Here is a 57,138-nt window from a genome sequence, read left to right on the forward strand (position 1 = left end):
AGGGTGGCGTCGATGCCATCCTGCTGCAGTTCCCACACGGTCAGGCGTGCGCCCTGCAGCCACGGACGGGTCTCGCCGGCGAACACGCGGGCGATGCGGTGCTGGGCCATGCCGGCACGGATCACGCCCAGTGCCGTGCCGAAGCCGGCGGTGGCCAGCGAGCCGGTGTTGCAGTGGGTCAGCACGCCGCTGCCGGCCTCGATCAGGCCCGCGCCCAGCGCGCCCATGTGGCGGTTGGCGGCCAGGTCTTCTTCGGCAATGGCCTGCGCTTCGGCTTCCAGCAGGGCCTTCCAGTCGGCGCCGGCGATGTTCAGGCAGCGACGCATGCGCGCCAGCGCCCAGGCCAGATTGACGGCGGTCGGGCGCGATGCGTTCAGGCGCTGCAGCGCCGGCTCCAACTGCTGAAGCGCATGCGCGCCATCAGCGGCCTGCACGTCCCGCGCCGCCAGCACCACACCCCAGGCTGCGGCAATGCCGATCGCCGGCGCGCCACGCACGGTCAGCGCGTGGATGGCGCTGGCAACGTCGTCACTGTCATGGCAGACCACGTGCTCGACCACGAACGGCAGCTTGCGCTGGTCCAGCAGTTGCAGGGCATCTCCGGTCCAGAGGATCGGGCGGATGTGGTCATAACGGGCGTAGTCGATGTCGGAGGCAGTGTTCATGGGCCCATTGTAGGGCCACGCCCCGCGTGGTTGGAGCCTGCCCGGGCTCAATTCACCGAGAATTCGGCGCGGCAGCCGCCGTCCACCCAGATCCCGTTGCGGTTCCAGCCCCAGGTGTTGCCTTCCTCGCACGGTGTGCTGGACAACTGCTCGGTAACGACCGCGCCGACCGAAATGCTCGCCCCACAGAAGCGGCGCTTCTTCGACTTCGACTCGCAGGTCAGGCGGCGTGGCACGTCGACAAAACGGCCGTCCTCGTCAGCCACTTCGAAATCGCCCTGGCAACCGCGGCTGGTCCAGACTTCATTGCGCTTGTAGCCCCAGCCCTGCCCTTCGCGGCACGGCAGCACCGACAGCTGGCGCAGCAGGCGCACCGGCGCCCCGTCCAGGCGCACCGGGCAACTCTGCGGGCGGCCATTGGATTCGCAGCGCACCACACGGCGGACCAGGCGCTTGCCTTCCGTTGCCGCAGGCGCTGCACCTTCCGCACGACGCGCACGGAACTCTGCGCGGCAGCCAAGGGTGACCCACACGCCACTGCGGTCGGTGCCCCATTCGCTGCCACGGATGCAACTGTTGCTGGACAACTGGCGCACAAGGTCGATGCCATTGCTGACGTCGATATCGCAATGCACCCAGCCCATGTCGCGCGATTCGCAGGTCACCACTTCGCCGTCATAGCCCGCCTGCTGGGCCGACGCCGATGACGGCAGCCAGGCACCCCAGAGCGCGATGGAGTACACCGGTGCAGCGACAACCGCAAACCACTTGACCAAAGCCTTCCCCAGCAGGAATGGATGAACTGCGTGCCAGTGTCCGGCATCTGCCGTGATAAGAGCATCATCCTGCTTACCGAAGCAAGCGTGGAAACGCGGAATTCCGTTCAGTCTTCGATGTTCAGGAACGTGCGCACCGCGCTCACGCGTGGGCGAAGTCGTAGGCCAGCACATCGGCGATACGCGGCGTGCGGCTCATCGCCATCAACAATCGATCGACACCCACCGCCACGCCAGCGCAGGCAGGCATCGACGGCAACGCCGACAGCAGCGCCTCATCCACGGACGGTTGCACCTGGCCCCGCTCATGGCGGCGCTGCAGGTCACGCTGGAATCGCGCACGCTGTTCGTGCGCGTCATTCAGTTCGTGATAGCCGTTGGCCAGTTCCACGGCCCCCAGATAAAGCTCGAAACGCTCGGCCAGCGGCGGCGTGCCGGCTCGAATGCGCGCCAGTGCGGCCTGGCTGGCAGGCCAATCATGGACCACGGTCATCACCGCGTCATCGAAATGCGGCTGGATATGATGGGTCATCAGCAGATCCAACCAGTCATCGCGGGTCAGCCCAACCGGGTCGATATGTACCTCGCCCAGCGCGCCACGCAACGCGGCCTCATCGGCATCGAACGGATCCACACCCACGTACTGCTGGAACAGCTCGCGGTAACTGAGCACACGCAGCGTCGCACTGCGCCCGACCAGGGCCAGCGCCTGGCCAACCAGCTCGGCGGTTTCCTGCACCAAGCGATGGTGGTCCCAACCGACCCGGTACCACTCCAGCATGGTGAATTCCGGATTGTGGCGGCCGCCCGCCTCGCCGTTGCGGAACACCCGGCCCAGTTCGTAACAGTCACCCACGCCCGCCGCCAGCAGGCGCTTGAGCGGATACTCCGGCGAGGTGCGCAGCCAGCGGCGGCGGCCACCGGCATCGACATGGCCGGTGAAATCGGTATGGAAGCTGTCGATGTTGGGCTCGGTGTTGCCGGCCACCGACAGGATCGGCGTCTCCACCTCCAGCACATCTCGATCGGCGAAGAAGCGGCGCACCAGCGCGTTGAGCGCGGCACGCTGCTGCAGCGCGCGCAGCAGGGCCTCGCTCACAGGATGCCCTCCGGGCGCGGATGATCCAGCGGCAGGGTCAGCAGATCGCGGGTGTCATCGATGTAGCCACTGGCCAGGTACAGGCGCCGGGCCAGTTCGTTGTGGTGGTTCACTTCCAGCCGCAGGCGGCTGACGCCACGCCCGCGAGCGCGCTGTTCGCAGATGGCCAGCGCCTGCTTGCCGCGGCCGCGGCCGCGCGCGCGGTGGCTCAGATACAGCTCGTCCAGCAGCATGAAGTGGCCGCCCTGCTCCAGGCTGAAACCCATCGCGATCACTGCGTAGCCCACCACCTCGGCGGCCTCGTCCAGCCACAGCAGCACCTCGCCATTGCGCGGATCGGCCAGCAGCGCGTCCACGCCGCGACGCACGCGCGCGTCGTCGAAGTCGATCTTGTCTTCGGCATAGAACTCGCGCATCAACGCGATCAACAGTTCTTCGTCGGCACGGGTGGCCAGGCGGAAATCCAGCGGAGCGGTCTGCATCGGCGTTCCTTTGTGTTTCATGCCGGGCGCCAGGCACCCGGCGGGGTCATCATTCGTGTTCGGCGAGGTAGGCCAGCAGGCGGTCTTCGTCCCATACCGGCACGCCCAGCGACTGCGCCTTGTCCAGCTTGGAGCCGGCCTCGGTACCGGCCACCACGAAGCTGGTCTTCTTCGACACGCTGCCGGAGACCTTGGCACCCAGCGCTTCCAGGCGTTCCTTGGCGGCATCGCGGGTGAGCTGGGCCAGGGTGCCGGTGAGCACCACGGTCTGCCCATCCAGCGGGCCGGCCACGATCTCGGCCAGCGCCGGCGCCTTGGCCAGGATCTCCCGCATCGCGTTCTCGGCGGCCAACAGCATCGCACCGTGGCCATCAGCGTCCAGCCATTCGGCCAGACCGCGCGCGGTGTCATCGGGCAGACCGGCGTTGACGAACTGGCCATGCTCGGCGTCGAGCACCGCCTGTGCGCCGGGAAGCGCAGCCACCAGCTTTTCGGCGCGCAGACGGGTGATGCCGGGGATCTCCGACTCGACCAGCAACTGCGCCAGATCCAGCCCTTCGCGCAGCTTGGCACTGGGCGCATGCACGTCGCTGATGCGCACCTGGCCGACCTGCAGCAGGTCATCGATGGCCTGCTGGTTGCCCTGCTGCTCGAAGAAGTGGCCAAGCGAACGCGCCACTTCGCCACCGATGTCCGGCACACGCTTGAACAGCGGCCACGGCAGGTGACGGATCAGCTCCAGGTCACCGAACCACTGCGCCAGCGCCTTGGCGGTACTTTCGCCCACATGCTCGATGCCGAGCGCGAACAGCAGGCGCTCCAGCGTGGCCGCACGACTGGCGTCGATCGCCGCGATCAGGTTGTCGGCCCACTTGGTGGCGATCTTCTTCGTGTTCCATTCGAAGCTGGCCGGCTGCGCCAGCGCCTGCGCGCGCCAGCCCGGATCGTTGCCGTCCAGCTTGAGCACCGCATTGAGCACCGCACCACTGCCCTCGGCGGGAAGGTGCAGCTTCAGCGCCGCTGCCAGCGCCGACGGCTCCTCGGCGTCCAGCACCAGCTTCAGGTGCAGCAGCGTATCGCGGCTGAGCCGGTACAGGTCGGCCACGCTCTTGACGATGCCCGCGTCGACCAGGGTTTCGATGTACTTGTCACCCAGGCCATCGATATCCATCGCGCGACGCGAGGCGAAATGGGCGATGGCTTCCTTGCGCTGCGCCGGGCAGGACAGTTCGCCCGAGCAGCGCCATGCGGCAGCACCTTCCTCGCGCACGATTTCCGAGCCGCACACCGGGCAGCGCGTCGGCATCTGCCACGGCGTGGTGCCCGGCGGGCGGCGATCAAGGATGACGCTGACCACTTCCGGAATCACATCACCGGCGCGGCGCACGATCACGCTGTCACCCACGCGCACATCCAGGCGTGCGATCTGGTCGGCGTTGTGCAACGTGGCGTTGGACACGATCACGCCGGCCACCGCCACCGGTGCCAGCCGCGCGACCGGTGTGGCAGCACCGGTGCGGCCGATCTGGATCTCGATCGCCTCTACCGTAGTGCTCTGTTCCTGCGCGGGGAACTTGTGCGCGATGGCCCAGCGCGGCGCACGCCAAACGAAGCCCATGGCCTGCTGGCCAGCGCGGTCATCCAGCTTGTAGACCACGCCATCGATATCGAACGGCAGGCCATCGCGGCGCTCACCGATATCGCGATAGTAGCCGAGCAGGCCGTCGGTGCCTTCCACCACCTTGCACAACTCGCTGACCGGGAAGCCCCAGGCACCGAGCTGGGCCAGTGTGCCCGAATGGGTGTCCGGCAGCTCGCCGCCCTGCACTTCGCCGGTGCCGTAGGCGAAGAAACTCAGCCTGCGCTGCGCACTGATCTTCGGATCAAGCTGGCGCAGCGAACCGGCCGCCGCGTTGCGCGGATTGGCCAGCACCTTGCCGCCCTGCAGGCGCGCACGTTCGTTGTAGGCCTCGAAGTCGGCGCGGGCCATGTAGACCTCGCCACGCACCTCCAGCACATCCGGCCAGTCCTTGCCGTGCAGCCTCTTGGGAATATCACCGATCTCGCGCAGGTTGGCCGTCACGTCCTCGCCGGTACTGCCATCGCCGCGGGTCGCGCCGAGCACGAAATGCCCGTCTTCGTAGCGCAGGCTGATCGCCAGGCCGTCCATCTTCGGCTCGGCCGAGAAGCGCAGGCTGCGACGGCCCAGGCGCTCATCGATGCGGCGCACGAAGTCGGCCACTTCCTCATCGCTGAAGGCATTGGACAGCGACAGCATCGGCACCGCGTGGCGCACTTCCGGGAAGCGGCCGGAGGGGCGCGCACCGACCTGCTGGGTCGGGCTGTCGGCACGGGCCAGCTCCGGATGCTCGCGCTCCAGCGCTTCCAGCTCGCGCACCATCCGGTCGTAGTCGACGTCGGGGATCTCCGGCGCGTCCAGCTCATGGTAGGCGCGGTTGGCCTGGGCGATCTGCCGGCGAAGGTCTTCGGCGCGTTCGGCGGGGCTGGGGCTCATCGGGATCCGGTGGTTCTGGGATGGCCGGGGATTCTACCGCGCCCGACCGTCAGGCCCTGTAACGCTCCCGCCTTTGTAGCGTCGAGCTTGCTCGACTGGTGCTCCCTCGCTCTGGCAGGTGCCAATCACTCCCCCATCCTGGTACGTGCCAACCACTCCCCAGCTCTGGTACGTGCCAACCACCCTCCCGCTCTGGTAGGTGCCAACCTTGGTTGGCACATCTGCAGTCAAGCATGGTTCGACTCCACAAAAAGCAGCTTGCCGCCCATCCCCACCGGCGCTAGCGTGCGACGGTCGCCCTTCGGAATCCTGCCCGTGACCCTGCCCGCTACCCGTCGACGCTTCCTGCAACTGGCCGGTGCTGGCCTCGCCGTCGCCGGCACCGGGCTGCCGCAGCTCGGCCATGCCCAACCCGCGACAGCCGCCGCCCCAGCCCCTGCCGAAGGCGCCGTACTACTGAACTTCAACGAATGCCCGTACGGCCCCTCGCCCGCCGCCCAGCAGGCGGCGCGCGACAGCATCGCCAGCTGCGGCCGCTACCGCTTCGCTCTGGCGGCACAGGTTCGCGATGCCTTCATCGAACAGGCGCGCATCCCGGCTGATCACGTGCGGCTGTATCCGGGTTCCAGCGAGCCGCTGAACCGCGCCGCCGTGCTATGGACCGGCCCGCAGGCGGGGCTGGTAGTGGCCGACCCGACCTTCGAGACGCTGGGCGAGGTCGCCGCCGCACACGGTGCACACGTGCAGAAAGTGCCGCTGCGCGAGGACGGTGCACACAACCTGCGTGCGATGGTCGCCGCCGCACACGCGCGCCCGACCGGCCTGCTGTATGTGTGCAACCCGAACAACCCGACCGGCTCGATCAGCCCGCCGGATGAGCTCGCCTGGCTGCTGGCCCACAAGCCTGCGTCCACCCGCGTACTGGTCGACGAGGCCTACCTGCAGTACAGCGAGCAGCCCAGCCTGATCGCGCAGGTGGCGCAGCGCGATGACCTGATCGTGCTGCGCACGTTCTCCAAGCTGTACGGCATGGCCGGCCTGCGCCTGGGCGTAGCGGCCGCGCATCCCGACCGCCTGCGCGAACTGGCCAGCCTGGGCGACAACCCGCTACCCGTGCCAGCACTGGCCGCGGCACTGGCCAGCCTGCAGGATCCTCAGTTGATCGCGCAGCGGCGCCTGCAGAATGCCAAGGTGCGGCAGGCCACCGTCGCGTGGCTGGGCAAGCGTGGTTTCAGCTGCGTGCCGTCGGAAGCGAACTGCTTCGTGGTGGATGTGCAGCGCGACGGTGCCGCCTTTGCCAAGGCGATGGCAGACAACGGCGTGATCATCGGCCGCAGCTGGCCGATCTGGCCACAGCGCGTGCGCGTGACCGTCGGCACCGAGGACGAGATGGCCGCGTTCCGCCATGCGTTCGCGAAGGTGGCCGGCGTACCGGCCTGACCCTGTTGGTGGGGGCGAACCTTGGTTCGCCCCATCCACGCATGGCGTGGATCTACTGTTGTGGGTGCCGACCGTTGAGGTTGGTGTGTGCCGACCATTGGTCGGCACACCATGGCGCTTACCAGCGCGGGGTCTTGGTCAGCGGCGGCGCCTGGTGCTGGCGATCATAGGCACGCAGTTCGTCACGGATGTGCGCGATGCGCTGCCGGCCGAGAGCGTTGCGGCTGTCGTCCAGCACCACGCCGTCGAGCAGCTCGGCCATGCGCTGTACGGTGGGCAGCATCTTCTCCCAGGCATCCAGCGCGGTCAGCGGTGCCGGCAGGGTCAGGAAGAAGGCGATGGCCGGGGTCTCCATGGCGCGGATGTTGGCCATGTCGAAGCTGCCCGGCTTCATGATGCTGGCCATCGAGAAGATCGGGCCGCGCTCGGGGTGGCCTTCCACCAGGCGGTGGAACACGTTCATGTGGCCGAACACCAGGCCAGTCTTCTCAGCCGCCACCACGATGTCTTCGCCACGCAGCTGCTCGCCGGCCCGGGCAGCCACGAACAAGGAGACGATCTTGTCGAAATCCTGGGTGGCGCGCTTGCCGAGATCACTGGCGCCCGGGTCGGTTTCGCCCAGACCAAGTTCGGCCTGCTCGCCTTCCGTGCCCATGCCCGGTTCGACGCGGCCATCGGCCAGGGCGACGCCGTCTTCGCCCAGTACCGGTTCGCGGCGCTCGCCGCTGGTCGGTTCCGCGCCTTCCACGCGGCGCCCCTGGGGCTTCTTTTTCGGACGGCCAAACAGGAAGATCGCGGCGATCAACAGCAGGCCGGCGGCCAGGATGCCGATGCGCAACAGTGCCGTGTCGGACATTCGATAGGTTCTCCGGCTAGTTCATTCAGGTAACTAGGATGGCACGTCAGGCCGCGCCCGCCAATCGCGCGGCTTCTTCCAGGTCCACGCTGACCAGGCGGCTGACGCCCGGCTCGCGCATGGTCACGCCCGACAGCTGGTGCGCGGCCTCCATCGTCGCTTTGTTGTGGCTGACGAACAGGAACTGCACCTTTTCGCTCATCTCCTTGACCATGTTGGCCAGGCGGCCGACGTTGGCTTCGTCCAGCGGCGCGTCCACCTCGTCCAGCAGGCAGAACGGCGCGGGGTTGAGCTGGAAGATGGCGAACACCAGCGCCACCGCGGTCATCGCCTTCTCGCCGCCGGACAGCAGCGAGATGCTGGACACGCGCTTGCCCGGCGGGCGCGCCATGATGGTCACGCCGGTGTCGAGCAGGTCTTCACCGGTCAGTTCCAGGTAGGCGTGGCCACCACCGAACAGGCGCGGATACAGCGCCTGCACGCCGGCGTTGACGCGATCGAAGGTGTCCTTGAAGCGGCCGCGGGTCTCGCGGTCGATCTTGCGGATGGCATCTTCCAGGGTTTCCAGCGCCGTGGTCAGGTCGGCGTGCTGCGAATCCAGGTAGTCCGAGCGCTGCGAGGCCTCGCCATACTCGTGAATCGCAGCCAGGTTGACCGGCTCCAGCCGGCGCATGCGGCCATCAATCTGGTGCACGGCCTGCTCCCAGTCGCCCAGGCGGGCATCCTCGGGCAGTGCGTTGAGTACGTCCTGCAGCACGAACCCGGCCTTCTCCACCGCGCCCTGCAGGGTATCCGCACTGAGCACCAGCGCCTGCTGGTCCAGCTTGCGCTGCGAAATACGCTCGCGCTGGGCCAGCGCCTGTTCGTCACGCTGGTGACGGGTCTGCTCGTAATTGCGCAGCTCGGCGTCGATGCCGTCCAGCAGCGTGCGCGCCTCGGTCAGCACGCGATCGGCCCGCACACGCTCTTCCAGTGCGTTCTGGTGCTCGGCCTGCAGCGACTCGACCGGCGAATCACCTTCGTCCAGCTGCGAATGCAGTTCGCCCAGTCGCGAATCCAGCTGCCCGCGCTGGGTGCCCATGCGTTCCAGCGCCTGGCTCAGTGAAGCCAGCTGCGCACGCTGCGATTCCAGGGTCAGGGCCAGCGAATGCGAGCGCTCACGCACCGCACGTGCAGCATCGCGTGCCAGGTCGCGGGCCTCGGTCAGCTGGCGGCGCTCGCCCTCCAGCCCCTGCCGGGTCGATTCAAGGTCACCCATGCTGCTGACCGCGTTTTCCAACCGCGAGCGCGCTTCACGCGCCTGCTCGTTATTGGCTTCCAGCGTTTCCTGCAGCTGCTTCAGTTCGCCTTCGATGCGGTCGATGCGCGTGCGCGCCGCCTCCACCTTGCCCTGCTGCCCCTGCAATTGGCCAGCCAGTTCAGAGACCGCACGATGGGCCTGGTACAGCGCACGCTGTGCGTCTTCGCGGTGCTGCTCGGCGGCCTGCAGTTGCTCACGGAAACCACTCAGCTGTTCTTCCAGCTCGGCTTCGCGATCCTGCAGTTGCTCGATCTGCTCGCGCAGCTCGTTGATCTCACGTTCGCGCAGCAGCGCGCCCTGCTGGGCCGCACCAGAGCGCGATACACGCAGCCAGCCCTGGCCCAGGCGTTCGCCGCTCTGGGTGATGATCGAATCGCCTTCCGGAAGGTTGGCCTGCAGGGCCTTCGCCTCGGACAGGTCCTTGGCACCATGCAGGTGCGCAAGCAGGCGACGGATCGCGGCCGGGCCACGCACGCGGGCCGCCAGCGAAGTCGGTGCAGCCTTGACGTCGGCACCCGCGCTGGCAACCAGCGCAATGTGGCCATCGCCGAGTTCGCCGAGGGCATCAACCAGGCTGCCCGGGTCATCGACCAGCACGCCTTCGATTAACTGGCCAAGCGCGCTTTCCACCGCATTTTCCCAGCCGGCATCGACGTCCAGACGTTCGCCGACACGCGCCGCCGAATCCAGCCCGCGCGCCTTCAGCCACGCCACGGCAGCGCCCTGCTCCTGGCCCAGCGCAGCCTGCTGCAGGGTTTCCAGCGAAGCCAGGCGACCGCGCAGGCCGTTGGCCTGCTTGCGCAGTTCGGCCAGTTCGTTCTGGCCATTGCGCTGCTGTTCCTGCACTTCCGCCACGCCCTGCTTGCGCAGCTCGACGTCTTCGCTCAATTCATCCAGCGCGGTCTTCTGCGTGTCGTGCTGCAGGTGCAGCTGCTCGAAAGCTTCTTCCAGCGCGTCCACGTCCAGCCCGGCGCGCTCAGCGGCCAGGGCCTCGCGACGGCGGTCGGCATCGAGGATCTGCTTGTCCAGGTAGTCCACGCGCGTGCGCTCGACATCTCCGGCGCGCGAGGCCTCCGAACTCTGCGAAGTGTGCTGTTCCCAGCGCTGCTGCCAGCTGGCCAGCCGGTCTTCGGCCTCGCGCAGGCTTTCCTGCTTTATCTCGTTTTCTTCCTGCAGCTCCTCCAGCTGCGGGGTGGCGGCCTCGACCGCTTCGCGCAGCACCATCAGCTTGGCCTCGTCGCCGCTGATGTGCTGGCCCAGTTCGGCCAGTGCCTGGCGGGTCTCGTCGCGCGCCTTGTGCAGGCGCTGCGACAGCTCGCGCTGGTGCTGGATCTGCTGTTCCAGGCGCGCCAGCGTGCTGCCGACCTGGTAGACCGCAGCCTGCGCGGTGTTCAGCGCATCGGCGGCCTCTTCGCGTCGAACGCGCGAGGTCTCGATGCGGGCCTCGGCGTCACGCTGGTCGGCGATCAGCTGCTGCAGCTTCGTCTCTTCCTGCGACAGCCCTTCGCGCAGCTTGGACAGGCGACCGTCCAACCCGCGGAACTCCAGGGCCTTCCACTCGGCATCCTTGACCCGGCGCTCTTCCTGCAGGGCCTGGTACTGCTCGGCCTGCTTGGCCTGGCGCTTGAGGTGCTCGAGCTGCTTACTGATCTCGTCGCGCAGGTCGCCCAGCCGGTCCAGGTTCTCGCGGGTGTGGCGGATGCGGGTCTCGGTCTCCTTGCGGCGCTCCTTGTACTTGGAGATGCCGGCCGCCTCTTCCAGGTACACGCGCAGGTCTTCCGGGCGCGCCTCGATGATCTGGCTGATCATGCCCTGCTCGATGATCGAGTAGCTGCGCGGGCCCAGGCCGGTGCCGAGGAACAGGTCGGTGATGTCGCGGCGACGGCACTTGGTGCCGTTGAGGTAATAGTTGCTGGTGCCGTCGCGGCTGACCGTGCGCTTGACCGAGATTTCGTTGAACGAGGCGTACTCGCCGGAGATCGTGTGGTCCGAATTATCGAAGATCAGCTCGACGGTGGCCTGCGAGACCGGCTTGCGGGCATTGGAACCGGAGAAGATCACGTCGGTCAGCGAGTCGCCGCGCAGGCGGCTGGCCGAGCTCTCGCCCATGACCCAGCGCACGGCGTCGATGATGTTCGACTTGCCGCAGCCATTGGGCCCCACCACGCCGGTCATGTTGGTCGGCAGGTGCAGGGTGGTCGGATCGACGAACGACTTGAAGCCGGACAGCTTGATCGTGGAAAGACGCATGGCGTGATTGGGTTCCAACAGGCGCCTTGGGGGCGTCCGTATTGTGGATGTCAGGTCAGCCAGCACCTCAAGCCATTGATTTCAAAAGAATTCAATGAAGCCAAGGGTGACACAATGGAATGAGTATAACGGCGCGAATGTTCCACGGGCGGGATGACCGGCGCGGAGCGCGCTTGAAATGGGTCCAGATGTCGCTTTGCGCCCCGCGCGACGGATTTCCAGGTCGCCGATCAAATCGCAAGCCATTGATATTAATTGTTTTATTAACCACACCGCCGCCCTGCACATCTGAAGCCGTGCAGGATGGAGGGATGCATCGACCGCTTTCCTTTAGCCCCGCCGACGACGCGACGGCCGCTCCCGTGCTCGGCGGGACCACTTGGCTGGATGCCCGCACCCCTTGGCCAACCAGCATCCATGGACACGCACTGCTTCATCTGGCCAGCTTTCCGGGCGCATTCATTCGAAGCCACGTCGCCGGACTGGATATCGCGCCCGAGCTGATCATTTCGGTCTTTACGCCGTACCTCACCTCGGGCAAGCAGAGATTCGAAGAAGCCATGGACCAAGGCGGTCGCGTGATTGCTCATTGTCCCGGGCATGCACCAAGAGCTTCTCCCTGCGAGCCAATTGGGCCGCTCCGCATTTGCGCTGGGGCGGCGACGGCTGAGGGTGAAGCACCTCATGGAAGTTCAAAGATTGGTGGGCGGCCACACTGGCTACAGGATGACGAATCGGAGGATCTGGCGTTCGTCCTTCAGTTCGACGCATTCGATCTTGATACGGCAGCGCCGACGCATCGAGGAATCCTGATCGGCGGGATGGGCTACTTGTTGCTTGATCGCAACATTCCCTCACCTTCGATGGATTGCGGTCGATTCGTAATCCAGACCACTTGAGAGCTGCCCATGCAGATACAGATCAGCGGCCATTACGGCGATCCTCCGTCAGGCGCTCTTTTTGCCCCACTCCAGAGACAGCTGAACATCTGCTTCGATCGTCATGTGACGGGGAACTATCTTCGATCCATCACCAAATTCGGAGTCGCTCTTCGGGTCTCCGGGGCGATTGTGGCATTCGAACCGAGTGGACCAGACCGCTTGAAGCTGTTCCTAAAAAAGCAGCTATTGACCATGGATATGGTCTACGCCTGCCAGCCCTGGAAAACCATCGACAGAAGCGCCCTCGTGCCCGTTGTATCAGCAGACATGGCGACCTGTATCAGCATGATGATCGAACGGGCGCGTCGCGCCGGAGAACTGCTCCAGCACGAGCAGCTGCGGACAGATGCTGCCAGTGCACTCGCGGAGTTTGAGCGCCACTTCCTGGGTGAGGCCGTCTAGCAGGAAGTGATGCAGGGCGAAGAGCAAGTCGAGCATGGCTCGACTCTACATGTCCCGCGCTCGCCCAAAACAAAACGGGCACCCTTGCGGGCGCCCGTTCTGCGGTGATTCCAGGCCTTGCGGCGTGGGATCAGGCTTCGGCGACGACGACGACCTTGACGGTGGTCTCGACGTCGGCGTGCAGGTGGACCAGCACGTCGTATTCGCCGATGTTGCGGAAGGCGCCTTCGCCCAGGATGACTTCGCTCTTTTCCAGCGGCAGGCCGGCGGCGGTGAAGGCCTCGGCGATGTCGCGCGGGCCAACCGAGCCGTACAGCTTGCCTTCGGTCGAAGCGTTGGCGGCGATGGTCACGCTCGCGCCTTCCAGCTTGGCCTTGCGGCCTTCGGCGTCAGCGTGGATGGCCTGGGCCTTGGCTTCGTATTCGGCGCGCTTGGCTTCGAACTCGGCCTTGTTGCTCTCGGTGGCCGGCACGGCCTTGCCCTGCGGCACGAGGAAGTTACGGCCGTAGCCCGGCTTCACGTCGACCAGGTCGCCCAGGTTGCCGAGGTTGGTGACTTTCTGCAGGAGGATCAGCTGCATGGTATTGCTCCAGATAAGTTATTCGTTAGCGAGGCGATGCCCCGCAACAAAGGCTGTCCGAATAGCTGGCACAGCGGGGGCGGCGCCGGGCCGCCCCGCTGGCATCAGACGTCGTGGTTGTCGGTGTACGGGATCAGGGCCAGGAAGCGAGCGCGCTTGACGGCGGTCGCCAGCTGGCGCTGGTACTTCGACTTGGTACCGGTGACGCGGCTCGGCACGATCTTGCCGTTCTCGGTCAGGTACTGGCGCAGGGTGTTGAGATCCTTGTAGTCGATCTCCTTCACACCTTCAGCAGTGAACTTGCAGAACTTGCGGCGACGGAAGAACTTGGACATGGGAAGGCTCCTTAGGCGGCGGAAGCGGCGTCGTCGCCGGCTTCGTTGTCAGCGGTGTTGTTGGACTCGCCTTCTTCGTCGTCACGACGACGGCGCTCACCGCGCTCCGGCTTGTCACCCTTCTCGTCCTTGCTCTTCATGATCAGCGACTGCTCGGTGTCAGCCTCGTCACGCTTGATGACCAGGTTGCGCAGCACGGCGTCGTTGAAGCGGAAGCTTTCGGTCAGTTCGTTCAGAACGGCCTGGTCGGCTTCGATGTTCATCAGCACGTAGTGGGCCTTCACCAGGTTCTGGATCGGGTACGCCAGCTGGCGGCGGCCCCAGTCTTCCAGACGGTGGATGGTGCCGTTGCCGTTCTCGACCAGCGACTTGTAGCGCTCGATCATGGCCGGGACCTGCTCGCTCTGGTCCGGGTGGACCATGAACACGATTTCGTAATGACGACTCATGTTTTTTCTACCTTTCGGATGTGGCCTTGCGGCCGGACAGCCCCCCGCCGTTGATACCGCGGTGGGGCAAGGATTCCCGCCGGGAGGCAGGAAGCCGCGCATTATGGCGCAGATGGGGGTGCCGGGCAACCGGCGGGTCACAGGGCAACCTGAACCGGGGGCGCAGCCCCCATGCCGACCCAGGCTGGCCGCTACCGGAGCCCCGCACAGCCCAAGAATCCGCCTGGATTCACCCCAGGTCGACGTGAAGGCGATGCTGGCCGCATTCCAGGCACTGGAACAGGCAGCCGACCATCATCCCGTCCCGGCTCAGGTGCGCCAGCACCCAGTCGGCGTCGCGCGGATTGACCTCCGCCACATCGGGCCGGACCTGGTCGAGGATGGGCAGCAGATCGTCTCTGCCGGCGAAACCGAGGAAGGCGCAGGGCCGTTCACAATGGCTCAGCCAGACCGATTGCTGCCAGGACGGGTAGCCCGGCGTGCGCTCGCAGATCTCCAGCAGCAGCTCACGAGCGATGCTCGGCGGCGGGTCGGCCGGGTCTGGCGAGACCCCTTCGATATCACTCCAGCCGGTGAATTCACCCTCGTAGCTGGCCGCCGCCCTGCCGTCGGCGATACACCAAGGGCAAAGGTAATCCGGACGCAGACGGGCGTAGAACGGCCCGCGGTAGCGCAGTGTGCGCGGCTGGCCGCAGCAGTCACAGATTCCGTCGACCTCTTCGAAGGAGAGGGCGTAGGCGTTGGGGTGATAAATGAAAAGCGGTCGTTCCATCCGTGGATCCCTTCCCTGCCGACCAAGGTCGGCATCTACCAGCGCCCGGCCATGCCCGGCGGACGCCAGAACCAGCCCTCAGGCCTTGTCGGCCTCGGTGGTGAAGCTTTCACCGCAGCCACACTCGGCGGTGGCGTTCGGGTTGCTGAACGTGAACGTTTCGCTCAGGCCGTGCTTGCCGAAGTCGATCACGGTGCCGTCCACCAGCGCCAGGCTCTTGGCGTCGACATAGATCTTCACGCCGTCCTGCTCGAACACGGTATCGCCCTCGCGCTCGTCGCGTGCCAGGTCGGTGATGTGGCCCCAACCGGAGCAACCGGTCTTGGTCACGCCGAAACGCAGGCCCAGCGCACCGGGGGTCTGGGCGACAAAGCGCTGCACGCGCTCGAAGGCGATGGGGGTCAGGCTGACGGCCATGGGGCTACTCCAGAGGTACGGGGACATTATAAGGAGCCGTTGCCGCGAAAAATGCCTCGCAAGCAGAACGCTGCAACCGGTAAACTCCCGTGTTCACAGATCGAGTCGATCAGCAGAGGATTCAAGTCATGACGGTGGTCAGCGTTGAACATGCGCTTGCCGGGAAGATCCCGGAAGGCGGCGAAGTCACGGTACGCGGATGGGTGCGCACGGTGCGCGGTTCAGCGAATCTGGCCTTCGTGAATGTGAGCGACGGCTCCTGCTTCGCGCCGATCCAGGTCGTGGCCGGCGACAGCCTGGCCAACTTCGACGAGATCAAGCGCCTGACCAGCGGCTGCTCGGTCATCGCCACCGGCACCCTGGTGAAGTCGCAGGGCAAGGGCCAGTCGTTCGAGATCCAGGCCAGCACGCTGGAAGTGGTCGGCTGGGTCGAAGACCCGCTCACCTACCCGATCCAGCCCAAGCCGATGTCGCCGGAGTTCCTGCGCGAAGTGGCGCACCTGCGCCCGCGCACCAACCTGTTCGGCGCGGTCACCCGCATCCGCAACTGCCTGGCCCAGGCCGTGCACCGTTTCTTCCACGAAAACGGCTTCAACTGGATCAGCACCCCGATCATCACCACCTCCGACGCCGAAGGCGCCGGCCAGATGTTCCGCGTGTCCACCCTGGACATGGTGAACCTGCCGCGCGATGAGAAGGGCGCGATCGATTTCAGCCGCGACTTCTTCGGCAAGGAAACCTTCCTGACCGTGTCCGGCCAGCTGAACGTCGAGGCCTACTGCCTGGCGCTGAGCAAGGTCTACACCTTCGGCCCGACCTTCCGCGCCGAGAACAGCCACACCACCCGCCACCTGGCGGAGTTCTGGATGATCGAGCCGGAAATCGCCTTCGCCGACCTGGCCGAAGACGCACGCCTGGCCGAAGAGTTCCTGAAGTACCTGTTCCGTGCGGTGCTGAACGAGCGCAGCGACGACCTGGCCTTCATCGCCGAGCGCGTGGACAAGAACGCGATCACCAAGCTGGAAGACTTCATCAACGCACCGTTCGAGCGCATCGACTACACCGATGCGGTCAGCCTGCTGCAGAAGTCCGGCAAGAAGTTCGACTTCCCGGTCGAATGGGGCCTGGACCTGCAGACCGAGCACGAGCGCTGGCTGACCGAAGAACACGTCGGCCGCCCGGTGGTGGTGACCAACTATCCGGAGCACATCAAGGCCTTCTACATGCGCCTGAACGACGACGGCAAGACCGTTGCCGCGATGGACGTGCTGGCCCCGGGCATCGGCGAGATCATCGGCGGCAGCCAGCGCGAAGAGCGCCTGGAAGTGCTGGACGCGCGCATGGCCCAGTTCGGCCTGGATCGTGAGCACTACAGCTGGTATCGCGATTTCCGCCGCTATGGTTCGGTGCCGCACGCCGGCTTCGGCCTGGGCTTCGAACGCCTGGTGGTGTACGTCTGCGGGCTGTCCAACATCCGCGATGCGATCCCCTACCCGCGCGCCCCGGGCAGCGCGGACTTCTAAGCCCCACACGACCACGGAGGTACCGCTCCCATGACCCTGTTCTTCGCCCTCTGTTTCGTCGGCGTTGCAGTGGCCGGGTTCAGTGCCTTCGTGATCTTCTGGCCGCTGACCCTGGTGCACGTACGCGATCGCCATCCGGCGCTCGCCGAGCGCTTCGGCAGCGGTGCCTTCCTCAAGCCCGATGCCCTGGCCTGGCTGCTGCGCCGTGACTATCGCCAGCAGCCGGACCGCTCGCTGTCCGGGCTGGCGACGCCGGCCTGGGTATCGCTGCTGACCCTGCTGGCCGGACTGGGCATGGCCGCCCTGCTCTGGCTGGCCTCGCTCTGGTAACACATCCATGAATGACATCACCGCCTCGCGCGACAGCTGGTGGCTGGCCAGCCTCGGCAACACCCTGATCTGGGCGCGCCTGCGCGTGCGCCCGGCCGGCACCGCCGAAGTGCTCGACAGCGATGGCAACACGCTGAGCTATGACAGCGAAGACACCGCGCGTTCGCAGCTGTTCGACGCCGAATTCGTCGAGTACGACGGCCTGGACGAGGAAGACGCGCTGGTGCGCGGCTTCAGCCTGCACGAAGTGCAGCCGCCGCAGGCCGACAGCGATGAGGGCCTGCGCGGCCGCATGATCCAGTCGCTGGGCGGGCGCGCCTGACCCCTGCATGTTCACCCCGCGCGCCTTCGCCGAGACCGACCTGCTCTGGCTGGACCGCCTGCTGGCGCGCGACCCGTTCGTTACCGTGCTCACGCCCGGCAGCGATGGCCTGCCGGAGCTGACCCGGATGCCGGTGCTGTACCGGCGTGACGGCGACCAGATCGAACTGCGCGGCCACTGGGCGCGCGCCAACCCGCAGTCGCGCCACCGCGGCGCGGCCAAGGTACTGATCGATGGTCCGCATGGCTACGTCTCGGCCAGCTGGTATCCGGACAAGGAGCCCGCTGCGCGGGTACCCACCTGGAACTACGCCGCTGCCGAGCTGCGTGGCCAGCTGCAGACCTTCGACGATACCGAGGCGCTGGCCGAACTGGTCGGCGCGATCAGCGACCGCTTCGAAGCGAGTGTCGGCCAGGCCTGGCAGTTCGATGCCACGCGTGCCGAACATGGCCCGGAGCTGCGCGCCATCGTCGGCTTCCGCTTCCAGGTCGAACAGGTGCAGCTGAAGCTCAAGCTGAGCCAGAACCATCCCGATGCGAACCAGCGCGCGGTGATCGCCGAACTGGAACAGTTGGGCACCCCCGCTTCCACCGAGTTGGCGCAGTGGATGCGCTGGCACCGCGAACAGGCCGCCCGCAGCGACTGAACGCCCCAGATTCCCGCGACGACGCAGCCGGACGGCTGCGGCGAGCCCCCACCCGACGCCAGGGACCCATACATGAAAGACATCCACAAACTGCTGCAGAACAACCGCGACTGGGCCGACCGCATCGAGAAGGAAGACCCCGAGTTCTTCCACCAGCTGGCCAAGCAGCAGCACCCCGAATACCTGTGGATCGGCTGTTCCGATTCGCGCGTACCGGCCAACCAGATCATCGGCATGGCCCCGGGCGAAGTGTTCGTGCACCGCAACGTCGCCAACGTGGTCGCCCACACCGACCTGAACTGCCTGAGCGTGGTGCAGTACGCGGTGGACCAGCTGAAGGTGAAGCACATCCTGATCGTCGGCCACTACGGCTGCGGCGGCGTGCATGCCTGCCTGCACAACACCCGCGTCGGCCTGGCCGACAACTGGCTGCGCCACGTTGGCGACGTGATGCAGAAGCACACCGGCATCCTTGATGCGATCGAGACCGACGAGCTCAAGCACGCACGCCTGTGCGAACTGAACGTGATCGAGCAGGTGGCCAACCTGTGCCGCTCGACCATCGTGCAGGACGCCTGGGCCCGCGGCCAGAAGCTGATGGTGCACGGCTGGGTCTACAGCCTGAAGGACGGACGCGTGCGCGAGATGGGCATCGACGTCGGTTCGCAGGAAGAACTGCAGCCCGCCTATGAAAAGGCCCTGTCCTACGTCCCGCGCAAGGGCAAGCGCGACTGATCCCTTACGGATGACCACCATGCTCGCTTCGCCGATCAACCTGCACGCCTGGATCGAAGAAAACCGCCACCTGCTGAAGCCGCCGGTGGGCAACAAGATGATCGACAACGGCGACTTCATCGTGATGGTAGTGGGCGGGCCGAACTCGCGTACCGACTTCCACTACGACGAAGGCCCGGAGTGGTTCTACCAGCTCGAAGGCGAGATGGTGCTGAAGGTGCAGGAAGACGGCGCGGTGCGCGACATTCCGATCCGCGCCGGCGAGATCTTCCTGCTGCCGGCAAAGGTTCCGCACTCGCCGCGGCGCCCGCCCGGTGGTATCGGTCTGGTGGTCGAGCGCAAGCGCCTGCCGCACGAGATGGACGGCGTGATCTGGCACTGCGAGCGCTGCAACCACAAGCTGCACGAAGAGTATTTCCCGCTGCAGAACATCGAGACCGACCTGCCCAAAGTGTTCGCGCGCTATCACGCCAGCCTGGAACTGCGTACCTGCAGCGAGTGCGGGCACGTGGACCCGCTGCCGGCGCCAGCGGCGGGCTGAGCCATCGAACGGTAGTTCCCCACCTCGGTGGGCGCATGCTCGCCCCCGCTCTGGTAGTTGCCCACCTTGGTGGGCGCTTGCCCCCGCTCTGGTAGTTGCCCACCTTGGTGGGCGCTTGCTTGTACGTGCGCCAACCAAGGTTGGCGGCAACCGGGTCATGCGGCGCTGGTGCAGGGTCGGCTGCTACCGGGCCCTGGCCCAGGCGCTACACTGGCGGTCCCGTTGCAGCCTGTTGCCCGACCATGTCCGACCTGCTCAGCCGCACCCACGCCATTGCCCTGGACGCCGCCGATCCGCTGCGCCCGCTGCGCAATGAATTCCTGATTCCGCGCCATGGCGGCGGCGAGCAGACCTACTTCGTCGGCAACTCGCTGGGCCTGCAGCCGCGTGGCGCGCAGGCGGCCGTGCAGGAAGTGATGAAGCAGTGGGGCGAGCTGGCGGTGGAAGGCCACTTCACCGGCCCGACACAGTGGCTGTCCTACCACCGCCTGGTGAGCGCGCAGCTGGCCCGCGTGGTCGGTGCGCTGCCCAGCGAGGTAGTTGCAATGAACACGCTGAGCGTGAACCTGCACCTGATGATGGTCAGCTTCTACCGGCCCACGGCCGAGCGCCCGGTGATCCTGATGGAAGCCGGCGCATTCCCGACCGATCGCCACGCGGTGGAAGCACAGATCCGCTTCCATGGCTTCGACCCGGCCGAGTGCCTGGTGGAAGTGCAGCCGGACGAGGCCAACGGCACGATTTCACTGACCGCGATCGAGCATGCCATCGCCGAGCACGGTTCACGCCTGGCGCTGGTGCTGTGGCCTGGCGTGCAGTACCGCACCGGCCAGGCCTTCGACCTCGATGCGATCACCCGCGCCGCACGTCTGCAGGGCGCGCGTATCGGCTTCGACCTGGCACACTCGGTCGGCAACCTGCCGCTGCGCCTGCATGACGTGGCCCCTGATTTCGCCGTGTGGTGCCACTACAAGTACCTCAACAGCGGCCCGGGCGCGGTGGCCGGCGCGTTCGTGCATGAGCGCCATCACCGCGACACCAGCCTGCCGCGCTTTGCCGGCTGGTGGGGCCATGAGGAATCCACCCGCTTCCAGATGGCGCCGCAGTTCACCCCGGCCATCGGTGCCGAAGGCTGGCAGCTGAGCAATCCGCCAATCCTCGGCCTGGCGCCGCTGCGCGCCTCGCTGGACCTGTTCGAGCGCGCCGGCATGGAGGCGCTGCGCAGCAAGTCGCTGGCACTGACCGGCATGCTCGAAGCACTGGTGCGTGCACGCCTGTCCGGCGTGCTCGACATCATCACCCCGGCCGAGCCGCAGCGCCGTGGCTGCCAGCTGTCATTGCGTGTGATCGGTGGCCGCGAGCGCGGCCGTGCGCTGTTCGAGCATCTGCGCGGTATCGGTGTGCTCGGCGACTGGCGCGAGCCCGACGTGATCCGCATCTCGCCCACGCCGCTCTACAACCGCTACCTGGACGTGCACCACTTCGTCGAGGAAGTGGAAGCCTGGGCCGGCCTCTAAGCCGGCCCCTCCCCTACTGCTGGACAGTTCGTTGATCGCACACGCTTCCCGCTCGTTGAGCATTATCGGTGCCGGCCTTGCCGGGTCCCTGCTGGCCATCCTGCTGTCACGCCAGGGCTGGCGCATCACCTTGTACGAACGCCGCGGCGATCCACGCGTGGCCGACTACGAGAGCGGCCGCTCGATCAACCTGGCGTTGGCCGAGCGTGGGCGCAACGCACTGCGTCAGGCGGGCGTCGAGGACGAAGTGATGGCGCGCGCGGTGATGATGCGCGGCCGCATGGTGCATCCACGCGACGGCGAGCCGCAGCTGCAGCGCTACGGTCGCGACGACAGCGAAGTGATCTGGTCGATCCACCGCAGTGATCTGAATACCACGCTGCTGGAGCTGGCCGAACAGGCCGGCGCCACCGTGCACTTCCATCGCCGCCTGCACACCGTCGATTTCGATGCGGGTTACGCACGCTTCATCGATGACCGTGACGACAGCCCGCACGACATCCGTTTCGACACCCTGATCGGTGCCGACGGTGCCGGTTCGGCACTGCGTGCGGCGATGAACCGGCGCGCGCCGCTGGGTGAGGACATCGCCTTCCTCGACCACTCCTACAAGGAGCTGGAGATCCCGCCGGCTGCCGATGGCAGCTTCCGCATCGAGCGCAATGCACTGCACATCTGGCCGCGCGGCCACTACATGTGCATCGCCCTGCCCAACCACGAAGGCACCTTCACCGTCACCCTGTTCCTGCCCAACCAGGGCGATCCCAGCTTCGCCACGGTCAACACCGGCGCGCAGGCCGAGGCGCTGTTCGCGCGCGAGTTCGTCGACACCCTGCCGTTGATCCCGAACCTGCGCGCGGACTGGGAGCAGCATCCGCCGGGCCTGCTTGGCACGCTCACTCTGGAACGCTGGCACCAGCAGGGCCGCGCCGTGCTGATCGGCGACGCCGCGCATGCGATGGTGCCGTTCCATGGCCAGGGTATGAACTGCGCGTTCGAGGACTGCGTTGCGCTGGCCCGTCACCTGATGGAGGCCGATGATCTGGAAGGCGCGTTCGCCGCGTTCGAAGCCGAGCGCAAGCCAAATGCGCGCGCAATCCAGCAGATGGCGCTGGAGAACTACCTGGAGATGCGCGACCGCGTGGCCGATCCCGCCTTCCTGCTGCAGCGCGAGCTGGAACAGGAACTGCAGCGGCGCTGGCCGACCCGCTTCGTACCGCACTACACGATGGTCACTTTCCTGCACACGCCGTACGCCGAGGCGCTGCGCCGCACCGAACTGCAGCGCGACATGCTGGTGGCCGCCACCGCCGGTCACGATTCACTGGACAACATCGACTGGACCGCACTGGAAGCACAGATCCACGCGCAGCTGCCGGTCTTGGAGGGGGCGCACTGATGGCTGACAGCTTCCTGTTCTACGACCTGGAAACCTTCGGCCAGGACCCGCGGCGCACGCGCATCTCGCAGTACGCCGCGATCCGTACCGACGCCGATCTCAACGAAATCGACACGCCGGTCAGTTTCTTCGTGCGCCCGGCCGATGACCTGCTGCCCTCGCCGATGGCCACGCTGGTCACCGGCATCACCCCGCAGCAGGCACTGGCCGAGGGCATCAGCGAGGCCGAGGCCTTCGATCGCATCAACGAGCAGCTGTCGCGCCCCGGCACCTGTGCGCTGGGCTACAACACGCTGCGCTTCGACGATGAGTTCGTCCGCTACGGCCTGTTCCGCAACTTCCACGACCCGTACGAACGCGAGTGGCGCAACGGCAATTCGCGCTGGGACCTGCTGGACATGCTGCGGCTGATGCGCGCGATGCGCCCGGACGGCATCCAGTGGCCGCTGCGCGAGGATGGCGCCACCTCGTTCAAGCTCGAGCACCTGGCCGAGGCCAACAACGTGCGCGAAGGCGATGCGCACGAAGCGCTGTCCGACGTACGCGCCACCATCGGCATGGCACGCCTGTTCAAGCAGTCGCAGCCACGGCTGTGGGAGTACGCGCTGAAGCTGCGCGACAAACGCTTCGTCGGCAGCCTGCTGGACGTGGCCGCGATGAAGCCGGTACTGCACATTTCCATGCGCTACCCGGCCAGTCGCCTGTGCGCGGCCCCGGTGCTGCCGCTGGCCGCGCACCCGACCATCAACAACCGGGTGATCGTGTTCGACCTGGAAGGCGAGATCGACGATCTGCTGGAACTGCCGGCCGAGGTGATCGCACAGCGCCTGTACATGCGCGCCAGCGAGCTGCCCGAAGGCGTGGCGCGGGTGCCGCTGAAGGAAGTGCACCTGAACAAGGTGCCCGCGCTGATCGCCTGGAACCACCTGCGCGCCGATGACCACGCGCGCCTCGGCCTGGACGTGGCCGCGATCGAGGCCAAGGTGGAACGCCTGCGCGCGTTCGCCCCGCAGCTGGCCGAGAAGGCCCGGCAGGTCTACAACCAGCCCCGCACCGCCACCGTGGCCGATGTCGATGCCTCGCTCTACGACGGCTTCCTCGGCAATGGCGACAAGCCGCTGCTTGCGCTGGCACGCACCACCGCGCCGGAGCAGCTGGCCGCGCTGGAAGGCCGCTTCCGCGACCCGCGCCTGCCGGAGCTGCTGTTCCGTTACCGCGCGCGCAATCATCCCGACAGCCTCGCACCGGCTGAACGCCAGCGCTGGCAGGATTACCGCCGCCAGCGCCTTCTCGGCGACGGCGGGCTGGGCGAACTCAACCTGCCCCAGTACCAGCAGCAGCTCGATGCACTGGCCGCCGAAGCGCCCGACGACGCGCGGCGCCAGGCCCTGCTGCAATCGCTGCGCGACTGGGGCCAGCACCTCCAGGAGACGCTGTGAGCACCTACTTCTCGGACGCCAGTTTCAAGTTCCTGCGCAGCCTGGCGCGGCACAACGACAAGGCCTGGTTCAACGACCACCGCCAGCAGTATGAAGACCACGTACGGCAGCCGTTCCTGCGCCTGCTGGGCGACCTGCAGCCAGCCCTGGCCGAGGTCAGCGACCATTTCCGCGCCGATACCCGCGGCGTCGGCGGCTCGCTGTTCCGCATCCATCGCGACGCGCGCTTCTCCAACGACAAGTCACCGTACAAGACCTGGCAGGGCGCGCGCCTGTTCCATGAGCGCCGCCGCGAAGTGGCCGCGCCTTCGTTCTACGTGCACCTGCAGCCCGGCGAGAGCTTCGTCGGTGCCGGCCTGTGGCATCCGGAGCCTGAAACCCAGCGTCGCGTGCGCCATTTCATCCTCGACAACCCGGGCAGCTGGAAGGCCGCCGCGCATGCGCCGGCCCTGCGCAAGCGCTTCGATTTCGAGGAGAGCGAAAAGCTGGTGCGGCCCCCCCGCGGTTTCCCGGCCGACTTCGAGTTCATCGACGACCTCAAGCATCGCAACTGGGTGATGTGGCGCTCGCTGGACGACGCCACCATGACTGGCCCGCGCCTGCTGTCCACGCTGGGCAAGGACCTGGCCGCGCTCGGCCCGTTCGTCGACTACCTGTGCGCCGCGCTGGACCTGGAGTTCTGATGTCGCAGGATCTTCCGCTGGCCCGCCAGCGGCGCGTGCTCGGCCGCACCGGCCTGGCCGTTTCACCGATCGGCCTGGGCTGCTCCGGCTTCTGGGGGCATCGCCGCTTCCCTGAACAGTCGGCCGCGCACGTGGTCGAGCATGCACTGGCACAGGGCGTGAACCTGTTGGACACCGGCCACAACTATTCCGGTTTCCACGCCGAGCCGCGACTGGGCCGCATCCTGCGCCCGTTGCTGAAGCGATACCCGCGCGAGTCGCTGGTGATTTCCAGCAAGGGCGGCACACTGACCGGCCAGGCCGGCGTCAGCGGCGCCGAGCAACGCAATTTCTCGCCGGCAGCCATCACTGCCAGCTGCGAGGCCTCGCTGCGCAACCTCGGCCTGGATTACCTGGATATCTACCAGCTGCACGGTGCCAGCCAGCACGACATCAACGATGACCTGCTGGCCGCGCTGCAACGCCTGCGCGAACGCGGGCTGATCCGGCACACCGGCATCAATACGCACACGGCATCGACCCTGCGCTGGATGATCGACCATCCCACGCTGTTCGACGTGGTGCTTCTGGACTACAACGCCCTGCAGCAGGACCGTGAACCCCTCATCGACCAGTTGCACGCAGTGGGCATCGGCGTACTGGCCGGCACAGTGCTGGCGCAGGGCCATCTGCTGCCACCACGCCCGCGCCTGCCACGACCGGCGGATGCCTGGTACCTGGCCAGGGCTTGGCTAAAACCGAGCAGCCGCACACTGATGCACAGCGCACGCAACATGCGGAAGACGCTGGCCGCCATCCGCAGCCAGCGCCCCGCCCAGACCGCCTTTGCCTACGCCCTGGGCCATCCCGGCGTGGCCAGTGGCATCCTGGGTACCACCCGCACCGCCAGCCTGGAAGAAGTACTGGCAACGCGGCTTGAGGCACTGACCGCAGCCGAACGCCAGCAGCTGGTGGACGCCTTCGGTGATGGCCGCGGATCTCCCAGTCATTGAGTCTTCACCCCATGCTGCTGCGGTTGCGGCAGTCTGGGCGGCATGAAGAAACTCACCGCACTCGTTGGGCTGTTGGTCCTGGCCTTGGCCGCATGGTGGTTCGGCGGCCCGTACATGACCGTCAATGGCCTGTCCAAGGCCATCGAGCAACGCGACACCGCGCGCCTGGAGCGTTACGTCGATTTCCCGCGCGTGCGCAGCAGCCTGCGCGCGCAGCTCAATGACTATCTGGTGCGCCAAGCCGGCCCGGATGTGGCGGCCAGCCCGTTCGGTGCCCTGCTGTACGGGCTGGGCGACCAGCTTGGTGGTGCCGCGGTGGACACCATGGTGACCCCGACCGGGATCGGCGCGATGCTGCAGGGTCACGTGCTGTGGAAGCGCGGCCGCAATGAACTGCAGGGCGGCGATGCCTTCGGTGCGACCGAACCGGCACGGCCGCTGAAGCATGCCGAACATCATTTCGAAGCGCTGGACCGCTTCGTGATCGATGTCGATCGCGGCCCCGGCCAGCCGCCGTTGAAGGTGGTGCTGGAACCGCAGGGCCTGCGCTGGAAGGTGGTGGACCTGCAGCTGGGGATGTCGGGCAGCCCGTGACCGGACCCGTGGCCTGACGGCAATGCCAACCAAGGTTGGCGACTACCGGGGTACAGCGCTCTGGTAGATGCCCACCTTGGTGGGCATGCATCCAGAACAGCGCCAACCAAGGTTGGCAACTACCAGACCCTATCCTTCGTTGGCAACGCCATGCGGTACGTGGCCGGCGGCTACATGCTCTCGGGCGCTGTCGATGTTGTGCTGCGAATCATCGAAGAAGATGTCGGCGCCGAACGCCTGCAGGAACGGGCCCTTGTGGCGGCCACCGAGGAACAGCGCTTCGTCCAGGCGCACACCCCACTCACGCAGGGTGCGGATCACCCGTTCGTGCGCAGGTGCCGAACGCGCGGTCACCAGTGCGGTGCGGATCGGTGCACTGTCTCCGGCCGGGAACACTTCCTGCAGCGTGTGCAGCGCCGACAGGAAGCCACGGAACGGCCCGCCGCTGAGCGGCTCTCGGGCGCGCTCGCGTTCGTGGCGGCCAAAGGCTTCCACGCCCTGCTCGCGCGAAATGCGCTCACTCTCGTCGCCGAAGATCACGGCGTCACCGTCAAAGGCGATGCGCAGCTGACCGGCCGGGCGACCGGTATCGATCTGGTCGGCCGCCGCGGCGGCGGTCTCGCCCGGCGGCTTGGGCAGGATGGTCGCCGCCGCGATGCCATGGCGCAGCGCGCTGCGCACCGATTCGGGGTTGGCCGACAGGAACAGGTCGGTGCCGAACGGCTTCACGTACGGCCAGGTCGGCTCGCCGGCGGTGAACGTTGCGCGGATGATGCCCAGGCCGTAGTGCTGGATCGAATTGAAGATGCGCAGGCCGGTATCGGCCGAATTGCGCGACAGCAGGATCACCTCGACCCGCGGGTTCTCCGGGCTGGCGCCCTGATTCAGCGCCAGCAACTTGCGCACCACCGGGAAGGCCACGCCGGGCCCGAGGATATCGTCCTCGTGCTGGCGCTGGAATTCGGCATAGGCCGCCACGCCATCGCTCTCGAACAGCGCATGGCTTTCCTCGAGGTCGAACAGGGCGCGCGAGGTCACCGCGACGGTCAGCAAACGGGGGGAGTTGTCGCCCATCGGTGGGGGTCCTTCAAGCGGTCGGCGGGGCCGGCCGCCTATTGTCGTCAAAAAACGAACTGTTCGCTCAGGATCCGGTCTTCCAGGTTGTACTCCGGGTCGAACAGCAGGGTCACGCGGCGGTCCTTCGACTCGCGGATGGTCACCTCGACCACGTCGCGGGTCTCGTGCGAATCCGCTGTGACGCTGACCGGGCGCTTGTACGGATCAAGCACGCGGAAACGCACCTCGGTGTCGGCCTTGAGGATCGCCCCGCGCCAGCGTCGCGGCCGGTAAGGGGCCAGCGGCGTCAGCGCGATGGTATGCGAGCCCAGCGGCAGCACCGGTCCGTGCGCGGAATAGTTGTAGGCGGTACTGCCGGCCGGGGTGGCCACCAGCACGCCGTCTCCGATCAGTTCGGCCACACGTTCCTGGCCGTTGAGGTCGATGCCGATATGCGCCGCCTGCCGGGTCTGGCGCAGCAGCGACACATCGTTGTAGGCCAGCGAACCGGTACTGGTGCCCGACTCGGTCAACGCCACCATTTCCAGCGGGCGCAGGTTGGCCGGTTCGGCACGGGCAATGCGCGCCTGCACGTCGTCGTCGCCACGGTACTGGTTCATCAGGAAGCCGACGGTGCCCAGCTTCATGCCGAACACCGGCTTGCCCAGGTGCCCGTGCCGGTGCAGGGTCTGCAGCATGAAACCGTCGCCGCCCAGCGGGCACAGCACGTCCGCCTGCTCCGGCGCGTGATCGCCATAGCGCGAGACCATCGCGGCGCGGGCCATCTGCGCGGGCTCGGTGGTGCTGGCCAGGAAAGCGATGCGGGGGGTGTCGCTCATCGGTGGATCCGGGTGGGTGTGCCAGCAAGAGCATACCCGGTAGTGCCGGCCGCTGGCCGGCAACCGCCTATCTGCGGGGAGGTCCATGGGGTTGCCGGCCAGCGGCCGGCACTACCCGTCCCAGGCATGCGCCGCAAAACAAAACGGCCCCGCTTTCGCGGGGCCGTTCTGTTCTACACGTGTCGGGCGTGGCCCGGCGTTACATCACTTACGCACCATGCGCGGCCAGCTGGCCCAGGCGCTGCACCGCGACCGAGACGGTCGGGTAGTCCAGGGTCTTCTGCTCGGCCAGTTCGGCCAGCATCGCCAGGGTGAAGCGCAGGCTGTTGTCGTCGCGACCCATCCAGGCCGCCACCTTGGCTTCAGCACTGCTGCCCTTGGTGCCCAGCACCTGGCCCGCCAGGTTGCGGTGGTTGGCCGCCAGTTCGTCACGCAGCACGCCACGTGCCACGGCGTGCCAACGGCCATTAACCTCCAGCGCGTCGACCTGCTCGAACAGCCACGGCAGCTGCAGGGCATCGCCCAGGCGGAAGTGGACCTTGGACACGTCCACCGGCTTCAGCTTGCGGGTACGGGCCAGTTCGATGATGTCGAACGCCGGCTCCAGGAAGTGCAGTTCGGCCAGCTGCTGTGCCAGCGCGGACGGCAGGCCCTTTTCCTTCCACTCGGCCACCAGGGCTTCGTAGGTCGGACGCTGCGAATCCGGCAGCACACCCGAAGCAACGCGGATGTCGTTGAACGGACCCTGGTAGCGGTTGACCGCTTCGGTGATGCCCGGCATCGCGCCCGGGCGCGACAGCAGCCAGCGCACGAACGAGCGCTGCAGCTTCCAGATCACTTCCAGTGCATCGATCTGCACCGACTCCGGCACCTTGCCGTCGAGGGCATCGATCTGCGCCCACAGCGCGCGCGCATCCAGCGTTTCACGGCTGATGGTGTAGGCCTTGGCGACCTCGGCGATGGAACGGCCGGTGTCTTCCTGCATGCGCATCAGGAAGGTGGCGCCCATGCGGTTGATGGTCTGGTTGGTCACGGCCGTGGCGATGATTTCGCGCTTCAGGCGGTGACGCTCCATTGCGTCGGCGTACTTCTTCTGCAGCGGGGTCGGGAAGTAGCGCTGCAGCTCCTTGGACAGGTACGGATCTTCCGGAATGTCCGAATCCAGCAGCTGGGCGAACGCCACCAGCTTGGAGTAGGACAGCAGCACCGACAGCTCCGGACGGGTCAGGCCCTGGCCGCGTGCCTTGCGCTGCGACAGCTCGGCATCGGACGGCAGGAACTCGATCTGGCGATCAAGCAGGCCCTGCTGCTCCAGGGTACGGATGAAGTGCTGCTTGGAACCCAGGCGCTTGACTGCCATCCGCTCCATCAGGCTCAGCGCCTGGTTCTGGCGGTAGTTGTCGTTGAGCACCAGCTCGGCGACTTCATCGGTCATCGAGGCCAACAGCTTGTTGCGCTGCTCGACGGTCAACTTCTTGGCCCGCACCACATCGTTGAGCAGGATCTTGATGTTGACTTCATGGTCGGAGGTGTCGACACCGGCCGAGTTGTCGATGAAGTCGGTGTTGAGCAGCACGCCGGCCTGGGCAGCTTCGATGCGGCCCAGCTGGGTCATGCCCAGGTTGCCGCCCTCGCCCACCACCTTGCAGCGCAGCTCGCCACCGTTCACGCGCAGCGCGTTGTTGGCGCGGTCGCCGACATCGCTGTGCTGCTCGCTGGCGGCCTTGACGTAGGTACCGATGCCGCCGTTCCACAGCAGGTCGACCGGTGCCTTCAGGATCGCGCTCATCAGGTCGTTCGGCGACAGCGCCTTGACGTTCTCGTCCAGGCCCAGCACTTCACGCACCTGAGGGGTGATCTCGATCGACTTCAGGCTGCGCGGGTACACGCCGCCGCCCTTGCTGATCAGCTTGGCATCGTAGTCCGCCCAGCTCGAACGCGGCACGGTGAACAGGCGCTCACGTTCGACGAACGTGGTGGCTGCATCCGGGTTCGGGTCCAGGAAGATGTGGCGGTGATCGAACGCAGCGACCAGGCGGATGTGGCGCGACAGCAGCATGCCGTTGCCGAACACGTCGCCGGACATGTCGCCGACGCCGACCGCGGTGAAGTCCTGGCTCTGGCTGTCACGGCCCAGCGCACGGAAGTGACGCTTGACCGACTCCCACGCACCGCGTGCGGTGATGCCCATGCCCTTGTGGTCGTAACCGACCGAACCACCGGAGGCGAACGCATCGCCCATCCAGAAGCCGTGCGCGATGGCCAGGCCGTTGGCAATGTCGGAGAAGGTCGCGGTGCCCTTGTCGGCAGCCACCACCAGGTACGGATCGTCCATGTCGTGGCGCACGACATCCACCGGCGGCACGATCTTGTTGTTGACGATGTTGTCGGTGATGTCCAGCAGGCCCTGGATGAACAGCTTGTAGCAGGCCACGCCGTTGGCGAAGATCGCGTCGCGGTCGCCGTTCACCGGCGGGGTCTTGGCGAAGAAGCCGCCCTTCGCGCCAACCGGCACGATGACGGTGTTCTTGACCATCTGCGCCTTGACCAGGCCCAGCACTTCGGTACGGAAGTCTTCGCGACGGTCCGACCAGCGCAGGCCACCACGGGCGACCGCGCCGAAGCGCAGGTGGGTACCTTCCACGCGCGGGCCGTAGACGAAGATTTCGCGGTACGGGCGCGGCTTCGGCAGGTCCGGCACCAGCGCCGAATCGAACTTGAAGCTGATGACATGGCCGTGCTGGCCGTTGGCATCGGTCTGGTAGTAGCTGGTGCGCAGGGTCGCGTCGATCACGCCCATGAACGAGCGCAGGATGCGGTCTTCGTCCAGGCTGGACACGCGGTCCATCAGCTTCAGCAGCGCATCGCGCGCGGCCTGCATCTGCGCGTCGCGGTCACCCTTGCGGGCGTCGACCACGGTCTTGAGCACCTTCAGGGTGGCGTCGTCGCCAGCAGCCAGCACATCGAAGTGGGCCTTCAGCTGGGCCTGGCCGGCGGCGATATCGTCCTTGCTCTCATGGCCGGTAGCCGGATCGAAGCGGGCTTCGAACAGCTCGACCAGCAGGCGGGCCAGCAGCGGGTAGCGCGCGAAGGTGCCTTCCACGTAGGCCTGCGAGAACGGCACGCCGGTCTGCAGCAGGTACTTGCAGTAGCCGCGCAACATGGCGACCTGGCGCCAGTGCAGGCCGGCAGCCAGCACCAGGCGGTTGAAGCCGTCGTTCTCGGCATCGCCATGCCAGACGCGGGCGAAGGTCTCGCCGAAGGCTTCATCGACGCTGGCGGCATCGATCGCGCCGGCGGTCGACTCGACCTCGAAGTCCTGCACGTACACCGGCGCGTTGTCGACCGACAGGCGGTACGGGCGCTCGGCGATCACGCGCAGGCCCATGTTTTCCATCATCGGCAGCGCGTCCGACAGCGGAATGTCGTCCAGCTGGCGATACAGCTTCAGGCGCAGGCCATCGCCGCTTTCGCGCGGCACGGCCTGCAGGCTCAGGCGCAGGTCGTCCGGGCCGGTCAGGGCATCGAGCTGGCTGACATCGTTGGCGGCAACGGCGGTGCTGTTGTCTTCGATGTAGCCAGCCGGCAGTGCCTTGCCGATGCGGGCAGCGATGCGCAGGCCTTCGGTTTCGCCGTGGCGGGTCACCAGCGCTTCGCGCAGGTCGTCCTGCCAGTTGCGCAGCACCTGGGCCAGCTTCTGCTCCAGTTCGGCGGTATCGACGTCCAGCATTTCGCCCGGCTTCGGGCGCACGATCAGGTGCACCTGGGCCAGCGGCGATTCGCCCAGCACCACCGAGCTGTCCACGTACTCGCCGTGCAGCGCGTCCTTCAGCATCGCTTCGATGCGCAGGCGCACGTCGGTGTTGAAGCGCTCACGCGGCAGGTAGACCAGCGCGGAGATGAAACGGCTGTACTTGTCGCGGCGCAGGAACAGGCGGCTGCGCACGCGCTCCTGCAGGCCCAGCACGCCCATGGCAGTGCGGAACAGTTCGTCCTCGCTGGACTGGAACAGTTCTTCGCGCGGCAGGGTTTCCAGGATGTGGCGCAGGGCCTTGCCGCTGTGGCTGGCCGAGGCCAGGCCCGACTGCTTCATCACGTGCTCGTGGCGCTGGCGCACCAGCGGGATTTCCCACGGGCGACGGTTGTAGGCACTGGAAGTGAACAGGCCGAGGAAGCGCTGCTCGCCGATGATCTTGCCCTTGGCGTCGAATTCCAGCACGCCGATGTAGTCCATGTAGCCGGCGCGGTGCACGCGCGAACGGGCATTGGTCTTGGTCAGGATCAGCGCGTCCTTCAGCCCGGACGTGGTGTTCAGGCCCTGCGCGGCCAGGGTCTTGACCGGACGGGCGGCGGACTTGTCCTTGCCGCGCATCAGGCCCAGGCCGGTGTCGTTCAGCGGCGCCAGCACCTCTTCCTTGCCCTGCTTCTCGACGCGGTACTCGCGGTAGCCGAAGAAGGTGAAGTGGTTGTCGGCGGCCCAGCGCAGGAATTCCTGTGCTTCCTTGCGCGACGCGTCGTCGACCGGCAGCTGGCGGCTGCCCAGGTCGTCGGCCAGCGCCAGCGCCTTGTCCTTCATCGGCTGCCAGTCGCGCACGATCGCACGCACTTCGTCCAGCGCCTTGCTGATGGCCTGCTCGATGGCCGCCATGGCTTCGGCCGGCTGGCGGTCGATCTCCAGCAGCATCACCGACTCGGCATCACCCTCGCCGACCTTGACCAGCTTGCCGGCCTTGTCGCGGGTGAAGCGCAGCACCGGGTGGCCCAGCACGTGGACGCCCACGCCCTGTTCGGCCAGCGACATGGTGACGGTGTCGACCAGGAACGGCATGTCGTCGTTGACGATCTGCAGCACGGTGTGCGGCGATTCCCAACCGTTGGCCTTCGCGGTCGGATTGAACACGCGGACGTTGGCCTTGCCGGCCTTGCGGGCACGGGCGAATTCCAGCGTCTCAGCCGCGAGAGCGGCCCACTCTTCAGCGCTGTGGTGCGGGAACTCGTCCGACTCCATGCGCTTGTAGAAGTCAGTGGCGAAGGCCACCGCTTCGGCCTGTGCGGCCGCGGGGTAACGCTTGCGCAATGCCGTGTACACCGGCTCCAGGGAGAAACCAGCGGTCACTGCGACCTCCGACTCTGCTGGTTTGGTCTTGTTTTTCACGGTCTTGGCTGCGGTTTTTTGCGGTTTCATGGCAGAGCGATGCGCTTGCTCAGTTGGGAAAATGAAATTGTAGCCCTACCGCACGAAAAGGCCTTGCTGCAGGACGGAATAACCAGATTCGGGTTTGCTGCGGTTTAGACGCCTATTCAGTTCGCACCGGTATGGTGCTGGCGCCCGCTTCAGCACTGCCGACAGGATCGGCAAAGCGTGTTACCGGAAGACACACGCGGCGACGCCGATTCGATTCCACAATCCTGAACTGGACGGTATAGTCCACCGCGTGAACCCGGCCTACCTCCCCGTTGCCCTCGACGCACGCGATGAGCGCGTGTTCGATGCCGTGCGCGAGCTGCTGGCCCAGCAGGGCATGCAGATGAGCATGGACGCGGTGGCCCAGCATGCCGGCTGTTCCAAGCAGACCCTGTACTCGCGCTACGGCAACAAGCAGGAACTGCTGCGCCGGGTGATGCAGCGCCATGTCGGCCACGCTACCGGAGCCATGGTTCGTGCACTCCGCACTGACGACCTGCGTGCCAGCCTGCTCCAGTTCGCCACCGACTTCCTGGAGCATTTCAACCAACCGCACGTAGGGCAGGCCTGTCGGCTGATCGCCGCCGACGCGGCCCAGTTTCCCGAAGAGGCGCGTACGCTGTACCGGCATGGCGCCGGCGCGCTGACGCTTCATCTTGCTGAATGGATTGAAACCGTTTGCATGCGTGGCCAGCTCCGGCATGACGACCCGCACTTCATGGCCGAACTGCTGCTGAGCATGATCGCCGGTCAGGATTTCGACAAACAGCGTTTCCATACCCCCCATCGTGATGACGCGCAGCTGCGTCGGCGCTGGGCAGAGTTCTCCGTCGACAGCTTCCTGCGCGCCTTCGCGCCTCAGCCGTCGGCGGCCCCGTCTTCAAACCAACCCCGGAGTTCCTCCTGATGACCGCCCCACTCCGCACCCTTGCCTTGACGTGCGCCGTTGCTGTCGCGCTGGCTGCCTGCAAGAAGCCGGAACAGCAGACGCCCCCGCCGCCGGAGGTGGGCGTGATCGACGCCAAGCCGCAGACCCTGCCGCTGCAGCGTGAGCTGGTCGGCCGCCTGTCGCCGTTCCGCAGCGCCGACGTGCGCGCGCGCGTGCCGGGCGTACTGCTCAAGCGCGTCTACCAGGAAGGCTCGCAGGTCAAGCAGGGCCAGCCCCTGTTCCTGATCGACCCGGCGCCGCTGCGTGCTTCGCTCAATGCCTCCGAGGCCCAGCTGGCCTCGGCCCGCGCCACCTACGCCAATGCCAAGGTGGCCGCGGATCGCGCGCGTTCGCTGGCGCCGCAGCAGTTCGTCTCCAAGTCCGACCTGGACAACGCCGAATCGGCCGAGCGCACCGCGCTGGCCGCGGTCAAGCAGGCCGAAGCGGCGGTGACCTCTTCGCGCATCAGCCTGGGTTATACCGAAGTGACCGCGCCGATCAGCGGTGTGGCCAACAAGCAGCAGGTCACCGAAGGCGCGCTGGTCGGCCAAGGCGATGTGACCCTGCTGACCACCGTCGACCAGCTCGACCCGCTGTACGTGAACTTCTCGCTGAGCGTGGACGAGTTGACCCAGCTGCGCGCGCAGCAGGCCAAGGGTGCGCTGGCGCTGTCCGGTGACGGCAAGGCCACGGTCAACGTCAAGCTGGCCGACGGCAGCACCTACAGCGAGCTGGGCACGCTGGACTTCTCTTCGACCACGGTCGACCCGGCCACCGGCGCGGTGTCGCTGCGTGCGCTGCTGCCGAACCCGCAGCAGATCCTGCTGCCCGGCGCCTTCGTCAGCTTCCAGGCCAACCTCGGCGAGCGCAACAACGCCTACCTGGTGCCGCAGCAGGCGCTGCTGCGCGACACCACCGGCGGCTACGTGATGGTGGTCGGTGCCGACGGCAAGGTGGTGCGCAAGAACGTGAAGACCGATGGCGCGCAGAACGGCAACTGGCTGGTCAGCGACGGCCTGGCCGCCGGTGACAAGGTGATCGTGGCCGGCGTGCAGAAGGTCAAGGAAGGTGCGCCGGCGGTGGCCAAGCCGTGGACCCCGGGGCAGGACGCCAACGGCAAGCCGGCCGCGGGCGGCGCCGCTCCGGCGGGCACCGCACCGGCTGCTGGCAAGGCACCGGCCGACGCGGCCAAGCCCGAGCAGGCCGATGCGGCCAAGCCGGCCGCCACCGATTCGAACAAGCAGTAACGGGAACCTTCCGTCATGCCTAAATTTTTCATCGAACATCCAGTCTTCGCCTGGGTGGTTGCGATCCTGATCTCGCTCAGCGGCGTGATCGCGATCCTCAACCTGGGTGTGGAGTCCTATCCCAACATCGCCCCGCCGCAGGTCACCGTCTCGGCGACCTACCCGGGCGCCAGTGCGGACACCACCGAGAAATCGGTCACCCAGGTGATCGAGCAGCAGCTGACCGGTATCGATCACCTGCTGTACTTCAGCTCATCGTCCGCCTCCAACGGCCGTGCGCAGATCACCCTGACCTTCGAGACCGGTACCGATCCGGACATCGCCCAGGTGCAGGTGCAGAACAAGGTCTCGCTGGCCACGCCACGCCTGCCTTCGGAAGTGACCCAGCAGGGCGTGGTGGTGGCCAAGGCCAACGCCGGCTTCCTGATGGTGGTGGCGCTGCAGTCCGATACCCCGACCATCAACCGTGATGCGCTGAACGACATCGTTGGTTCGCGCGTGCTCGACCAGGTCTCGCGTATTCCCGGCGTCGGCAGCACCCAGCAGTTCGGTTCCGAGTACGCCATGAACATCTGGCTCAACCCGGAGAAGATGCAGGGTTATGGCCTGTCGGCCAGCCAGGTGCTGGCGGCGGTGCGCGCGCAGAACGTGCAGTTCGCCGCCGGTGCGCTGGGTTCGGACCCGTCGCCGGAAGGCCAGCACTTCACCGCCACGGTCTCGGCTGAAGGCCGCTTCAGTTCGCCGCAGGAGTTCGAGAACATCATCCTGCGGGCAAATCCGGACGGTTCGCGGGTGCTGATGAAGGACATCGCCCGCGTCGCCTTCGGTGCCAACAACTACGGTTTCGACACCCAGTACAACGGCAAGCCGACCGGTGCCTTCGCCATCCAGCTGCTGCCGGGCGCCAACGCCCTGAACGTGGCCGATGCGGTGCGCGCCAAGATGGACGAGCTGCAGCCCAGCTTCCCGTCCGGGGTGACCTGGTTCTCGCCGTACGACAGCACCACCTTCGTCAAGATCTCCATCCAGGAAGTGGTCAAGACACTGTTTGAAGCAGTGTTCCTGGTGTTCCTGGTGATGCTGATCTTCCTGCAGAACTTCCGCGCCACGCTGATCCCGACCCTGGTCATCCCGGTGGCCCTGCTCGGCACCTTCCTGGGCATGTGGATGATCGGCTTCACGATCAACCAGCTGACCCTGTTCGCGATGGTGCTGGCGATCGGCATCGTGGTCGATGACGCGATCGTGGTGATCGAGAACGTCGAACGCATCATGACCGAGGAAGGCCTGGCGCCGAAGCCGGCCACGCAGAAGGCGATGACCCAGATCACCGGCGCGGTGGTGGCGATCACCGTCGTACTGGCCGCGGTGTTCATCCCGTCCGCCCTGCAGGGCGGCGCCGCCGGTGAAATCTACAAGCAGTTCGCGCTGACCATCGCCATCTCGATGGCGTTCTCGGCGTTCCTGGCTCTGGGCTTCACCCCCGCGCTGTGCGCGACCTTCCTCAAGCCGACGCACAACGACAACCCGAACATCATCTACCGCACCTTCAACAAGTACTACGACAAGATCAGCCATACCTATGTGGGGCACATCACTTCGGCGGTGCGCCATGCACCGCGCTGGATGATCCTGTTCGTGGTGCTGACCGCACTGTGCGGCTTCCTGTTCACCCGCATGCCGGGCAGCTTCCTGCCGGAAGAAGACCAGGGCTATGCGCTGGCGATCGTGCAGCTGCCGCCGGGCTCGACCAAGGGCCAGACCAACGAAGTGTTCGCGCAGATGCGTGGCATCCTGGAAAAGCAGGACGGCTATGAAGGCATGCTGCAGGTGGCCGGTTTCAGCTTCGTCGGTTCCGGCGAGAACGTGGGCATGGGCTTCATCCGCCTGAAGCCATGGGAGGAACGCAAGTTCACCGCGCCCGAGTTCATCCAGAACATGAACGGCGCGTTCTACGGCATCAAGGAAGCGCAGATCTTCGTGGTCAACCTGCCCACCGTGCAGGGCCTCGGCCAGTTCGGCGGCTTCGACATGTGGCTGCAGGACCGCAGCGGTGCCGGCTACGAGCAGCTGACCCAGGCCCGCAACATCCTGCTTGGCCAGGCTGCGCAGAAGCCCGACCACCTGGTGGGCGTACGCCCGAACGGCCTGGAAAACGCCCCGCAGCTGCAGCTGCATGTCGACCGCGTGCAGGCGCAGTCGATGGGCATGTCGGTGTCGGACGTGTACAGCACCATCCAGCTGATGCTGGCCCCGGTGTACGTGAACGACTTCTTCTACGAAGGCCGCATCAAGCGCGTGACCATGCAGGCCGATGGTCCGTACCGCACCGGCCAGGAATCGCTGAAGAGCTTCTACAGTCCCTCCAGCCTGACCAAGAACGCCGATGGCACCAGTTCGATGATCCCGCTCAATACGGTGGTCAAGTCCGAATGGGTGTCGGCACCGCCGTCGCTGAGCCGCTACAACGGCTACTCGGCGATCAACATCGTCGGCTCGCAGGCACCGGGCACCAGCTCGGGTGAGGCGATGCAGACCATGGAAGGCATCGTCAACGACGATCTGCCGGCTGGCTTCGGCTACGACTGGTCGGGCATGTCCTACCAGGAAATCCTGGCCGGCAACGCGGCGACGCTGCTGCTGGTGCTGTCGATCGTGGTGGTGTTCCTGTGCCTGGCCGCGTTGTATGAAAGCTGGTCGATCCCGGTGGCGGTGCTGTTGGTGGTGCCGCTGGGCGTGCTTGGCGCCCTCGGCCTGTCGATGCTGCGTGGCCTGCCGAACGATCTGTTCTTCAAGATCGGCCTGATCACCGTGATCGGCCTGGCCGCGAAGAACGCGATCCTGATCGTCGAGTTCGCGGTGGAACAGCGCGCAGCAGGCAAGACCCTGCGCGATGCCACCATCGAAGCGGCCCGCCTGCGCTTCCGCCCGATCCTGATGACCTCGTTCGCGTTCATCATGGGCGTGATCCCGATGGCGATCTCCACCGGCGCCGGCGCCAATTCCCGCCACGCCATCGGTACCGGCGTGATCGGCGGCATGCTGTTCGCCACCCTGCTCGGCCTGCTGATGATCCCGGTGTTCTTCGTGGTCGTGCGCCGCATGCTGGGTGACAAGCTGGATGAGTCCTCCAAGGAATTCATGGAGCGCCAGCGCGACGCCGAAGCCGCGCACCGCCCGGATCGTTGATCCGGCGGTGGGTTGAAACGAAAAGGCCCCGGAGCGATCCGGGGCCTTTTTCATTCGTGCCATGAAGCCGGTAGTCGCCAACCTTGGTTGGCGCCGCTGGATCCATGCCAACCAAGGTTGGCGCATGCCAAGCCGGCGTCTCAGCGCAGCAGCGCAACCACCACGCATACCACCACGAGAGCCAATGCCGCCCATTGCATCGGCACAAAGAAGAAATGATGGGGTGCAGCCATACCCTTCTGCCGGGGCGCACGGTTGAGCCACAAACCCAGCAATACGTTCACCGCTGCGCCGATGCCTGCACCCAACAGAACCTGGGGCAGCGGCGTGTTGCCCCTGGAGCCTTCATGCGGAAAGAAGTACGCCAGCAGCAGGATGGCTGCAATCGGCGTCACCAGCGTCATGAATCCCCAACCTCGATAGATCATCTTTGCAGACCGCGTAAAAACCGGCTTGCATTGGACCAGATCGGGTATCGCTCGGCCAAGAAGACCGTGTATCCACGCATGGCGTGGATCTACTGGCCGCGCCGCCGTTGCAGCGGCGCGGCCGGTCGAACTCAGCGCAGCCCGGTCTCGTTGCGGGCGATCACCAGGCGCTGGATTTCCGAGGTGCCCTCGTAGATCTCGGTGATCTTGGCATCACGGAAGTAGCGCTCCAGCGGCATTTCCTTCGAATACCCCATGCCGCCATGAATCTGCACGGCCTGGTGGGTGATCCACATCGCCGCTTCCGAGGCGGTCAGCTTGGCCACCGCTGCTTCGGTGCTGAAGCGCTTGCCCTGGCCCTTCACCCACGCCGCGCGCAAGGTCAGCAGCAGCGCTGCGTCCAGCTTGCACTTCATGTCGGCGATCTTGGCCTGGGTCATCTGGAAGGTACCGATGGCCGCGCCGAACGCCTTGCGCTCCTTCACGTACGCCAGGGTCGCTTCATAGGCGGCACGGGCGATGCCGATGGCCTGCGAGGCGATACCGATGCGGCCAGCATCGAGCACGCTCATGGCGATCTTGAAGCCCTCGCCTTCCTGGCCCAGCACGTCTTCGGCCTGTGCCACGTAATCGTTGAACTCGATCTCGCAGGTGGCCGAGGCACGGATGCCGAGCTTGGGCTCGGTCTTGCCACGACCGAAGCCCGCCTTGTCGGTATCGATGATGAAGGCGGTGATGCCGCGCGCGCCCTTGTCCGGCTCGCTCATTGCGAACAGCACGATGTACTTGGCCACCGGGCCGGAGGTGATCCAGCTCTTCTTGCCGTTGATGACGAAGGTGCCATCGGCCTGCTTCACTGCACGGCAGCGCATGGCGGTGGCGTCCGAACCGGACTGCGGCTCGGTCAGCGCGAACGCGCCGATGGCCTCGCCTTCGGCGATGGCACGCACGTAGGTCTGCTTCTGTTCCTCGGTACCGTGGGTGAGGATGCCGTTGCAGAACAGCGAGTTGTTGACCGACATGATGGTCGAATGGGCTGCGTCGGCGGCGGCGACCTCCACCATCGCCAGCACGTACGCCACCGGGTCCATGCCCGCGCCACCGTATTCGGTCGGCACTTCGATGCCCATCAGGCCGTTTTCGCCCAGCAGGCGGATGTTGTCCAGCGGGAACTCGCCGGTGCGGTCATGGTGCTCCGCGCTGGGGGCGATCTTTTCCTGCGCGATGCGCCGCGCCACGTCCTGCAGCATCAACTGCTCTTCAGTAAAGCTGAAATCCACAACACCCTCCCGGGTACATGAAGTTATGGGCCGCGCACCGCGCGCCCAGGTGCCTCGATTGTACCGGGGCCCGCCAGTTTCCGTACGCCAGCGACTTGACCGCGGCACGCGTTCTCAGCGAATATATCTCTATATCGCGATAGGTAGATATTTATGGATCTGGAAGACTGGTCGACCCGCCTCAAGGTGTTCGCCGATGCCACCCGCGTGCGCCTGCTGGCGCTGCTGGAGCAGGAGGAACTGACCGTGGCCGAACTGTCGGCGATCACCCGGCTGGCACAGCCGCGGGTGTCCACCCACCTGGCGCGCCTGAAGGAAGCCGGCCTGGTCCGCGACCGCCGTGCGGGCGTGTCGGCCTATTACCGCTTCGACGAGGCCCAGCTGGACCCGGCGCAGCGTGCATTGTGGCATGCCTTGAGCAATGGAAGCGACGACCCGTTGCTGCGGCAGGACGCTGAACGTGTCGCCGCCGTGCTGGCCCACCGTGCCTCCGACCAGAACTGGGCCGACAGCGTGGCCGGCGACATGGAGCGCCACTATTCTCCCGGCCGCACCTGGGAAGCCCTCGCGCGTACCGCGTTGCCGCTGCTGGAGACCGGCGACGTGCTGGACATCGCCTCCGGTGACGGCGTGCTGGCCGAACTCGTCGCCCCGCATGCCAAGCGCTACATCTGCATCGATACCAGCGCGCGCGTGGTTGCCGCCGCCAGCGAGCGCCTGCGCCGCCTGCCCAATGTGGAAGTGCGCGAGGGCGACATGCATGCGCTGCCGTTCAAGGACGGCAGCTTCGACCTGGTGGTGCTGATGCATGCGCTGACCTACGCCAGCAAACCGGCGCAGGCGGTGACCGAAGCCGCGCGCGTGCTGCGCTCCGGCGGCCGCCTGCTGCTGTGCAGCCTGGCCCGCCACGAGCACAAGGCGGCGGTGGAGGCCTACGGCCACGTCAACCTCGGCTTCAGCGACAAGGAGCTGCGCAGGTTCGTCGACAAGGCCGGCCTGCAGGTGTCCAGCCTGGAGACGGTCACCCGCGAAAAGCGTCCGCCGCACTTCGAAGTGATTTCGCTGATCGCCAACAAGCCCTGAGCCCGAGATCGCCATGCCTGCCCTGCCCTGGTTGCATCCTGATCGTGCCAACGCCCTGCTCGACGCCCTGCGCGAGCGGATCCTGATCATCGACGGCGCGATGGGCACCATGATCCAGCGCCATGGCCTGCAGGAAGACGACTACCGCGGCGAGCGCTTCGCCGGTGGCTACGATCATGTGCATGGCCCCGCTTGCGACCACGCCGTGCAGGAAGGGCATGACCTGAAGGGCAACAACGATCTGCTGCTGCTGACCCGGCCGCAGATCGTCGCCGACATCCATACCGCCTACCTCGAAGCGGGCGCGGATCTGGTCGAGACCAACACGTTCAACGCCACGTCGGTCAGCCAGGCCGACTACCACCTCGAACACCTGGTGTACGAATTGAACAAGGCTGGCGCAGCGGTGGCACGCACCTGCTGCGATACAGTAGCCGCAACCACACCAGGCAAGCCACGCTTCGTGATCGGGGTGATCGGCCCGACCAGCCGCACCGCCTCGATCAGTCCCGATGTCAACGATCCGGGCTTTCGCAACACCAGCTTCGACGAGCTTCGCGACACGTACCGCGAAGCCATTGACGGCCTGATCGACGGCGGCGCCGACACCATCATGGTCGAGACCATCTTCGACACGCTCAATGCCAAGGCCGCGCTGTATGCACTGGAGGAGGCCTTCGATGCACGCGGCGCAAGGTTGCCCGTGATGATCTCCGGCACCATCACTGATGCCTCGGGACGCACGCTGTCCGGGCAGACCGCCGAGGCCTTCCACGCGTCGCTCGCGCATGCGCGCCCGTTGTCGATCGGCCTGAACTGCGCACTGGGTGCCGATGCGATGCGCCCGCACGTGGAAACCCTTTCGCAGGTCGCCGACTGCTACGTCAGCGCGCACCCCAACGCAGGCCTGCCCAATGCCTTCGGCGAGTACGACGAGACGCCCGAGGACATGGCCAGCACCCTGCGCGGTTTCGCCGAGGATGGCCTGTTGAACCTGGTCGGTGGCTGCTGTGGCTCCACCCCTGACCACATCCGCGCAATCGCCGAGGCCGTGGCCGGGCTGCCGCCGCGCGCCCTGCCCGGTGTCCAGGAGCAGGCCGCATGAATGTCGCCGCCACCGTTCCGCACTTCCCGCCCTATTGCTGTTGAGCTGACGCCTGCCATGACGCCTGTCCGCCCTACCCGCCTGTCCGGCCTGGAACCTCTGGTCATCACTCCGGACCTTCTGTTCATCAACGTCGGCGAGCGCACCAACGTCACCGGCAGCGCGCAGTTCCGCAAGCTGGTCAAGGAAGGCCGCTACGAAGAAGCGGTGGACGTGGCCCGCCAGCAGGTGGCCAGCGGCGCGCAGATCCTCGACGTCAACATGGACGAGGGCCTGATCGATTCGGAAGCGGCGATGACCCGCTACCTCAACCTGATCATGTCCGAGCCGGACATCGCCCGTATTCCGGTGATGGTCGACTCCTCCAAGTGGAGCGTGATCGAGGCCGGCCTGAAGTGCCTGCAGGGCAAGAGCGTGGTCAATTCGATTTCGCTGAAGGAAGGCGAGGCGCTGTTCCGCGAGCACGCGCGCAAGGTGCTGCGCTACGGTGCTGCCGCGGTGGTGATGGCATTCGACGAAAGCGGCCAGGCTGACACCTGCGCACGCAAGGTCGAGATCTGCACCCGCGCCTACCGCATCCTGGTCGACGAGATCGGCTTCCCACCGCAGGACATCATCTTCGACCCGAACATCTTCGCCGTCGCCACCGGCATCGAAGAGCACGACAACTATGCGGTGGACTTCATCGAAGCCACCCGCATCATCAAGCAGACGCTGCCGCACTGCCATGTGTCCGGCGGTGTTTCCAACGTCTCGTTCTCGTTCCGCGGCAACGAAACGGTGCGCCAGGCCATCCACTCGGTGTTCCTGTACCACGCCATTGCCGCCGGCATGGACATGGGCATCGTCAACGCCGGCGCCATGCCGATCTACGACGAACTGGAACCGGAACTGCGCGAGCGCGTGGAGGATGTGATCCTCAACCGCCGCAGCGATGCCACCGAGCGCCTGCTGGAAATCGCCGAGCGCTACAAGGGCAAGAAGGGCGCGGCGAAGACCGAAGACCTCGCCTGGCGCGAGAAGCCGGTGGCGCAGCGCCTGGCGCACGCGCTGGTGCACGGCCTGGATGCCTTCGTGGAAGAAGACACCGAACTGGCCCGGCAGGCGTCCAGCCGCCCGCTGGACGTGATCGAAGGTCCGTTGATGGATGGCATGAACGTGGTCGGCGACCTGTTCGGCGCCGGCAAGATGTTCCTGCCGCAGGTGGTGAAATCCGCGCGCGTGATGAAGAAGGCCGTGGCCTACCTGCTGCCCTACATCGAGGCCGAGAAGGCGCGCAGTGGCGACACCGCCAAGAGCAACGGCAAGATCATCATGGCCACGGTGAAGGGTGATGTGCATGACATCGGCAAGAACATCGTCGGCGTAGTCCTGGCCTGCAACAACTTCGAGGTGGTCGACCTTGGCGTGATGGTGCCGGCGCAGAAGATCCTCGATGCCGCGCGCGAGCACAACGCCGACCTGATCGGCCTGTCCGGCCTGATCACTCCATCACTGGAAGAGATGAGCCACGTGGCCCGGGAGATGCAGCGCCAGGGCTTCGACCTGCCGCTGCTGATCGGTGGAGCGACCACCTCGCGCGCGCACACCGCGCTGAAGATCGACCCACATTACAAGGCGCCCACGGTGTGGGTGAAGGACGCCTCGCGCGCGGTCGGCGTGGCCCAGTCGCTGATCTCGCGTGACCTGCGCGAGGCCTTCGTAGCCGCCAACGAGGCCGACTATGCCGAGATCCGCGCGCGCCATCGCAACCGTGGCGATGCCAAGCGCCTGGTTTCGCTGGAACACGCGCGTGGGCAGAAATTCCAGGGCGGCTGGGACACCTACACGCCGCCGGCACCGAACCAGCCCGGCCTGCACGTATTTGACGACTACCCGCTGGCCGAACTGGTCGACTACATCGACTGGACGCCGTTCTTCCAGGCCTGGGAGCTGGCCGGCAAGTTTCCGGCCATCCTCACCGACGAGATCGTCGGCACCCAGGCCAGCGATCTGTACAGGGACGCCCGCGCGATGCTCGAGCGCATCGTCAATGAGAAATGGCTGACCGCCAAGGCCGTGTTCGGCCTGTGGCCGGCCAACAGCATCGGCGACGACGTGCGCGTGCAGCACCCGCAGGGCGAGACCACCCTGCACTTCCTGCGCCAGCAGGTGGACAAGCCGGCCGAGCGCCCGGATTTCTGCCTGGCCGATTTCATCGCCCCGGCCGACAGCGGCAAGCAGGATTGGATCGGCGCCTTCGCCGTCACTGCCGGCATCGGCATCGACGCGCACGTAGCGCGCTTCGAAGCCGACCACGATGACTACAACGCGATTCTGCTGAAGGCCCTCGCCGATCGCTTCGCCGAAGCGCTGGCCGAGCGCATGCACCAGCGCGTGCGTACCGAATTCTGGGGCCATGAGCACGCCGAGACGCTGGACAACGAGGCGCTGATCGACGAGCAGTACCGTGGCATCCGCCCGGCGCCAGGGTACCCGGCATGCCCGGAGCACAGCGAGAAACGGCGCCTGTTCGACCTGCTGCAGGCCGAAGCCAACGCCGGCATGGAACTGACCGAGAGCTTTGCGATGCTGCCTACGGCGGCCGTTTCGGGCTACTACTTCAGCCATCCGCAGAGCCAGTACTTCGTGGTCGGCCGCCTCAGCCGCGAGCAGGTCAGCGACTACGCCCGCCGCAAGGGCGTGGACCGCGCCCAGGCCGAGCGCTGGCTGGCCTCCAACCTCGACTACGACCCCGAATGACACAAAAAGGGGACGGAGGGGATTAAGTCGTTTGTGCCCAAAACGACTTAATCCCCTCCGTCCCCTTTTCGCTTCATCATTGCGCTGGGCTTTGACGGTTTCTCGTCCGGTGTCGTTTGCCCTGGTCGGCGCACTGCTGTGCTTCTTCGCACCGAGCCTGCCACTGATCCGCGCACGCCGGAGCCGCTTCAAGGCCTGACGCCGGCGCCGGTCCTACTGCTGCAGCAGTACCTGCTGCAGCGACGGCAGCAGCACACGGTTGCCATGCGCGCTGAGGTGATCGCCATCGAAGAACAACGGCCGGCCATCGCGCTGCGCCGGGCACAGCACGTCATCACACAGCACCGGCATCGGATCCCACAGCACACCCCCTGGCAGGCCATCGACCACCTGCTGCAGGCTGCCCAGCATCGGCGCACGGAGCGTTTCCATCGCCTCACGCGTGCTGTCCAGGCCATTGCGGCAGATCTCGTTGCGCGCGTTGAAGCGGTCCGAACAGCGATACGGCGGCGCCGGCAGCACCGGTTTGGGCGCCTCCAGCACAATTCGCACACCGCGCTCGGCCAACGGTTTCCACTGGGTGATCGCCTCGGCCACTTCGGCCTCGCGTCCTGCAGTGGCTTCCGGGGTCAGCTCGCCCGCCAGCTGCGCCTGCGCATCGAACAATACGAACTGATCGGACAAGCGCGGTATCCGCAGCGACACCAGCACCACGGCATCACCTGGCTGCGCACGCTGCGTGACATCGGCGAGCATCGCTGCGTCGAAATCACTGCAACCGGCACCCGCGCCGCGCCACTTCTGCAGGCTCACCTGCGGGCATCCACCACGACCGTAGAGAATCACCTCCGAGCCACTCTCAAGCGCCAGCCGCTGCAGCAGCTCGATGTAGGCCATTGCATGCGAATCGCCAGCAACGAACACCTGCTTCGGCGCACCGGCAGGCACCGGCCGATCGCAGTCACCACGCGCATAGGTCCGCATGCTGCCACCTTCGAAGCGTCGCTTGGTGGTCACCAGGCTGCAGTCGGGATAGTCGCCTGCCACGCTCTTGCCGTTGGGATACCAGTCGCCGGGATGCCGACTGACCGTGCTCAGTGATATCCGCGGTGCCTGCAGGTACAGCAGCGTCTGGGTGCCGGCCGCGACCAGCAGCACAGCCGAACCTGCCAGTACCCAGCGACCCGGGCGCAGACGCTGCGCCAAGGGGCCCCGGAACGGTTGCTCCACCCAGCGCCACGACAATCACGACAGCAGCAGCACCAGCGCCATCGCAGCGCTCATCTGCAGGGGTGTCTGCAGGCCCACGGTCCAGCGCATCAGCACGAATACCGGCCAGTGCCACAGATACAGCGAGTACGACAGCAGGCCGATGGAGCGCATCGGCCTGCTGGCCAACAGGCGTGCCACCCAGGACCGGGGATGATGATGCAGCGCCCACAGCAGGCCTGCCGCCGCAAAGGTCGGCAGCAGGCCATCAGGCCACGGCGAACGTCCGGCCCGTGCGGTCCACAATGCCCAGCACAGCAAGGCCAGAGCCACCATCGCGAGCAGCGAGAACACGGGCGCAGCGCGCTTCAGTGCAATCGTCGTCACCGCATCCACTGGCTGGCGAACATGCAGCAGCTGGAACAGCAGTACGCCAACACCCAGTTGCCACAGCCGCGTAGTGGTGGCGTAGAACGCCCACGATGGCGGCGCCTCGTGCAGGCCCAGCACCGCCGAATGCAGCAGTGACGCCGCACTGACCACGGCAAACAGGCCAAGGCTGATCCAACGCCCGCGCACGCCGCGCGCCCAGGCCAGGAACAGCAGCGGGAACAGCAGGTAGAACTGCTCCTCCACGCCCAGCGACCAGGTATGGGTATAGGGATTGAATTCGGCCTTGGGCGCGAAATAGTCGTTGCCGATCAGCGCCAGCACCCAGTTGCTGAAGCCGAAGAATGCCATCAGCCCGGTCTTGTCACTGGCCTCGCTGAGCCAGGACTCGGGAATGAACAGCACGCTGCCGACAGCGGTCAACAGCAGGCAGCTGATCAGCGCAGGTGCGATGCGGCGGATGCGGCGCGAATAGAAGCGCAGCATCGACTGCCACAGCGACAACGGCGGCAGCCGGTGCACCGACGCGCTGACCACGAACCCGGAAATGACGAAGAACACGTCTACGCCGGTGAACCCGCCCGGCAACCAGGCCGGGTCCAGGTGGAACACGATGACGGCCAGCACGGCAATCGCGCGCAGGCCGTCAATGTGCGGCACGTAGCCACGGCTTGGATCAGCGGTCATCCCTTCCCCCCCAACCGCGGGGGCAGTGCCGTCCGCGGTGGTTGCGCCTTTACCAGACCAGGTCGTCCGGCACCTGGTACTGCGGGTCCGCGTACGGATCTTCCTCGGCCGGCGCATTCGGATCGACCTTCAGCGCCACCGAGGCGGCGAACACCGCCTCGGACTGTGCCAGCACGTCGGCCGTTACCAGCAGGTAGCGGCCATTGAGCTGGACCACACCCAGCTCACCGGCATTGAGCGCGGTCAGCTGTTCGGCGGTCACATAGATGCGCTTGATCTTGCCGCCATACGGGAAGTGGCGGGCGATGTCCGCTGCCTCGGCGTTGAGGCTCTTGTCCTTCAGCAGTTCTTCCAGCTTGGCCTTCGCCTCGCGGCGCACGCGTGCTTCTTCCTGCTTCAGGCGCTCGGTCTCGATGCGCTCTTCCTTCTCCCGCTGCGCCCGGATGGCATAGGCCTTGGCCAGATCCATCTCTTCGGTGCTGCGCGGCTTGCGCGGGCCCTGCTGGCCCTGGCCACCGCGCGCATGCCCGCCGGGCTTGCCCGCGCCATGGCCCTGCCCACGACGCTCACCGGGCTTGTGCTCGCCCTTGCCTGCGCCCTGCGGCTTTCCATTGCCGTTGCCGTTGCCACCCTTGCCCTGCGGGCGGCCATCACGGCGGGGGCCATCATTCTTGCGCTCGGGCTTGGGCGCGGGCCTGAAGCCCAGGCCCATCAGCTGGTCGCGGAGGGTATCGCTCATAGGATTCGGATCAGTAGTGCGGCGGCGGCGGTTCGCTCGCCGGATCGGAAGAATTCAGTGCGTTGCGGACCTTGCCCAGGTCTTCCAGCAGCACGCGCAGCACATCGGCGTTGCGCATGCCCTGCATGCGGGCATCAGCCAGCGCGTCGCTCAGCTCGGCCAGCGCCTGTTCCTGGAAGGACACGCGCATTTCCAGCTCGACCAGGCGCGCTTCCAGCGCCTGCTCGCGTTCAGTGGGCAGATCAGACATGCAACGAGCGCCCCCGGCCAATGCCGTAGTACGCAAGACCTGCGGCTTCCACTTCGCCCGGCTCATACAGGTTGCGGCCGTCGAACACCGCCGCATCCTTCAGCTGCTCGCGCAGCTTCTGGAAGTCGGGGCTGCGGAACTGCTTCCACTCGGTGACCACCACCAGCGCGTCGGCACCCTGCAGCGCTTCATCGGCACTGTTGCAGAACACCAGGTCATCGCGTTCGCCGAAGATGCGCTGCGACTCGTGCATCGCCTCCGGATCGTAGGCACGCACCGTCGCACCGCCTTCCCACAGCTGCGCCAGCAGTCGACGGCTGGAGGCCTCACGCATGTCGTCGGTGTTCGGCTTGAAGGCCAGACCCCATACGGCGAAGGTCTTTCCACGCACGCCCTCGTCCTCGCCCTTGTCGTAATGACGCTGGATGAGGGCAAACAGATGACCCTTCTGCGCATCGTTGACCGCTTCAACCGCATTGAGCAGCTTCGGCTCAAGGCCATACTGCTGGGCGGTACGGGCCAATGCCTGCACATCTTTGGGGAAGCACGAGCCGCCGTAACCGGCACCCGGATAGATGAAGTGCCAGCCGATGCGTGGATCCGAACCAATGCCCTGGCGGACCTGCTCGACATCGGCACCGACGCGTTCAGCGATGTTGGCGATTTCATTCATGAACGAAATCTTGGTCGCCAGCATCGCATTGGCGGCGTACTTGGTCAGTTCGGCCGAACGCACGTCCATTTCCACCACGCGGTCGTGGTTGCGGTTGAACGGCGCGTACAGGCGACGCATCACCGCCACCGACTCTTCGTTCGCCGCACCGATGATGATGCGGTCCGGGCGCATGCAGTCCGCAACCGCATCGCCTTCCTTCAGGAATTCCGGGTTGGACACCACGTCGAAGGCGATGTCCGCGCCACGCGCGGCCAGCTCTTCGGCAATGGCGGCACGCACCTTGTCGGCGGTGCCGACCGGCACCGTCGACTTGTTCACCACCACGGTCGGCACACTCATGTGCCGACCAATGGTTCGGGCTACGGCAAGCACGTATTGAAGATCGGCACTGCCATCCTCGTCCGGCGGCGTACCAACGGCGATGAACACCACCTGGCCATGATCGATGGCGGCCGCGGCATCCGTGGTGAACGCCAGCCGCGCTGCGGCATGGTTGGCCTTCACCATCGGCTCCAGGCCGGGTTCATAGATCGGGATGATGCCCTGGTTGAGGCCATCCACCTTGGCCTGGTCGATATCGACACAGACCACCTGATGACCAACATCGGCCAGGCAGGTACCGGTCACCAGTCCAACGTAGCCGGTACCAAAAATCGCAACGCGCATATCCGTATTCGCTCCTGAATGACTTACGGCAGAACGCCCAGCAGCTCGACGTCGAACGTCAGAGTCGCGTTCGGGCCGATCGGGCCGCCCGGGGTGCCGTTCTCACCGTAGGCGAGTTCGCCCGGGATCCAGAAGCGGTACTTCGAACCGACCGGCATCAGCGCGACGCCTTCGGTCCAGCCCTTGATCACCTGGTCCAGACCGAACTCGGCCGGCTGGCGGCCGTAGGAACTGTCGAACACGGTGCCGTTGAGCAGCTTGCCTTCGTAGTTCACGCGCACCTTGCTGCTCGGCAGCGGGCGCTCGCCGCTACCCGGGCGGATCACCTGGTACTGCAGGCCCGACGAGGTGGTCACCACGCCCGGCTGGGTCTTGTTCTTGGCCAGGAATGCGTTGCCTTCCGTGCGGTTGGTCTGCGCAGCCTGGGCGGCCTTGGCCTGCATTTCAGCCTGCTTGGCACCCATGAAGGCCTGGATGGTGGCGGTCGCGTCAGCTTCCGTCATCTTCGGCTGGCCCTTGGTCAGGCCGGTGCTGATTGCGTCAAACAACGAGGCGACATCGATATCGTCCTTCAGCTGCGCCAGCGACGGACCCACCGAGTAGGAGCCGATCATCTGCGACACCTTGACGCGGTCGACCTTCGGCGGCTGCGAGCCCGGTGCCACGCCCGGCACCTGCTGGCCGCTGCGGGCCATCACGACCTGGCGCAGGGCGGCATCGGTGGCCTTGGCCTGTTCCTGGGTGATCTGCGGCTGCAGGCCCTCGAACGAACGCTCAACGGCGGTGCGCAGGGCGGCCACATCGATCTCATCGGCGATCGGGGTGAACGACTTGGCGACATCAAGGCCGATGGCGTAGCCGAGCTTCTGCTTGGGGGAATTCAAGGTTGCGGTCTCCTTGGCGGCTGCGGGGGCAGCCGGTTGTTGCGACAGAGCGACACCCGAAGTGCCCATCGCCAGAATCAGAACCGACGCCGCGGCGCCGCGCATTCCCATCTTCATTCGCTGCATTCCTGGAAGTGTCTGGGCGCCGACGTCGGCGCGAAAAGAAACATTGTCGCACGCATGCCGTCGATGTCGAGGCATGCGTGCTGGATATCAATGCGTGGCAGCTGCCGCCAGCGCCTTGTCGATGGCCGCGGTCAGCTGCGGATCGTCCGGCGTCACCTTGCTGGCGAACTGGGCAATGACCTTGCCATCGCGGCCCACGAGGTACTTGTGGAAGTTCCAGGCCGGCGCAACGCCGGTCGCTGCGGTCAACCGCTGGTACAGCGGCGTGGCCTGCGTGCCGACCACATGCACCTTCTCGAACATCGGGAACTTGACGCCGTAGGTCAGGGTGCAGAAGTCCTGGATCTGCTTCTCGTCACCCGGTTCCTGGCCCTTGAAGTCATTGGAAGGAAAGCCCAGCACCGCAAAACCGCGGCCTGCATAGCGCTTCTGCAGCGCCTCCAGCCCTTCGTACTGCGGCGTGTAGCCACACTTGCTGGCGGTGTTGACCACCAGCAGCACCTGCCCGTGATAGCGCTGCTGCAGATTCACCTGCTGCTTGCTGGCCAACGGCCGGTATTCCAGATCGAGCAGGTCGGCCGCCAGCGCACTGGCGGAACCGGCGGCGCCGGCCACCATCAGGGCCAGCAGGGACAGGCCGCGCAGGCGGCACGGGGAAACGGTCGGCAGGGGCATCAGAGGCGGTCCGCGGTAGCCATTCACAAGGCCCGGCCAGTGCTGGCCGGGAATCGGCCGAACTATAGCACCGGGCTCCGCAGCCCCTGATGGCACAGGTCCCCCCCGGGCTTTGCGCGGCGTGGCGAATGTGCTGCCCGGGCGCCATCGAAGGCGCAGTGATGACATAGCATGGACATCACTGAATGGAAGGCCGCCCCGAAAAGCCCCCTGCAGAAGATTCATTTCCCTTTTAAATCAATCGACTAGAGGGATGTTTCAGCAATCTGACCACCCCTGCCATCAGTTGGGGACGGCAAGGGGTTGCACGTAGGCGTGCCGGTGTTATAGTTGCATACAACACCAGTCACCTGAGACAGGGGGAAGCCATGAACGTCCGGATCCGTCGCAACCTCACCGCACCCGCGGCCGTCGCTGTTTCGACCCTGCTCGTGCTGGCCTGGTGGGCCACGCCCACCGCCCCTGTTTCCGCCGCTGCTGAAAGTGCGCAGGACGCGACTCTCTCCCCCGCAGGGAACGCCCCCTCCTCCTCCCCCCCTCCCCCGCGTCGGCTGCACAGCGCGCTGTCCATGCCGTATTTCTCGTTCGCCCAGCCGCTGACCCCACGGAGCTGAATATGAGCGACATCCAGTGGAGCGACGGCGCTCCCATCTACCGTCAGTTGAAGGAGCGCGTGATCGCCATGATGCTCGACGGAATCCTCAAGCCGGGCGATGCCCTGCCTTCGGTGCGCCAGGTGGCCGCCGACTATCAACTCAACCCCATCACCGTTTCGCGCGCTTACCAGGAGCTGGCCGACGAAGGCCTGGTCGAGAAGCGCCGCGGCCTGGGCATGTTCATGACCGAGCAGGCGGCCACGCAGCTGCGCAGCAGCGAGCGCGACCGTTTCCTCAACGAAGAATGGCCGGCGGTTCTGGAGCGCATCCAGCGCCTGGGCCTGAGCCTCGACGAATTGCTGCCCCAGGGGAAAGTCTGATGAATAGCACTGCAAGTGAGTCGGTCATCACCGCCCGAGGCCTGCGCAAGGCCTACAAGACCACGGTCGCCCTCGACAACGCCAGTTTCAGCATTCCAAGCGGACGCATCGTCGGCCTGATCGGGCCCAATGGCGCCGGCAAGACCACCGCGCTGAAGGCCATTCTTGGGCTGACCTCGGTGGAGGGTGAACTGAGCGTGCTCGGCCGCGACCCGCGACTGCACCGCGACGAACTGATGAACGATATCTGCTTCATCGCCGACGTCGCCGTGCTGCCGCGCTGGCTGAAGGTGCGCGAGGCGATCGATTTCGTGGCCGGCGTCCACCCGCGCTTCGACCGCGCCCGCTGCGAGCGCTTCCTGGCCAACACCAAGCTGCAGCCGAAGCAGCGCGTGCGCGAGCTGTCCAAGGGCATGATCGTGCAGCTGCACCTGGCGCTGGTGATGGCCATCGATGCCCGCATCCTGGTGCTGGACGAGCCGACCCTCGGCCTGGACATCCTGTACCGCAAGGAGTTCTACCAGCGCCTGCTGGAAGACTACTTCGACGAACAGAAAACCATCATCGTCACCACCCACCAGGTGGAGGAGATCGAGCACATCCTCAGCGACGTGATGTTCATCCGCGATGGCCGCATCGTGCTCGACGCGGAAATGGACGACGTCGGCCAGCGCTATACCGAGCTGCTGGTCAATGCCGACCAGCTGGACACCGCGCGCGCCCTGAAGCCGATCGACGAGCGCAGCCTGGCGTTCGGCAAGACGGTGATGCTGTTCGATGGCGTGCCGCGCACCCAGCTTTCCTCTCTCGGCGAGACCCGCATCCCGGGCCTGGCCGACCTGTTCGTCGCCATCATGAAGGGGACCTACGCATGAATGCCGTCAACCACCCCATCAGCCCGATCGGCACCCTGCGCTGGCTGCTCAAGCGCGAGTACTGGGAGAACCGCGGCGGCTTCCTGTATGCCCCGTTAATCGCGGGCCTGATCTCACTGGTGATGAGCATCGCCGGCATTGCCTTCGGCCTGTTCGCGCTGAACCGTGCAGCACGCGACGGCGGCCTGCACATCGATGGCGAGAACGTGAACATCAACGGCCTGAACCTGGCCCTGCTCACCCGTGACATCAGTGCCAAGGACCTTGCTGATCTTGGCAACGGCCTGGATCTGACTCTGGTACTCAGTTCAAGCTGGCCGTTCGTGGTGCTGGCCTTCGTCGTGTTCTTCTACTGCCTGGGCGCCCTCTACGACGATCGTCGTGACCGCAGCATCCTGTTCTGGAAGTCGTTGCCGCTGTCGGACACGCAGACCGTGCTGTCCAAGGTGATCAGCGCACTGATCGTGGCACCATTGATCGCGGTCATCGCCGGCATCCTCACCATGTTCGGCTTCATGCTGATCATCAGTGCCGTCGCGCTGCTGCACGGTGGCAGCCCGATGACCCTGATCTGGGGCCCGGCCAGCCCGCTGACCCTGGCCGCTGGACACCTGGCCTGGATTCCGGTCTATGCCCTGTGGACCCTGCCCACCGCCGGCTGGCTGCTGCTGTGCTCGGCATGGGCCAGGAGCAAGCCGTTCCTGTGGGCGGTAATGTTGCCGCTGTTTGCCGGCATCATTGTCAGCTCCACCAAGATGATGCCGCTGTTCGGCCTGACCACCGGCTGGTTCTGGCAGAACATCGTCGGCCGCCTGCTGCTGGGCGGCGTGCCCGGCATGGACCTGCTGTATCGCCTCGGCGCCGACGAAGCATCGCGCCGCGATCTGGACTCGGTCGTCAGCCTGATGTCCCCCGCCTCGCAGCTGAAGTCGCTGGCGATGCCGGAGCTGTGGATCGGCGCCGTCGTCGGTGCAGTGTTCATCTTCCTTGCCATCCGCCTGCGCAAGCGCGCCGGCGAGATCTGATCCCATCCATCCGGAGGCACCACCCATGCGTTCTTTGCTCGCCTGTTCTGCGTTGTTGCTGTTGCCGTTGTCGGCGCTGGCCGCCGATGCTCCGAACTGCAAGTTCACTGCCGCCCGCGCACTGAAGCTGGACGTGGCTGGTGCCAGGACGGTGGTGTTCGAGGTCAATCAGCATGACCTGAAGGTGGTCGCCAGCGCTGGCGGCGGCCAGCTGGACGGCCGCGCCTGCGCGTCCAGCCAGGAATGGCTGGACCAGCTGGTGCTGGAGCAGCGCAAGGTCGGCGACAAGCTGGTGGTGAGCCTGCGCCGCGACGGCCGCCAAAGCGGCATCAGCCTGGGCAACAGCTACGCCTGGCTGGATATCCGTGGCAGCGTGCCGGACAACATGCCGCTGCAGTTCAAGATCGGCTCGGGCGATGCCAGCGTGGAGAACGCACAGTCGCTGAGCGTGGACGTGGGTTCCGGTGATGCCGTGGTCCGCGGTACCCGCGGCAGCATCCACGCTGCAGTGGGTTCGGGCGACCTCAACATCGATGGCGGCAGCTCCCTGAATCTGCTGTCGCTGGGTTCCGGTGACGTCACCGTACGCAACATCAGCGGCGATGCCAGCACCGGTACCGTCGGCTCCGGTGACCTGAAGATCAGCGATGTGCGTGGCAACGCGCGGCTGGATACCGTGGGCTCGGGTGATATCGAGTTCAAGCGCGTGCAGGGCAGCGTTGAAGTGGGCGTGGTCGGCTCCGGCGGGGTCGATCTGGCCGACATCGGTGGCAATGTGCATGTCCGCAGCCACGGCTCGGGCGACATCAACGTCGACGGCGTGCGCGGCACCCTGACCGTCGACCACAGCGGCAGCGGTGACGTCGATCATCGCAACGTCAGCGGCCGGGTCACTCTGCCGCGCAGCAAGTAAACCCTCTTCCAGACACTACCAGGGGAACACCATGAACCTGTTGCGCCTGTTGCCCGCTGTGCTGCTGTCCCTGCCGCTGATCGCCTGCGGCGGCACGTCGTCAGCACCCGACAAGACCGTTGGCAAGAACGTGGCCGAAGCCACAGGCGGCGTCGGCGAGACCGTCAGGAACGCGATGGACGATGCCCGCAAGGATATCGCCCAGGGCAACATCAAGATCTCGGCGGACAAGCAGCCGCGTGCGGAGATCACGCCGGATGGCCGCCTGCTGATCGCGGGCAAGGAGATCGCCGCCAACGATATCCAGCGCCGTCATCTGCAGGACTACCGCGGCCACGTGGTCGCCATCGCGATGGACGGCATGGATGTCGGCCTGGCCGGCGCCAAACTGGGTGCCAGTGCTGCCGGCGAAGCGCTGAAGGGCATTTTCAGCGGCGACAGCGAAGGTGTCGAAAAGCGCATCAATGCCGAAGCCGAGAAGATCGAAGCCCAGGCCAAGCGCATCTGCGACCGCCTTCCGGCGATGCTGGCCAGCCAGCAGGCGCTCGCACGTGAACTGCCGGCATTCAAGCCCTACGCGACCATGGACCAGAGCGACGTGGACGACTGCGGCAAGGACACCGTGGTCCAGCGCTAGGCCTGTGACAGATCAGCGCACCCGGCCGGCAGCGGCGTCCAGCTGCCGGCCGTAGTGCGCCGCCCGGCTTACAATAGCGGCCCCGGACGCCCCCGAACCGAATGTCATGAAGAAGCTGTTTCTGCTGTTGACCGCCCTGCTCTGCCTCGGCCTGGCCGGCTGTGACCAGGAGTACCGCAACCACCGCGCCGAGCGTGGCAAACCCAAGATTTCCGTAAGCGAAGGCATGGTCACCGTGCGTCGCCCGCCCGCGCCGAACATCATCATCCTCGCCGACGGAACGATGAAGATGGACGAGATCCAGATTCCGCTGGACGACGGGCAGAAACAGATGCTGCAGACCATGTTCGGCAAGCTGCAGGTGCTGCGCCAGAACACCCTGGTGGCCGCACCGGCCGATCCGAACATGCAGCCGGTGAAGATCCAACCGCCGGAGGGCATGGTCGTGATTCCGGCGGACCTGATCCAGCGCATCCCGGAGTTCAAGGATTACACCGACACCTTCGGCAACATCGTCGCCGACCGTCGCTGAAAAAAAACGCCGCCCAAAGGGCGGCGTTTCTGCTTTCTGTAGAGTCGAGATCCTATGTTCGTGGTCAAGCCTGCTGGAAGCAGGCTTGACCCACCTTCAGCATGGCCGGATCGAAGTCCCGGCCGCTTTTGAAGACACCCCAGGCGATCCTGGCCAGCTTTCTGGCCAGGATGTTGAAGACGGCGGTGCTGGGGTGACCGCGTTTTGACAGCTCGTCGTAGAGCGGTTGCCCCCGACGACACCGCTTGAGCCCCATGGCGGCCATGTAGAGCATCTGGCGCAGCACTGGCGCGCCCTGTTTGGACAGCCGACGCCGTCCCGTTCTGCCGCCAGACTCGTTGGGCCGGGGATCCAGGCCCGTGCAGGCGATCCACGCGTTGGCGTTGGCCAACGGCCAGCGCGTCATGTAGTAGATCAGGTGAGCGGCGACAGCGGGGCCGATACCAGGGATGGTCAACAGGCGCTTGTAGAGCGTGCCATGCTCTCCATCGCGACCCAAGCGCTGCAGTTCGCTTTCCAGCTCGGACAGCGTCCCAGCCAGAGCGCAGAACAGATCTGACAGCTCCCCGGGGGCACTTTTGCTTACCCCGAAGGATTGCTCCAGGCGCGCGCGTGTCTTTACCAGCGTCTGCCGCTTGCGCAGCAAATCGTGCATCTGCTGCTGCTCATCGGTACGCGGTACGTATTCACGCAGGCGATCGTTCTCCTTCTTCACGTATCGGGCGATCGCTTCGGCGTCCATGGCGTCCGTCTTGCCACGCGAGCCCGTCGCCCGGCCGTAGTGCTTGATCAGACG

Annotated in this window: 51 protein-coding genes and 1 pseudogene (1 of these 52 only partly in view); 28 read left to right on the top strand and 24 right to left on the bottom strand. The window is 66.1% G+C overall.

All coding sequences use genetic code 11. The annotated features are described in order from the left end of the window. From mtnA to ligA, 5 genes are all read right to left on the bottom strand, one after another. A protein-coding gene (gene mtnA / locus ACX9OT_RS09180) for an S-methyl-5-thioribose-1-phosphate isomerase (protein WP_180845295.1) crosses the window boundary here: on the bottom strand, positions 1-665 show its 5' portion. It extends 400 nt beyond the left edge of the window; only the first 665 of its 1,065 coding nucleotides appear in the window; its start codon is at positions 663-665; its stop codon lies beyond the left edge, outside the window. Positions 666-712: 47 nt separating this feature from the next. After that, entirely contained in the window at positions 713-1,441 is a 729-nt protein-coding gene (locus tag ACX9OT_RS09185; protein WP_032127686.1) for a DUF3011 domain-containing protein, read from the bottom strand. Between the two features lie 142 nt (positions 1,442-1,583). Then, positions 1,584-2,540, bottom strand: a complete 957-nt coding sequence (gene epmA / locus ACX9OT_RS09190) for an EF-P lysine aminoacylase EpmA (RefSeq protein ID WP_459001782.1) — start codon at positions 2,538-2,540, stop codon at positions 1,584-1,586. Beyond that, entirely contained in the window at positions 2,537-3,022 is a 486-nt protein-coding gene (locus tag ACX9OT_RS09195; RefSeq protein WP_032127684.1) for a GNAT family N-acetyltransferase, read from the bottom strand. The genes epmA and ACX9OT_RS09195 overlap by 4 nt, the downstream gene beginning before the upstream one ends. A gap of 49 nt (positions 3,023-3,071) precedes the next feature. Beyond that, positions 3,072-5,543: an NAD-dependent DNA ligase LigA gene (gene ligA / locus ACX9OT_RS09200; RefSeq protein ID WP_459001817.1), complete on the bottom strand. Its 2,472-nt coding sequence runs from the start codon at positions 5,541-5,543 to the stop codon at positions 3,072-3,074. A gap of 309 nt (positions 5,544-5,852) precedes the next feature. Here ligA and ACX9OT_RS09205 point away from each other — a divergent pair, with 309 nt between their 5' ends. Then, positions 5,853-6,977: a pyridoxal phosphate-dependent aminotransferase gene (locus tag ACX9OT_RS09205; protein WP_459001784.1), complete on the top strand. Its 1,125-nt coding sequence runs from the start codon at positions 5,853-5,855 to the stop codon at positions 6,975-6,977. Positions 6,978-7,095: 118 nt separating this feature from the next. Here the strand turns inward: ACX9OT_RS09205 and zipA are convergent, their stop codons facing one another. After that, on the bottom strand, positions 7,096-7,833 hold the full coding sequence (gene zipA, locus ACX9OT_RS09210) for a cell division protein ZipA (RefSeq protein WP_071227468.1): 738 nt from the start codon (positions 7,831-7,833) through the stop codon (positions 7,096-7,098). 46 nt (positions 7,834-7,879) lie between these two features. Beyond that, positions 7,880-11,383 carry a chromosome segregation protein SMC gene (gene smc / locus ACX9OT_RS09215; RefSeq protein ID WP_180845298.1) on the bottom strand — a complete coding sequence of 1,168 codons (3,504 nt, stop codon included), beginning with the start codon at positions 11,381-11,383 and terminating at the stop codon, positions 7,880-7,882. A 311-nt stretch (positions 11,384-11,694) separates the two neighbouring features. On the opposite strand from smc, the gene ACX9OT_RS09220 reads away from it, so the two are divergent. Continuing rightward, positions 11,695-12,282 (top strand): DUF1963 domain-containing protein, encoded by a 588-nt coding sequence (locus ACX9OT_RS09220; RefSeq protein ID WP_180845299.1) that lies wholly within the window; start codon positions 11,695-11,697, stop codon positions 12,280-12,282. 9 nt (positions 12,283-12,291) lie between these two features. Then, positions 12,292-12,726: a hypothetical protein gene (locus ACX9OT_RS09225; protein WP_459001786.1), complete on the top strand. Its 435-nt coding sequence runs from the start codon at positions 12,292-12,294 to the stop codon at positions 12,724-12,726. A 130-nt stretch (positions 12,727-12,856) separates the two neighbouring features. Here the strand turns inward: ACX9OT_RS09225 and rplI are convergent, their stop codons facing one another. From rplI to ACX9OT_RS09250, 5 genes are all read right to left on the bottom strand, one after another. Next, the gene (gene rplI / locus ACX9OT_RS09230; RefSeq protein WP_005410227.1) at positions 12,857-13,306 is read right to left on the bottom strand and encodes a 50S ribosomal protein L9; all 450 of its coding nucleotides are present in this window, start codon (positions 13,304-13,306) and stop codon (positions 12,857-12,859) included. 104 nt (positions 13,307-13,410) lie between these two features. After that, positions 13,411-13,641: a 30S ribosomal protein S18 gene (rpsR, locus tag ACX9OT_RS09235; RefSeq protein ID WP_002804494.1), complete on the bottom strand. Its 231-nt coding sequence runs from the start codon at positions 13,639-13,641 to the stop codon at positions 13,411-13,413. Between the two features lie 11 nt (positions 13,642-13,652). Continuing rightward, entirely contained in the window at positions 13,653-14,090 is a 438-nt protein-coding gene (rpsF, locus tag ACX9OT_RS09240) for a 30S ribosomal protein S6 (protein ID WP_005410228.1), read from the bottom strand. 229 nt (positions 14,091-14,319) lie between these two features. Continuing rightward, positions 14,320-14,862: a CbrC family protein gene (locus ACX9OT_RS09245; protein ID WP_180845375.1), complete on the bottom strand. Its 543-nt coding sequence runs from the start codon at positions 14,860-14,862 to the stop codon at positions 14,320-14,322. A gap of 78 nt (positions 14,863-14,940) precedes the next feature. Next, positions 14,941-15,279: a HesB/IscA family protein gene (locus ACX9OT_RS09250; RefSeq protein ID WP_459001789.1), complete on the bottom strand. Its 339-nt coding sequence runs from the start codon at positions 15,277-15,279 to the stop codon at positions 14,941-14,943. 128 nt (positions 15,280-15,407) lie between these two features. Between ACX9OT_RS09250 and asnS the strand changes: the two genes are divergently transcribed. From asnS to ACX9OT_RS09310, 12 genes are all read left to right on the top strand, one after another. Then, complete coding sequence (gene asnS, locus ACX9OT_RS09255) at positions 15,408-16,802, top strand: asparagine--tRNA ligase (RefSeq protein WP_197573221.1); 1,395 nt, start codon at positions 15,408-15,410, stop codon at positions 16,800-16,802. Positions 16,803-16,832: 30 nt separating this feature from the next. Continuing rightward, positions 16,833-17,132 (top strand): hypothetical protein, encoded by a 300-nt coding sequence (locus ACX9OT_RS09260; protein ID WP_005417403.1) that lies wholly within the window; start codon positions 16,833-16,835, stop codon positions 17,130-17,132. A gap of 7 nt (positions 17,133-17,139) precedes the next feature. Next, positions 17,140-17,454, top strand: coding sequence for a hypothetical protein (locus ACX9OT_RS09265; RefSeq protein ID WP_006453002.1), 315 nt, complete (start codon positions 17,140-17,142; stop codon positions 17,452-17,454). 7 nt (positions 17,455-17,461) lie between these two features. After that, positions 17,462-18,100: an FMN-binding negative transcriptional regulator gene (locus ACX9OT_RS09270; protein ID WP_049400205.1), complete on the top strand. Its 639-nt coding sequence runs from the start codon at positions 17,462-17,464 to the stop codon at positions 18,098-18,100. Between the two features lie 72 nt (positions 18,101-18,172). Then, positions 18,173-18,835, top strand: coding sequence for a carbonate dehydratase (gene can / locus ACX9OT_RS09275; RefSeq protein WP_014037740.1), 663 nt, complete (start codon positions 18,173-18,175; stop codon positions 18,833-18,835). 19 nt (positions 18,836-18,854) lie between these two features. Continuing rightward, positions 18,855-19,376, top strand: coding sequence for a 3-hydroxyanthranilate 3,4-dioxygenase (locus ACX9OT_RS09280; RefSeq protein ID WP_049422134.1), 522 nt, complete (start codon positions 18,855-18,857; stop codon positions 19,374-19,376). Between the two features lie 242 nt (positions 19,377-19,618). Beyond that, complete coding sequence (gene kynU, locus ACX9OT_RS09285) at positions 19,619-20,893, top strand: kynureninase (RefSeq protein ID WP_032127677.1); 1,275 nt, start codon at positions 19,619-19,621, stop codon at positions 20,891-20,893. 31 nt (positions 20,894-20,924) lie between these two features. After that, entirely contained in the window at positions 20,925-22,292 is a 1,368-nt protein-coding gene (locus ACX9OT_RS09290) for an FAD-dependent oxidoreductase (protein ID WP_132810461.1), read from the top strand. Next, a complete protein-coding gene (gene sbcB, locus ACX9OT_RS09295) occupies positions 22,292-23,731 on the top strand; it encodes an exodeoxyribonuclease I (protein ID WP_107433079.1) in 1,440 nt (479 codons plus the stop codon). The genes ACX9OT_RS09290 and sbcB overlap by 1 nt, the downstream gene beginning before the upstream one ends. Continuing rightward, on the top strand, positions 23,728-24,414 hold the full coding sequence (locus ACX9OT_RS09300; RefSeq protein ID WP_032127674.1) for a DUF2461 domain-containing protein: 687 nt from the start codon (positions 23,728-23,730) through the stop codon (positions 24,412-24,414). The genes sbcB and ACX9OT_RS09300 overlap by 4 nt, the downstream gene beginning before the upstream one ends. Beyond that, on the top strand, positions 24,414-25,406 hold the full coding sequence (locus tag ACX9OT_RS09305) for an aldo/keto reductase (protein WP_107433077.1): 993 nt from the start codon (positions 24,414-24,416) through the stop codon (positions 25,404-25,406). Before ACX9OT_RS09300 ends, ACX9OT_RS09305 begins: the two co-directional genes overlap by 1 nt. A 42-nt stretch (positions 25,407-25,448) precedes the next feature. Next, complete coding sequence (locus ACX9OT_RS09310) at positions 25,449-26,000, top strand: DUF2939 domain-containing protein (protein ID WP_132810463.1); 552 nt, start codon at positions 25,449-25,451, stop codon at positions 25,998-26,000. 129 nt (positions 26,001-26,129) lie between these two features. Here ACX9OT_RS09310 and ACX9OT_RS09315 read toward each other — a convergent pair whose 3' ends face one another. The 3 genes from ACX9OT_RS09315 to ACX9OT_RS09325 form a co-directional block, all read right to left on the bottom strand. Further along, complete coding sequence (locus ACX9OT_RS09315; RefSeq protein ID WP_005417414.1) at positions 26,130-27,074, bottom strand: 5'-nucleotidase; 945 nt, start codon at positions 27,072-27,074, stop codon at positions 26,130-26,132. Positions 27,075-27,121: 47 nt separating this feature from the next. After that, positions 27,122-27,895 carry an NAD kinase gene (locus ACX9OT_RS09320; RefSeq protein WP_459001795.1) on the bottom strand — a complete coding sequence of 258 codons (774 nt, stop codon included), beginning with the start codon at positions 27,893-27,895 and terminating at the stop codon, positions 27,122-27,124. Between the two features lie 208 nt (positions 27,896-28,103). Beyond that, positions 28,104-33,080, bottom strand: a complete 4,977-nt coding sequence (locus tag ACX9OT_RS09325; protein WP_149909403.1) for an NAD-glutamate dehydrogenase — start codon at positions 33,078-33,080, stop codon at positions 28,104-28,106. A 250-nt stretch (positions 33,081-33,330) separates the two neighbouring features. Here ACX9OT_RS09325 and ACX9OT_RS09330 point away from each other — a divergent pair, with 250 nt between their 5' ends. The 3 genes from ACX9OT_RS09330 to ACX9OT_RS09340 are packed head-to-tail and all read left to right on the top strand — an operon-like array spanning position 33,331 to position 38,444. Next, complete coding sequence (locus ACX9OT_RS09330) at positions 33,331-33,987, top strand: TetR/AcrR family transcriptional regulator (protein WP_032127669.1); 657 nt, start codon at positions 33,331-33,333, stop codon at positions 33,985-33,987. Beyond that, the gene (locus ACX9OT_RS09335) at positions 33,987-35,255 is read left to right on the top strand and encodes an efflux RND transporter periplasmic adaptor subunit (protein ID WP_459001798.1); all 1,269 of its coding nucleotides are present in this window, start codon (positions 33,987-33,989) and stop codon (positions 35,253-35,255) included. The genes ACX9OT_RS09330 and ACX9OT_RS09335 overlap by 1 nt, the downstream gene beginning before the upstream one ends. 15 nt (positions 35,256-35,270) lie before the next feature. Beyond that, a complete protein-coding gene (locus ACX9OT_RS09340; RefSeq protein ID WP_180845358.1) occupies positions 35,271-38,444 on the top strand; it encodes a multidrug efflux RND transporter permease subunit in 3,174 nt (1,057 codons plus the stop codon). Between the two features lie 140 nt (positions 38,445-38,584). Here the strand turns inward: ACX9OT_RS09340 and ACX9OT_RS09345 are convergent, their stop codons facing one another. Together ACX9OT_RS09345 and ACX9OT_RS09350 are read right to left on the bottom strand one after the other, a co-directional pair. After that, positions 38,585-38,848 carry a hypothetical protein gene (locus ACX9OT_RS09345; RefSeq protein WP_080355173.1) on the bottom strand — a complete coding sequence of 88 codons (264 nt, stop codon included), beginning with the start codon at positions 38,846-38,848 and terminating at the stop codon, positions 38,585-38,587. A 155-nt stretch (positions 38,849-39,003) separates the two neighbouring features. Continuing rightward, a complete protein-coding gene (locus ACX9OT_RS09350; protein WP_049463155.1) occupies positions 39,004-40,152 on the bottom strand; it encodes an acyl-CoA dehydrogenase family protein in 1,149 nt (382 codons plus the stop codon). A 153-nt stretch (positions 40,153-40,305) separates the two neighbouring features. Between ACX9OT_RS09350 and ACX9OT_RS09355 the strand changes: the two genes are divergently transcribed. From ACX9OT_RS09355 to metH, 3 genes are read left to right on the top strand one after another with little or no spacing between them, the layout of a single operon-like run. Continuing rightward, on the top strand, positions 40,306-41,235 hold the full coding sequence (locus ACX9OT_RS09355; RefSeq protein WP_032127664.1) for an ArsR/SmtB family transcription factor: 930 nt from the start codon (positions 40,306-40,308) through the stop codon (positions 41,233-41,235). A gap of 13 nt (positions 41,236-41,248) precedes the next feature. Then, on the top strand, positions 41,249-42,340 hold the full coding sequence (locus ACX9OT_RS09360; protein WP_049422067.1) for a homocysteine S-methyltransferase family protein: 1,092 nt from the start codon (positions 41,249-41,251) through the stop codon (positions 42,338-42,340). Positions 42,341-42,397: 57 nt separating this feature from the next. Beyond that, complete coding sequence (gene metH, locus ACX9OT_RS09365) at positions 42,398-45,082, top strand: methionine synthase (protein WP_459001802.1); 2,685 nt, start codon at positions 42,398-42,400, stop codon at positions 45,080-45,082. Positions 45,083-45,295: 213 nt separating this feature from the next. Here metH and ACX9OT_RS09370 read toward each other — a convergent pair. The 6 genes and pseudogenes from ACX9OT_RS09370 to ACX9OT_RS09395 all read right to left on the bottom strand — a co-directional run bounded on the left by ACX9OT_RS09370 (position 45,296) and on the right by ACX9OT_RS09395 (position 51,384). Continuing rightward, positions 45,296-47,368 (bottom strand): annotated as a pseudogene (locus ACX9OT_RS09370) (acyltransferase family protein). 49 nt (positions 47,369-47,417) lie between these two features. Continuing rightward, positions 47,418-48,107: a DUF2058 domain-containing protein gene (locus ACX9OT_RS09375; protein ID WP_459001804.1), complete on the bottom strand. Its 690-nt coding sequence runs from the start codon at positions 48,105-48,107 to the stop codon at positions 47,418-47,420. 10 nt (positions 48,108-48,117) lie between these two features. Next, positions 48,118-48,357 (bottom strand): SlyX family protein, encoded by a 240-nt coding sequence (locus ACX9OT_RS09380; protein ID WP_019660397.1) that lies wholly within the window; start codon positions 48,355-48,357, stop codon positions 48,118-48,120. Next, positions 48,350-49,699, bottom strand: coding sequence for a UDP-glucose dehydrogenase family protein (locus tag ACX9OT_RS09385; protein ID WP_032127659.1), 1,350 nt, complete (start codon positions 49,697-49,699; stop codon positions 48,350-48,352). Before ACX9OT_RS09385 ends, ACX9OT_RS09380 begins: the two co-directional genes overlap by 8 nt. Positions 49,700-49,722: 23 nt before the next feature. Continuing rightward, entirely contained in the window at positions 49,723-50,700 is a 978-nt protein-coding gene (locus ACX9OT_RS09390) for an FKBP-type peptidyl-prolyl cis-trans isomerase (protein WP_019337358.1), read from the bottom strand. Positions 50,701-50,796: 96 nt separating this feature from the next. Next, on the bottom strand, positions 50,797-51,384 hold the full coding sequence (locus tag ACX9OT_RS09395) for a glutathione peroxidase (RefSeq protein WP_019337359.1): 588 nt from the start codon (positions 51,382-51,384) through the stop codon (positions 50,797-50,799). A 368-nt stretch (positions 51,385-51,752) separates the two neighbouring features. Here ACX9OT_RS09395 and ACX9OT_RS09400 point away from each other — a divergent pair, with 368 nt between their 5' ends. The 7 genes from ACX9OT_RS09400 (at position 51,753) to ACX9OT_RS09430 (ending at position 56,342) form a co-directional block, all read left to right on the top strand. Then, complete coding sequence (locus ACX9OT_RS09400; RefSeq protein WP_080355172.1) at positions 51,753-51,998, top strand: hypothetical protein; 246 nt, start codon at positions 51,753-51,755, stop codon at positions 51,996-51,998. A gap of 2 nt (positions 51,999-52,000) precedes the next feature. Next, on the top strand, positions 52,001-52,360 hold the full coding sequence (locus ACX9OT_RS09405) for a GntR family transcriptional regulator (protein WP_006453095.1): 360 nt from the start codon (positions 52,001-52,003) through the stop codon (positions 52,358-52,360). Further along, the gene (locus tag ACX9OT_RS09410; RefSeq protein ID WP_032130455.1) at positions 52,360-53,235 is read left to right on the top strand and encodes an ABC transporter ATP-binding protein; all 876 of its coding nucleotides are present in this window, start codon (positions 52,360-52,362) and stop codon (positions 53,233-53,235) included. The genes ACX9OT_RS09405 and ACX9OT_RS09410 overlap by 1 nt, the downstream gene beginning before the upstream one ends. Beyond that, positions 53,232-54,260 (top strand): ABC-2 transporter permease, encoded by a 1,029-nt coding sequence (locus ACX9OT_RS09415; protein WP_049463148.1) that lies wholly within the window; start codon positions 53,232-53,234, stop codon positions 54,258-54,260. The genes ACX9OT_RS09410 and ACX9OT_RS09415 overlap by 4 nt, the downstream gene beginning before the upstream one ends. A 25-nt stretch (positions 54,261-54,285) precedes the next feature. After that, the gene (locus ACX9OT_RS09420; RefSeq protein WP_032130457.1) at positions 54,286-55,173 is read left to right on the top strand and encodes a DUF4097 family beta strand repeat-containing protein; all 888 of its coding nucleotides are present in this window, start codon (positions 54,286-54,288) and stop codon (positions 55,171-55,173) included. 31 nt (positions 55,174-55,204) lie between these two features. After that, positions 55,205-55,810, top strand: coding sequence for a YggN family protein (locus ACX9OT_RS09425; protein WP_132810470.1), 606 nt, complete (start codon positions 55,205-55,207; stop codon positions 55,808-55,810). 106 nt (positions 55,811-55,916) lie between these two features. Further along, positions 55,917-56,342 carry a hypothetical protein gene (locus ACX9OT_RS09430; RefSeq protein ID WP_032130459.1) on the top strand — a complete coding sequence of 142 codons (426 nt, stop codon included), beginning with the start codon at positions 55,917-55,919 and terminating at the stop codon, positions 56,340-56,342. Between the two features lie 64 nt (positions 56,343-56,406). On the opposite strand, the gene ACX9OT_RS09435 is transcribed toward ACX9OT_RS09430, so the two are convergent. Beyond that, on the bottom strand, positions 56,407-57,138 hold a 732-nt coding region (locus ACX9OT_RS09435; RefSeq protein ID WP_459001809.1), incomplete at its 5' end, for an IS110 family transposase.

Source organism: Stenotrophomonas genospecies 3 (genome assembly GCF_054473855.1).

Excerpts from the sequence above, each read along its gene's own strand:
- ACX9OT_RS09195 (WP_032127684.1), bottom strand. The coding sequence starts at position 3,022 with ATGCAGACCGCTCCGCTGGATTTCCGCCTGGCCACCCGTGCCGACGAA.
- zipA (WP_071227468.1), bottom strand. The coding sequence starts at position 7,833 with ATGTCCGACACGGCACTGTTGCGCATCGGCATCCTGGCCGCCGGCCTG.
- smc (WP_180845298.1), bottom strand. The coding sequence starts at position 11,383 with ATGCGTCTTTCCACGATCAAGCTGTCCGGCTTCAAGTCGTTCGTCGAT.
- ACX9OT_RS09220 (WP_180845299.1), top strand. The coding sequence starts at position 11,695 with ATGCATCGACCGCTTTCCTTTAGCCCCGCCGACGACGCGACGGCCGCT.
- ACX9OT_RS09225 (WP_459001786.1), top strand. The coding sequence starts at position 12,292 with ATGCAGATACAGATCAGCGGCCATTACGGCGATCCTCCGTCAGGCGCT.
- rplI (WP_005410227.1), bottom strand. The coding sequence starts at position 13,306 with ATGCAGCTGATCCTCCTGCAGAAAGTCACCAACCTCGGCAACCTGGGC.
- rpsR (WP_002804494.1), bottom strand. The coding sequence starts at position 13,641 with ATGTCCAAGTTCTTCCGTCGCCGCAAGTTCTGCAAGTTCACTGCTGAA.
- rpsF (WP_005410228.1), bottom strand. The coding sequence starts at position 14,090 with ATGAGTCGTCATTACGAAATCGTGTTCATGGTCCACCCGGACCAGAGC.
- ACX9OT_RS09245 (WP_180845375.1), bottom strand. The coding sequence starts at position 14,862 with ATGGAACGACCGCTTTTCATTTATCACCCCAACGCCTACGCCCTCTCC.
- ACX9OT_RS09250 (WP_459001789.1), bottom strand. The coding sequence starts at position 15,279 with ATGGCCGTCAGCCTGACCCCCATCGCCTTCGAGCGCGTGCAGCGCTTT.
- asnS (WP_197573221.1), top strand. The coding sequence starts at position 15,408 with ATGACGGTGGTCAGCGTTGAACATGCGCTTGCCGGGAAGATCCCGGAA.
- ACX9OT_RS09260 (WP_005417403.1), top strand. The coding sequence starts at position 16,833 with ATGACCCTGTTCTTCGCCCTCTGTTTCGTCGGCGTTGCAGTGGCCGGG.
- ACX9OT_RS09265 (WP_006453002.1), top strand. The coding sequence starts at position 17,140 with ATGAATGACATCACCGCCTCGCGCGACAGCTGGTGGCTGGCCAGCCTC.
- ACX9OT_RS09270 (WP_049400205.1), top strand. The coding sequence starts at position 17,462 with ATGTTCACCCCGCGCGCCTTCGCCGAGACCGACCTGCTCTGGCTGGAC.
- can (WP_014037740.1), top strand. The coding sequence starts at position 18,173 with ATGAAAGACATCCACAAACTGCTGCAGAACAACCGCGACTGGGCCGAC.
- ACX9OT_RS09280 (WP_049422134.1), top strand. The coding sequence starts at position 18,855 with ATGCTCGCTTCGCCGATCAACCTGCACGCCTGGATCGAAGAAAACCGC.
- kynU (WP_032127677.1), top strand. The coding sequence starts at position 19,619 with ATGTCCGACCTGCTCAGCCGCACCCACGCCATTGCCCTGGACGCCGCC.
- sbcB (WP_107433079.1), top strand. The coding sequence starts at position 22,292 with ATGGCTGACAGCTTCCTGTTCTACGACCTGGAAACCTTCGGCCAGGAC.
- ACX9OT_RS09305 (WP_107433077.1), top strand. The coding sequence starts at position 24,414 with ATGTCGCAGGATCTTCCGCTGGCCCGCCAGCGGCGCGTGCTCGGCCGC.
- ACX9OT_RS09310 (WP_132810463.1), top strand. The coding sequence starts at position 25,449 with ATGAAGAAACTCACCGCACTCGTTGGGCTGTTGGTCCTGGCCTTGGCC.
- ACX9OT_RS09315 (WP_005417414.1), bottom strand. The coding sequence starts at position 27,074 with ATGGGCGACAACTCCCCCCGTTTGCTGACCGTCGCGGTGACCTCGCGC.
- ACX9OT_RS09320 (WP_459001795.1), bottom strand. The coding sequence starts at position 27,895 with ATGAGCGACACCCCCCGCATCGCTTTCCTGGCCAGCACCACCGAGCCC.
- ACX9OT_RS09325 (WP_149909403.1), bottom strand. The coding sequence starts at position 33,080 with ATGAAACCGCAAAAAACCGCAGCCAAGACCGTGAAAAACAAGACCAAA.
- ACX9OT_RS09335 (WP_459001798.1), top strand. The coding sequence starts at position 33,987 with ATGACCGCCCCACTCCGCACCCTTGCCTTGACGTGCGCCGTTGCTGTC.
- ACX9OT_RS09340 (WP_180845358.1), top strand. The coding sequence starts at position 35,271 with ATGCCTAAATTTTTCATCGAACATCCAGTCTTCGCCTGGGTGGTTGCG.
- ACX9OT_RS09345 (WP_080355173.1), bottom strand. The coding sequence starts at position 38,848 with ATGACGCTGGTGACGCCGATTGCAGCCATCCTGCTGCTGGCGTACTTC.
- ACX9OT_RS09355 (WP_032127664.1), top strand. The coding sequence starts at position 40,306 with ATGGATCTGGAAGACTGGTCGACCCGCCTCAAGGTGTTCGCCGATGCC.
- ACX9OT_RS09360 (WP_049422067.1), top strand. The coding sequence starts at position 41,249 with ATGCCTGCCCTGCCCTGGTTGCATCCTGATCGTGCCAACGCCCTGCTC.
- metH (WP_459001802.1), top strand. The coding sequence starts at position 42,398 with ATGACGCCTGTCCGCCCTACCCGCCTGTCCGGCCTGGAACCTCTGGTC.
- ACX9OT_RS09375 (WP_459001804.1), bottom strand. The coding sequence starts at position 48,107 with ATGAGCGATACCCTCCGCGACCAGCTGATGGGCCTGGGCTTCAGGCCC.
- ACX9OT_RS09380 (WP_019660397.1), bottom strand. The coding sequence starts at position 48,357 with ATGTCTGATCTGCCCACTGAACGCGAGCAGGCGCTGGAAGCGCGCCTG.
- ACX9OT_RS09385 (WP_032127659.1), bottom strand. The coding sequence starts at position 49,699 with ATGCGCGTTGCGATTTTTGGTACCGGCTACGTTGGACTGGTGACCGGT.
- ACX9OT_RS09390 (WP_019337358.1), bottom strand. The coding sequence starts at position 50,700 with ATGAAGATGGGAATGCGCGGCGCCGCGGCGTCGGTTCTGATTCTGGCG.
- ACX9OT_RS09395 (WP_019337359.1), bottom strand. The coding sequence starts at position 51,384 with ATGCCCCTGCCGACCGTTTCCCCGTGCCGCCTGCGCGGCCTGTCCCTG.
- ACX9OT_RS09400 (WP_080355172.1), top strand. The coding sequence starts at position 51,753 with ATGAACGTCCGGATCCGTCGCAACCTCACCGCACCCGCGGCCGTCGCT.
- ACX9OT_RS09405 (WP_006453095.1), top strand. The coding sequence starts at position 52,001 with ATGAGCGACATCCAGTGGAGCGACGGCGCTCCCATCTACCGTCAGTTG.
- ACX9OT_RS09410 (WP_032130455.1), top strand. The coding sequence starts at position 52,360 with ATGAATAGCACTGCAAGTGAGTCGGTCATCACCGCCCGAGGCCTGCGC.
- ACX9OT_RS09415 (WP_049463148.1), top strand. The coding sequence starts at position 53,232 with ATGAATGCCGTCAACCACCCCATCAGCCCGATCGGCACCCTGCGCTGG.
- ACX9OT_RS09420 (WP_032130457.1), top strand. The coding sequence starts at position 54,286 with ATGCGTTCTTTGCTCGCCTGTTCTGCGTTGTTGCTGTTGCCGTTGTCG.
- ACX9OT_RS09425 (WP_132810470.1), top strand. The coding sequence starts at position 55,205 with ATGAACCTGTTGCGCCTGTTGCCCGCTGTGCTGCTGTCCCTGCCGCTG.
- ACX9OT_RS09430 (WP_032130459.1), top strand. The coding sequence starts at position 55,917 with ATGAAGAAGCTGTTTCTGCTGTTGACCGCCCTGCTCTGCCTCGGCCTG.